Annotated in this window: 47 protein-coding genes and 1 tRNA gene (2 of these 48 cut by a window edge); 18 read left to right on the plus strand and 30 right to left on the minus strand. The window is 59.3% G+C overall.

What is annotated here, in order from left to right; genetic code table 11:
* Positions 1–318: the beginning of a PolC-type DNA polymerase III gene (locus tag SB725_RS03210; protein WP_027926683.1), read on the minus strand. Its footprint begins 390 nt before the window's first position; 318 of the gene's 708 nt are visible here — the first part of the coding sequence; its start codon is at positions 316–318; its stop codon lies off the left edge, out of view.
* Positions 315–2,255, minus strand: coding sequence for a putative nucleotidyltransferase substrate binding domain-containing protein (locus tag SB725_RS03215; RefSeq protein ID WP_027926684.1), 1,941 nt, complete (start codon positions 2,253–2,255; stop codon positions 315–317). The genes SB725_RS03210 and SB725_RS03215 overlap by 4 nt, the downstream gene beginning before the upstream one ends.
* A 253-nt stretch (positions 2,256–2,508) precedes the next feature.
* On the opposite strand from SB725_RS03215, the gene SB725_RS03220 reads away from it, so the two are divergent.
* Complete coding sequence (locus SB725_RS03220) at positions 2,509–2,979, plus strand: response regulator (RefSeq protein ID WP_059182053.1); 471 nt, start codon at positions 2,509–2,511, stop codon at positions 2,977–2,979.
* 43 nt (positions 2,980–3,022) lie between these two features.
* Here SB725_RS03220 and SB725_RS03225 read toward each other — a convergent pair whose 3' ends face one another.
* On the minus strand, positions 3,023–5,200 hold the full coding sequence (locus SB725_RS03225) for a malate synthase G (protein ID WP_027926686.1): 2,178 nt from the start codon (positions 5,198–5,200) through the stop codon (positions 3,023–3,025).
* Between the two features lie 537 nt (positions 5,201–5,737).
* Between SB725_RS03225 and SB725_RS03230 the strand changes: the two genes are divergently transcribed.
* Complete coding sequence (locus SB725_RS03230; RefSeq protein WP_027926687.1) at positions 5,738–6,256, plus strand: glycine cleavage system protein R; 519 nt, start codon at positions 5,738–5,740, stop codon at positions 6,254–6,256.
* Positions 6,257–6,471: 215 nt separating this feature from the next.
* On the opposite strand, the gene rarD is transcribed toward SB725_RS03230, so the two are convergent.
* The 5 genes from rarD to SB725_RS03255 form a co-directional block, all read right to left on the minus strand.
* Positions 6,472–7,359 (minus strand): EamA family transporter RarD, encoded by an 888-nt coding sequence (gene rarD, locus SB725_RS03235; protein WP_027926688.1) that lies wholly within the window; start codon positions 7,357–7,359, stop codon positions 6,472–6,474.
* A 206-nt stretch (positions 7,360–7,565) separates the two neighbouring features.
* A complete protein-coding gene (locus SB725_RS03240; protein ID WP_059182055.1) occupies positions 7,566–8,540 on the minus strand; it encodes a serine/threonine protein kinase in 975 nt (324 codons plus the stop codon).
* A 119-nt stretch (positions 8,541–8,659) separates the two neighbouring features.
* The gene (locus tag SB725_RS03245) at positions 8,660–10,561 is read right to left on the minus strand and encodes a PhoX family protein (protein WP_027926690.1); all 1,902 of its coding nucleotides are present in this window, start codon (positions 10,559–10,561) and stop codon (positions 8,660–8,662) included.
* Positions 10,562–10,618: 57 nt separating this feature from the next.
* Positions 10,619–11,383, minus strand: coding sequence for a TOBE domain-containing protein (locus tag SB725_RS03250; RefSeq protein WP_059182057.1), 765 nt, complete (start codon positions 11,381–11,383; stop codon positions 10,619–10,621).
* A gap of 184 nt (positions 11,384–11,567) precedes the next feature.
* Positions 11,568–12,308: a ComF family protein gene (locus SB725_RS03255; protein ID WP_027926692.1), complete on the minus strand. Its 741-nt coding sequence runs from the start codon at positions 12,306–12,308 to the stop codon at positions 11,568–11,570.
* 92 nt (positions 12,309–12,400) lie between these two features.
* Between SB725_RS03255 and bioB the strand changes: the two genes are divergently transcribed.
* The 11 genes from bioB to SB725_RS03310 all read left to right on the plus strand — a co-directional run bounded on the left by bioB (position 12,401) and on the right by SB725_RS03310 (position 27,404).
* Positions 12,401–13,456, plus strand: coding sequence for a biotin synthase BioB (bioB, locus tag SB725_RS03260; RefSeq protein ID WP_010467114.1), 1,056 nt, complete (start codon positions 12,401–12,403; stop codon positions 13,454–13,456).
* A gap of 174 nt (positions 13,457–13,630) precedes the next feature.
* Positions 13,631–14,809: an 8-amino-7-oxononanoate synthase gene (gene bioF, locus SB725_RS03265; RefSeq protein ID WP_027926694.1), complete on the plus strand. Its 1,179-nt coding sequence runs from the start codon at positions 13,631–13,633 to the stop codon at positions 14,807–14,809.
* Entirely contained in the window at positions 14,802–15,533 is a 732-nt protein-coding gene (locus SB725_RS03270; protein WP_027926695.1) for an alpha/beta fold hydrolase, read from the plus strand. The genes bioF and SB725_RS03270 overlap by 8 nt, the downstream gene beginning before the upstream one ends.
* Positions 15,526–16,338 (plus strand): malonyl-ACP O-methyltransferase BioC, encoded by an 813-nt coding sequence (gene bioC / locus SB725_RS03275; RefSeq protein ID WP_027926696.1) that lies wholly within the window; start codon positions 15,526–15,528, stop codon positions 16,336–16,338. Before SB725_RS03270 ends, bioC begins: the two co-directional genes overlap by 8 nt.
* The gene (gene bioD, locus SB725_RS03280; RefSeq protein ID WP_027926697.1) at positions 16,335–17,015 is read left to right on the plus strand and encodes a dethiobiotin synthase; all 681 of its coding nucleotides are present in this window, start codon (positions 16,335–16,337) and stop codon (positions 17,013–17,015) included. Before bioC ends, bioD begins: the two co-directional genes overlap by 4 nt.
* A gap of 107 nt (positions 17,016–17,122) precedes the next feature.
* A complete protein-coding gene (locus SB725_RS03285; RefSeq protein ID WP_410921255.1) occupies positions 17,123–17,419 on the plus strand; it encodes a pyrroloquinoline quinone biosynthesis protein PqqE in 297 nt (98 codons plus the stop codon).
* Positions 17,420–17,697: 278 nt separating this feature from the next.
* Positions 17,698–19,503 carry a phenylacyl-CoA dehydrogenase gene (locus tag SB725_RS03290; RefSeq protein ID WP_027926699.1) on the plus strand — a complete coding sequence of 602 codons (1,806 nt, stop codon included), beginning with the start codon at positions 17,698–17,700 and terminating at the stop codon, positions 19,501–19,503.
* A gap of 469 nt (positions 19,504–19,972) precedes the next feature.
* Positions 19,973–22,114 (plus strand): cytochrome-c peroxidase, encoded by a 2,142-nt coding sequence (locus tag SB725_RS03295; RefSeq protein WP_410921256.1) that lies wholly within the window; start codon positions 19,973–19,975, stop codon positions 22,112–22,114.
* A gap of 146 nt (positions 22,115–22,260) precedes the next feature.
* Positions 22,261–23,550, plus strand: a complete 1,290-nt coding sequence (locus tag SB725_RS03300) for a GGDEF domain-containing protein (RefSeq protein ID WP_027926701.1) — start codon at positions 22,261–22,263, stop codon at positions 23,548–23,550.
* A 90-nt stretch (positions 23,551–23,640) separates the two neighbouring features.
* Positions 23,641–25,437, plus strand: coding sequence for an acyl-CoA dehydrogenase C-terminal domain-containing protein (locus tag SB725_RS03305; RefSeq protein WP_410921257.1), 1,797 nt, complete (start codon positions 23,641–23,643; stop codon positions 25,435–25,437).
* A gap of 188 nt (positions 25,438–25,625) precedes the next feature.
* A complete protein-coding gene (locus SB725_RS03310; protein ID WP_059182061.1) occupies positions 25,626–27,404 on the plus strand; it encodes an acyl-CoA dehydrogenase C-terminal domain-containing protein in 1,779 nt (592 codons plus the stop codon).
* A gap of 228 nt (positions 27,405–27,632) precedes the next feature.
* Here SB725_RS03310 and SB725_RS03315 read toward each other — a convergent pair whose 3' ends face one another.
* Entirely contained in the window at positions 27,633–28,562 is a 930-nt protein-coding gene (locus tag SB725_RS03315) for a LysR family transcriptional regulator (RefSeq protein ID WP_410921258.1), read from the minus strand.
* 169 nt (positions 28,563–28,731) lie between these two features.
* Here SB725_RS03315 and SB725_RS03320 point away from each other — a divergent pair, with 169 nt between their 5' ends.
* Both SB725_RS03320 and SB725_RS03325 read left to right on the plus strand, forming a co-directional pair.
* A complete protein-coding gene (locus SB725_RS03320) occupies positions 28,732–29,967 on the plus strand; it encodes an aspartate aminotransferase family protein (RefSeq protein ID WP_410921260.1) in 1,236 nt (411 codons plus the stop codon).
* A gap of 205 nt (positions 29,968–30,172) precedes the next feature.
* Positions 30,173–30,331 (plus strand): YqaE/Pmp3 family membrane protein, encoded by a 159-nt coding sequence (locus SB725_RS03325; RefSeq protein WP_007904205.1) that lies wholly within the window; start codon positions 30,173–30,175, stop codon positions 30,329–30,331.
* Positions 30,332–30,435: 104 nt separating this feature from the next.
* Here the strand turns inward: SB725_RS03325 and SB725_RS03330 are convergent, their stop codons facing one another.
* The 18 genes from SB725_RS03330 to rpsU form a co-directional block, all read right to left on the minus strand.
* Positions 30,436–32,268: a S9 family peptidase gene (locus SB725_RS03330; protein WP_410921261.1), complete on the minus strand. Its 1,833-nt coding sequence runs from the start codon at positions 32,266–32,268 to the stop codon at positions 30,436–30,438.
* Positions 32,234–33,409: a pyrroloquinoline quinone biosynthesis protein PqqE gene (pqqE, locus tag SB725_RS03335; protein ID WP_410921262.1), complete on the minus strand. Its 1,176-nt coding sequence runs from the start codon at positions 33,407–33,409 to the stop codon at positions 32,234–32,236. Before pqqE ends, SB725_RS03330 begins: the two co-directional genes overlap by 35 nt.
* Positions 33,381–33,656, minus strand: coding sequence for a pyrroloquinoline quinone biosynthesis peptide chaperone PqqD (gene pqqD, locus SB725_RS03340; protein WP_410921264.1), 276 nt, complete (start codon positions 33,654–33,656; stop codon positions 33,381–33,383). The genes pqqE and pqqD overlap by 29 nt, the downstream gene beginning before the upstream one ends.
* Positions 33,653–34,405, minus strand: coding sequence for a pyrroloquinoline-quinone synthase PqqC (gene pqqC, locus SB725_RS03345; RefSeq protein ID WP_027926709.1), 753 nt, complete (start codon positions 34,403–34,405; stop codon positions 33,653–33,655). The genes pqqD and pqqC overlap by 4 nt, the downstream gene beginning before the upstream one ends.
* 136 nt (positions 34,406–34,541) lie before the next feature.
* Positions 34,542–35,453, minus strand: coding sequence for a pyrroloquinoline quinone biosynthesis protein PqqB (gene pqqB / locus SB725_RS03350; RefSeq protein WP_027926710.1), 912 nt, complete (start codon positions 35,451–35,453; stop codon positions 34,542–34,544).
* Positions 35,454–35,529: 76 nt separating this feature from the next.
* Positions 35,530–35,604 (minus strand): pyrroloquinoline quinone precursor peptide PqqA, encoded by a 75-nt coding sequence (pqqA, locus tag SB725_RS03355; RefSeq protein WP_009045898.1) that lies wholly within the window; start codon positions 35,602–35,604, stop codon positions 35,530–35,532.
* 155 nt (positions 35,605–35,759) lie between these two features.
* Positions 35,760–38,183: a pyrroloquinoline quinone biosynthesis protein PqqF gene (gene pqqF / locus SB725_RS03360; RefSeq protein ID WP_410921265.1), complete on the minus strand. Its 2,424-nt coding sequence runs from the start codon at positions 38,181–38,183 to the stop codon at positions 35,760–35,762.
* Positions 38,184–38,231: 48 nt separating this feature from the next.
* Positions 38,232–39,026, minus strand: coding sequence for a carbon-nitrogen hydrolase family protein (locus tag SB725_RS03365; RefSeq protein WP_027926712.1), 795 nt, complete (start codon positions 39,024–39,026; stop codon positions 38,232–38,234).
* Positions 39,027–39,038: 12 nt separating this feature from the next.
* Positions 39,039–40,721, minus strand: coding sequence for a flavin monoamine oxidase family protein (locus SB725_RS03370; RefSeq protein ID WP_027926713.1), 1,683 nt, complete (start codon positions 40,719–40,721; stop codon positions 39,039–39,041).
* A 221-nt stretch (positions 40,722–40,942) separates the two neighbouring features.
* Positions 40,943–41,404 (minus strand): Lrp/AsnC family transcriptional regulator, encoded by a 462-nt coding sequence (locus tag SB725_RS03375; RefSeq protein WP_027926714.1) that lies wholly within the window; start codon positions 41,402–41,404, stop codon positions 40,943–40,945.
* A gap of 176 nt (positions 41,405–41,580) precedes the next feature.
* Entirely contained in the window at positions 41,581–42,249 is a 669-nt protein-coding gene (locus SB725_RS03380; RefSeq protein WP_410921266.1) for a hypothetical protein, read from the minus strand.
* 292 nt (positions 42,250–42,541) lie between these two features.
* Positions 42,542–42,916 (minus strand): hypothetical protein, encoded by a 375-nt coding sequence (locus tag SB725_RS03385; protein WP_059182069.1) that lies wholly within the window; start codon positions 42,914–42,916, stop codon positions 42,542–42,544.
* A complete protein-coding gene (locus SB725_RS03390; protein WP_410921291.1) occupies positions 42,913–44,049 on the minus strand; it encodes a hypothetical protein in 1,137 nt (378 codons plus the stop codon). Before SB725_RS03390 ends, SB725_RS03385 begins: the two co-directional genes overlap by 4 nt.
* Before the next feature lie 236 nt (positions 44,050–44,285).
* A tRNA-Ile gene (locus SB725_RS03395) sits at positions 44,286–44,362 on the minus strand.
* A 15-nt stretch (positions 44,363–44,377) separates the two neighbouring features.
* Positions 44,378–48,124 (minus strand): bifunctional diguanylate cyclase/phosphodiesterase, encoded by a 3,747-nt coding sequence (locus SB725_RS03400; RefSeq protein ID WP_027926716.1) that lies wholly within the window; start codon positions 48,122–48,124, stop codon positions 44,378–44,380.
* A gap of 122 nt (positions 48,125–48,246) precedes the next feature.
* Positions 48,247–50,094: an RNA polymerase sigma factor RpoD gene (gene rpoD, locus SB725_RS03405; RefSeq protein WP_027926717.1), complete on the minus strand. Its 1,848-nt coding sequence runs from the start codon at positions 50,092–50,094 to the stop codon at positions 48,247–48,249.
* A 67-nt stretch (positions 50,095–50,161) separates the two neighbouring features.
* Complete coding sequence (gene dnaG, locus SB725_RS03410) at positions 50,162–52,138, minus strand: DNA primase (RefSeq protein WP_410921268.1); 1,977 nt, start codon at positions 52,136–52,138, stop codon at positions 50,162–50,164.
* A 482-nt stretch (positions 52,139–52,620) separates the two neighbouring features.
* Complete coding sequence (gene rpsU / locus SB725_RS03415; RefSeq protein ID WP_002551877.1) at positions 52,621–52,836, minus strand: 30S ribosomal protein S21; 216 nt, start codon at positions 52,834–52,836, stop codon at positions 52,621–52,623.
* A 199-nt stretch (positions 52,837–53,035) separates the two neighbouring features.
* Here rpsU and tsaD point away from each other — a divergent pair, with 199 nt between their 5' ends.
* Positions 53,036–54,061 (plus strand): tRNA (adenosine(37)-N6)-threonylcarbamoyltransferase complex transferase subunit TsaD, encoded by a 1,026-nt coding sequence (tsaD, locus tag SB725_RS03420; RefSeq protein ID WP_027926719.1) that lies wholly within the window; start codon positions 53,036–53,038, stop codon positions 54,059–54,061.
* 23 nt (positions 54,062–54,084) lie between these two features.
* On the opposite strand, the gene plsY is transcribed toward tsaD, so the two are convergent.
* Positions 54,085–54,654 (minus strand): glycerol-3-phosphate 1-O-acyltransferase PlsY, encoded by a 570-nt coding sequence (plsY, locus tag SB725_RS03425; protein WP_027926720.1) that lies wholly within the window; start codon positions 54,652–54,654, stop codon positions 54,085–54,087.
* Positions 54,655–54,728: 74 nt separating this feature from the next.
* Here plsY and folB point away from each other — a divergent pair, with 74 nt between their 5' ends.
* The gene (folB, locus tag SB725_RS03430) at positions 54,729–55,085 is read left to right on the plus strand and encodes a dihydroneopterin aldolase (RefSeq protein ID WP_027926721.1); all 357 of its coding nucleotides are present in this window, start codon (positions 54,729–54,731) and stop codon (positions 55,083–55,085) included.
* Positions 55,076–55,594 (plus strand): 2-amino-4-hydroxy-6-hydroxymethyldihydropteridine diphosphokinase, encoded by a 519-nt coding sequence (folK, locus tag SB725_RS03435; protein ID WP_027926722.1) that lies wholly within the window; start codon positions 55,076–55,078, stop codon positions 55,592–55,594. Before folB ends, folK begins: the two co-directional genes overlap by 10 nt.
* A gap of 83 nt (positions 55,595–55,677) precedes the next feature.
* Here folK and SB725_RS03440 read toward each other — a convergent pair whose 3' ends face one another.
* Both SB725_RS03440 and SB725_RS03445 read right to left on the minus strand, forming a co-directional pair.
* Positions 55,678–56,907 (minus strand): multifunctional CCA addition/repair protein, encoded by a 1,230-nt coding sequence (locus SB725_RS03440; protein ID WP_410921269.1) that lies wholly within the window; start codon positions 56,905–56,907, stop codon positions 55,678–55,680.
* 63 nt (positions 56,908–56,970) lie between these two features.
* Positions 56,971–57,671, minus strand: partial view of a SpoVR family protein gene (locus SB725_RS03445; RefSeq protein WP_027926724.1) — the 3' end only. It continues 862 nt past the right edge of the window; only the last 701 of its 1,563 coding nucleotides appear in the window; the start codon falls outside the window, past its right edge; its stop codon occupies positions 56,971–56,973.

The raw sequence follows: 57,671 nt of genomic DNA on the forward strand, positions 1-57,671 counted from the left end.
GCTGCCGGCCGCAATGGCGCTGGGGCCGAGGCCATGAATCAGCATGCTGGGCGCGAGCTTCAGGTCGGCGCACTGCAGCGTGCGTTCGAACTGCTGGCTGAAGTCGATGGCGCCGTCCTCGATCACCACGGCACCAATGGACAACACCCGATCTTTGTTCAGGTTGAGCCCGGTGGTTTCCAGGTCGAGCACCACCCAGCGCTGTTCACGCAGGCTGCATTCACCCAGCTCGGTCACCGATGGCAAGCGCTTGAGTCGTTGCTGCAACTCCTCCGTCAGCAGCGGCGTGGCCGGGCGCAGCCATGAAAACAGGCTCATAGCTGATACCGCAGGGCCAGGCTGCTTTGCAGGCGTTGCGCCTGGCGCAGGGATTCCCGCAGGATCCGCCGGTCCAGATGATTGAGGCTGTCCGGATCGACCCGGTTGGAGTAGGGCAAGTTCTCCCGCGTTTGCAGCTGATGTTGCTGCATACGGGTTTGCTGAATGAAGTGGTACGCCTCTTCATAGGCGGCACCGTCCAGCGGCTGAATGATTTCCTTGGCCACCAGTTGGCGAAAACGCTCCAGGGTATTGTTGGTCTCGATCCCGTGGGCCAATGCCAGCAACCGTGCGCCATCGACGAATGGTGTCAGGCCCTGCACCTTGAGGTCCAGCGTGGCTTTTTCACCGTTCTTGCGCGCCAGTACGAACTCACGGAAACGCCCCACGGGCGGACGATTGCGCAAGGCGTTCTCGGCCAGCATCCGCTGGAACAGCCGGTTATCGGCGACCTGCTCGAGGATCCCTCGACGCAGTTGCTCGCACCCTTGTTCGTCGCCCCAAACCACGCGCAGGTCGAAATAGATGCTCGAGCCCAGCAGGTTCTCCGGCGTCGCCTCGCGGATAAACGCCGCAAACCGTCGCGCCCATTCGGCCCGCGACAAGCACAACTCCGGGTTGCCAGCCATGATGTTGCCCTTACACAGCGTGAAGCCGCAGAGCGCCAGGCTCTGGTTGATCTGCTGGGCAATAGGCAACAGCTTGCCGCGAATCTCGGCAGCGTGCGCGGCGTCTCGGGCCTCGAACAGAATGCCGTTGTCCTGATCGGTATGCAGCGTTTGCTCACGGCGGCCTTCGCTGCCGAAGCACAACCAACTGAACGGCACACCGGGGTCACCTTTATCGGCGAGGGTCAGCTCGATCACCCGGCACACGGTGTGGTCGTTGAGCAGCGTAATAATGTGGGTGATCTGCGTCGACGAGGCGCCGTGAGCCAGCATGCGCTCGACCAGTTGGCCGATCTCGCCACGCATCAGCACCAGGTTTTCGATGCGCTGGGCGCTGCGAATCGTCCGTGCCAGGTGTACCAGATCCACCCGTTGCAGGGAAAACAGGTCACGTTCCGAGACCACGCCGCACAGGCGCTGATCTTTCACCAGGCAGACGTGAGCGATGTGCCGCTCGGTCATGGCGATGGCCGCGTCGAAAGCGCTGTGGTCCGGCGACAGGAAAAACGGCGCCTGGGTCATGTGCCGCTCGATCGTTTCATTGAAGTCATTGGTACCGGCCGCCACCACATGGCGCAGGTCGCGCAGGGTGAAGATTCCCAGCGGGGCTTTGTGTTCATCGACCACGACGATGCTGCCGACCTGTTGCTCGTGCATCAGCGTCACCGCTTCACGCAGCGGCGTCGCCGGGCTGCAGGTCACCGGGTGGCGCATGGCCAATTCGCCCAGGCGTGTGTTCAGCGAGTACTGCGTGCCGAGGGTTTCCACGGCTTTTTGCTGGACTTGCTGGTTGACCTGATCCAGCAGACTGCTGACGCCGCGCAGGGCAAAGTCGCGAAAGGTGCTGGAAAGCGCGAACAGTTTGATGAACGCCAGCTTGTTTAGCTGAAGGCAAAAGGTGTCTTCGGCGGCGAGGTGTTCGGTGCGGGTCGCACGTTCACCCAACAGCGCGGCGAGGGGGAAGCACTCGCCGGTGGTGATTTCGAACGTGGTTTCGGTGCCGCCTTTGGCCGTGTGCGGGCGCTCACCGACGACGCGGCCCTGTTTGACGATGTAGAAGTATTCAACCGGGCCATCGGCGGGCTTGATAATGCTGTCGCCGGGGGCATAAAAACGCAGCTGGCATTGTTCAACCAGGTACGCCAGGTGAGCGTGTTCCATCTGATTGAAGGGCGGGAACCGCTGAAGGAATTGCAAAGTGCCCTGGATGTTTTGCAATACGGCGGTTTTCCCTGCCTGTGTGAAGGCGTCCGTTTTACTCATAACCATTACCGCAGTCTTTTTTGAATTGTTGTTGTCGGATGACGCTGTCATCGTCCGCCCCTGCGTGCGGGGTGCCCATTGGACGTAAGTCTAGGTAGGCCATGCAGGTGTCGGAAGTTAGGAAATGTCTGACGCAAATGTGGGAAAAACCTCCTACATTGGCTATAGAAATACTTTCCGACGAAGTGCACATTGATGGTCTGCTTAGCGGTGTCTGACGATTGAGCTAGGGGATTGCATTGAAAACGTAGAGAACGCCATGTCCGACCACGATATTTTGAGTGATGCCGAGCGCGAGGCGCTGAGTGCCGTCATGCTCGAACCCGATTTGCCGGCGCAGCGGGTGCTGATCGTTGACGACGATAAAGACGCGCGTGAGCTGTTGTCGGAGATTCTTGCGTTGGACGGTATTCGTTGCATGACCGCCGCCAGTGGCGAAACCGCACTCAAAATGCTGGACGAGAAACCCTCGATCGGCCTGGTGATTACCGATCTGCGCATGGGACACATCGATGGCCTGGACCTGATCCGCCAGGTTCGCCAGTCGGAAAGGGCGGCCATGCCGATCATCATCGTTTCCGGCGACGCCGATGTACAAGACGCGATTGCTGCAATGCACTTGAGCGTGGTCGACTTCCTGCTCAAACCTGTCAATACCGGCAAGCTGTTGGCGCTGGTCAAGCATGAGTTGGGAATGGATGCACCGGAATCTGAAATAAAAAGGCCCTGATCTTTCGATCAGGGCCTTTTTTTTGTCCGGCGCCAGTGCTCAGTTACAGGCCATTGGCAGCCTTGAACTCGCGGCGACGACGGTGCAGGACCGGCTCGGTGTAGCCGTTTGGCTGCTTCGTGCCTTCAACCACCAGTTCGACCGCCGCCTGGAAGGCGATGTTGCTGTCGAAGTTCGGTGCCAGCGGACGATACAGCGCGTCGTTGGCGTTCTGGCGGTCAACCACCGGCGCCATGCGCTTGAGGCTTTCCATGACCTGGTCATGTGTGACGATGCCGTGACGCAGCCAGTTGGCGATGTGCTGGCTGGAAATCCGCAGCGTCGCACGGTCTTCCATCAGGCCGATGTCGTTGATGTCCGGTACTTTCGAGCAACCCACGCCCTGGTCGATCCAGCGCACCACATAACCGAGAATGCCCTGGGCGTTGTTGTCCAGTTCGTTCTTGATCTGTTCTGCGGTCCATTGCGGGTTCACCGCCAATGGGATGGTCAGGATGTCGTCCACCGAAGCACGGGCACGTTTGGCCAGTTCGGCCTGACGGGCGAACACGTCGACCTTGTGGTAGTGCAACGCGTGCAGCGCTGCGGCGGTCGGCGATGGAACCCAGGCAGTGTTTGCGCCGGCCAGCGGGTGGGCGATTTTCTGTTCGAGCATCGCCGCCATCAGGTCGGGCATCGCCCACATGCCTTTACCGATCTGCGCGCGACCTTGCAGGCCGGTGCTCAAACCGATATCGACGTTCCAGTTCTCGTAGGCACCGATCCACTTCTCGGCCTTCATGTCGGCCTTGCGCACCATCGGGCCGGCTTCCATGGAGGTGTGGATTTCATCGCCTGTACGGTCGAGGAAACCGGTGTTGATGAACACCACGCGCTCGCTGGCAGCCTTGATGCAGGCCTTGAGGTTGACCGTGGTGCGGCGCTCCTCGTCCATGATCCCGACTTTCAGCGTGTTGCGCGGCAGACCGAGTACGTCTTCGATGCGACCGAACAACTCGTTGGTGAACGCGGCTTCTTCCGGGCCGTGCATTTTCGGCTTCACGATGTAGACCGACCCGGTGCGGCTGTTCTTGCGCGAGCTGTTGCCATTGAGGCTGTGGATCGCGGCAAGGCTGGTCACCAGACCGTCAAGGATACCTTCCGGCACTTCGTTGCCGTCCTTGTCGAGAATCGCGTCGATGGTCATCAGGTGACCGACGTTGCGCACGAACAACAGCGAACGACCGTGCAGGCTCAGTTCTTTACCATCGACACCGGTGTAGGTGCGATCAGCGTTCATGGTGCGGGTAAAGGTCTGACCGCCCTTGGAGACTTCTTCCGACAGGTCGCCCTTCATCAGGCCGAGCCAGTTGCGGTAGATCACCACTTTGTCATCGGCATCGACAGCGGCGACGGAGTCTTCGCAGTCCATGATGGTGGTCAGTGCGGCTTCCATCAGGATGTCTTTGACGCCGGCAGCATCGGTCTGGCCGACCGGGGTGCTGGCATCGATCTGGATTTCGAAGTGCAGGCCGTTGTTCTTCAGCAGAATCGCGGTCGGTGCGGCCGCATCGCCGTGGAAACCGATCAGCTGAGCGTCGTTGCGCAGGCCGGTGTTGCTGCCGCCTTTAAGGGCGACCACCAGTTTGCCGTCAACGATTTTGTAGCCGGTGGAATCGACGTGGGAGCCGGCTGCCAATGGCGCGGCTTCGTCGAGGAAGGCGCGAGCGAAGGCAATCACCTTGTCGCCGCGAACCTTGTTGTAGCCTTTGCCTTTTTCCGCGCCGTCAGCTTCGCTGATGGCGTCGGTGCCGTAGAGCGCGTCATACAGCGAACCCCAGCGGGCGTTCGAGGCGTTGAGCGCGAAACGGGCGTTCATGACCGGAACCACAAGTTGCGGACCGGCCATGCGGGCGATTTCGTCATCGACGTTTTGCGTCGTTGCCTGGAAATCGGCTGCTTCTGGCAGCAGATAACCGATGTCTTGCAAGAAGGCTTTATAAGCCACAGCGTCGTGTGGTTGACCGGCACGGGATTGGTGCCAGCCATCGATACGAGCCTGGAAATCATCGCGTTTGGCGAGTAGGGCTTTGTTCTTCGGGGCCAGGTCGTGAATGACCTTGTCGGCACCGGCCCAGAACTTATCGGCGGTGAGGCCGGTACCGGGAATGGCTTCGTTGTTCACGAAGTCGAACAGGACTTTGGCGACCTGCAGGCCACCGACTTGAACGTGTTCAGTCATTGCTTGCCTCACTCTGCTCAGCTATTTCGCTTTTCAGCTCTTCAATTTTGACAATGAAGCCTCAGGCCATTTAAACCACAAACCCGTCCGCCAGTACATGCCCTTGCGGGCGGCTGGGTTCGGTCCGATCAACGGCTTGTAGGCCTTGCTGACAGGGCTTTTCAGGGTTGCGAGTGTGCCGGTGGCAGACATCGATCCAACGTTATGTAGTGCGCGCTGCGGCATACTACATGATGAATTGCGCTTGTGAAAATTAGACTAATTACGTCGTTCTGCGACCCCATGACGCATTGCAGTCATGTCGGGGAACGGGATGTTCTCAAAAAACCATTGGATTGTTCCAGTTAAATATAAAAAGTTGTACACGATTTGTTGTTGGCAGGATCTTCAGCGGCGCTCCCATCGCGAGCAGGCTCACTCCTACAGGATCGCGCAAGACGTTGTAGGCGTGAGCCTGCTCGCGATGGCGTCAGACGAATCAACGCAGTATCAGCCCTTGCCTATACTTCTGTTTCTATAACAAAAGAGGGCTGCGCCATGGACCACCTCGTACTCACAGTGTTTGCTCCGGACAAGGCTGGGCAGGTCGAGCGCATCGCCCAGTGCATTGCCGAACACGGCGGCAACTGGCTGGAAAGCCGTATGTCGCGCATGGCCGGGCAGTTCGCCGGGATTCTTCGGGTGGGGGTGCCGGCCGAGGCCTACGATGAATTGGTCGATGCCCTGCAGGCGTTGTCCGCCCAAGGCATACGCGTATTGATTGCCGAAAGCGGCATCGAACAATCCTGCACCTGGAAGCCGATTGCGATGGAGTTGGTGGGCAACGATCGTCCGGGGATCGTGCGTGACATCACCCGTCTGCTCAGCGAGCAGGGTGTGAACCTGGAAAGATTGGTCACAGAAGTGCGCCCGGCGCCGATGAGCAGCGAGCCGCTGTTCCACGCTGAAGCAATCCTCGCCGTGCCACTGACCTTGTCGCTGGACGTATTGCAGTCGCGCCTGGAAACCCTGGCGGACGATTTGATGGTCGAACTGGTGCTGCGCAGTGAACCGTGAAAGGGTTATCCAAGTTAAACGTGCACCTGCCTGTGGATAACCTGTAGAGACAGCCCGCCAGCCCACGCCGGCCGGGCTTCTTCAGGGTCTGATCAAAAAACCATCAGTTTCAACAAGTTGCGCACAAACAGCGGGGATCACGCTGTGGATAACCTTGGGAAGGATCGATGCAGGCCACGGAAGACGTGGCCTGTAGAGGTTTGTGTGTTTTTTGATCAGCTGCGACGACGCAAACTTATCCACGCATCAACGCTGTACACCGCCAGGCCTGCCCAAATAAAGATGAACGCAACCAGCGTGCTGGACGACAGCTTTTCGCCAAACAGCAGTACGGCTTGCAACAGCACCAACGTCGGCGCCGTGTACTGGAGGAATCCCAAAGTTGTGTAGGGTATATGCCGTGCGGCGGCGTTGAAACAGATCAGCGGCACCAGCGTGACCGGGCCGGCGGCCACCAGCCACCAGGCTTCGGAGGTGGTCCAGAACTCGGGTTGCGCGCTGGCCGCCGTCGGGTTGAACAGCAGCCAAGCGACCGCAATCGGCACCAGCATCCAGGTTTCCACTACCAGACCGGGCAGCGCTTTGACCGGTGCCTGTTTACGGATCAATCCATAGAATCCAAACGTCAGCGCCAGCACCAGCGACACCCACGGCAGGCTGCCGACTTGCCACACCTGTTGCGCCACGCCGACCGCCGCCAGACCCACCGCCAGCCATTGCATGCGCCGCAGGCGTTCGCCGAGGATCAACATCCCCAGCAACACGTTCACCAGCGGGTTGATGTAGTAACCGAGGCTGGCCTCAAGCATCCGCCCGTTGTTCACCGACCACACGTAAGTCAGCCAGTTGGCCGCGATCAGCGTGCCGCTCAAGGCCAGGATCCCCAGGCGTTTCGGGTTGTCGCGCAACTCGCGCCACCAGCCGGGATGTTTCCAGACCATCAGCAACAAGGCGCCGAACAACGCGGACCACAACACGCGATGGATGATGATCTCCACGGCGGGTACATTGGCGATGGCTTTGAAATAGAGCGGGAACAATCCCCAGATGATGTAGGCGCTCAGGCCCAGAATGTACCCGCGACGCGGGTTGGCAGCTTGCATGCAGAATCCTTGCTTAGGCAGCTAACAAAGAAGGGATTGTAAGGAGATTTGTCTACGAATGTCCTGCCTGAATAGGTTGGGCAATTGTGAACACAGTCCCTGTAGGAGTGAGCCTGCTCGCGATAGCGGTGTGTCAGCCACTGATGTGCTGAATATTTCGCCGCCATCGCGATAAGGCTCACTCCCACAGGTGGGAACTGTGCGAGTCAGAAAAGTTTGAGGGGTTCTTCGTTCAGGGCTGCAAGTTGCTCACGCAACGCCAACACCTGGTCACCCCAATACCGCTCGCTGCCGAACCACGGAAAACTGTGCGGGAACGCCGGGTCGTCCCAGCGGCGGGCGAGCCAGGCGCTGTAGTGCATCAGGCGCAAGGCGCGCAGCGGTTCGATCAACGCCAGTTCCCGCGGATCGAAATCGTGAAACTCGTTGTAGCCGTCCATCAATTCCGACAATTGGCCGAGGCACTCCTGGCGGTCACCGGCGAGCATCATCCAGATGTCCTGCACCGCCGGGCCCATGCGGCAGTCATCGAGGTCGACGATGTGGAACATTTCGTCACGGCACATCATGTTGCCGGGGTGGCAATCGCCGTGCACGCGGATGTTCTGGTGCGGCGTGGCCTTGTAGACCTCTTCCACTCGCTTGAGCAGATCGCGGGCCACGGACTCGTAGGCGGGCAACAAACTCTTGGGGACAAAATTGCCTTCGAGCAAGGTGGTCAGCGAATCGTGACCGAAGTTCTTCACGCCCAGCGCTTCACGGTGCTCGAACGGTTTGGTGGAGCCCACGGCGTGAAGACGACCGAGCAACTGACCCAGGCGATAGAGTTGATCGAGATTGCCCGGCTCTGGCGCACGGCCACCGCGGCGCGGGAACAGGGTGAAACGAAAGCCCTTGTGTTCGTGCAGGCTGGCGCCGTTGTGAATCATCGGCGCCACCACTGGCACGTCGCACTCGGCGAGTTCGAAGGTGAACTGGTGCTCTTCGAGAATCGCTTCGTTGGTCCAGCGCTGCGGGCGGTAGAACTTGGCGATCAGCGGTTCGGAGTCTTCGATGCCGACTTGATAGACGCGGTTCTCGTAGCTGTTGAGCGCCAGAATGCGCGCGTCGCTGAGAAAGCCGATGCTTTCGACGGCATCGAGCACGAGGTCTGGGGTGAGGGTTGCAAACGGGTGGGCCATGCTGACTCCTGCGCGCAGCAGGCTGCCGCGTCCGGCCAAGCATGGTAGCGCAGACCGGGCTTCTTTAGGGGGATCGTTCCCACGCGAGCGTGGGAACGATCCTTAGGGGGGGACGTTGATCAGGCGCCGACGACCCCGCCATCTTCACGGGAAATCGCCATCACCGAAGACCGCGGTTTGCCATTCGGCAGATGCTCCGGGAATGTCGACCCCCCGTTCTCCCCCGGGTGCTGAATCCCGACAAACAACGTCTTCTGGTCTGGCGAGAAACTGATCCCCGTCACTTCGCAACCAATCGGCCCGACCATGAACCGGCGAATCTCCCCGGTCACCGGGTCGGCACATAGCATCTGGTTGTTGCCCATCCCGGCGAAATCACCGGCATTGCTCGAGTCGCCGTCAGTGAGAATCCACAACCGCCCGGCCTTGTCGAAACCCAAGCCATCCGGGCTGTTGAACATGTTCTGCGGCGTGATGTTCGACGAGCCACCCTTCGGCGTGCCGGCGTGGACGCCCGGGTTGCCGGCGACCACAAACAGGTCCCAGGCAAAGCTTTTCGAGCCATGATCATCGCGGTCGGTGCGCCAGCGCAGGATCTGCCCGTAGACGTTTTTCTCGCGCGGGTTTGGCCCGCCCACCGGTTGGCCTTCCTCACCGCGCTTGGCGTTGTTGGTCAGGGTGCAATAAACCTGGCCGTCCTTGGGGCTGACCACGATCCATTCCGGGCGGTCCATGCGCGTGGCTTTCACCACGCTGGCAGCGAGACGTGCATGGATCAGCACTTCGGCCTGATCAGCAAAACCGCTGCTGGCGTCGATGCCGTTTTTGCCGTGGGTCAGCTCCACCCACTCACCTTTGCCTTTCGGGTGATCGGCATTGCCGTCGCCGGCATCGAAGCGCGCCACGTACAAGGTGCCGTGGTCGAGCAGGTCGCGGTTGGCCTTGGGGTTTTTGTGGTTGATCTTGTCGCGGCTGACGAACTTGTAGATGAACTCGCCGCGCTCGTCGTCGCCCATGTACACCACGGCGTGGCCGTCATGGGTTTCTGCCAGGGCGGCGTTTTCATGCTTGAAGCGGCCCAGGGCCGTGCGCTTGACCGGGGTTGATTGCGGGTCGAACGGGTCGATTTCCACCACCCAGCCGTGACGGTTGAGTTCGTTCGGGTTTTTCGCCAGGTCGAAACGTTCGTCGTGCTGGTGCCAGTTGATCTCTTTACTGGCCGCCACCGCGCCGTAGCGTTTTTGCGCCGCGTCGAATTTTTGCTCGGCATTGCTGCTGCCGAAGCAGTCGGTGAAGTTCTCTTCGCAGGTCAGGTACGTGCCCCATGGCGTCTTGCCGTTGGCGCAATTCTGGAAGGTGCCGAGGACATTTTTGCCATGCGGGTCAGCGCTGGTTTTCACCCGTTCATGGCCAGCAGCCGGGCCACTCAGGCTGATCGGAGCGTTGCCGTGAATACGACGGTTGTAGCGCGAGCCCTGGACGAACTGCCACTGGCCGTTCTTGCGCTGCACTTCGATCACCGACACGCCTTCGCAGGCCAGTGCCTTGCGCACTTCTTCGGCCGACTGCGGCATGCCGCCATGTGCGTAGAGGTAGCGATAGTTGGTGTATTCGTTGTTGATTGCCATCAGCGCCCGGTCTTTTTCACCGGGAAATTCGAACAGGCTCATGCCGTCGTTGTTGTCACCGAACTGGACTTCCTGATGCTCGGCCGTGCCGTTGCCACTCGGGTCGAAGGCCGGACCGTTTTTTTGCAGAGGCTGGCCCCAGCTGATCAACACCGAGGACTTGTAGCCGGCCGGCAAGGTAATGGCGTCGCTGGTGGCGGCGGGGATGCTGTCGAAACCCAACAGTTTGCTGGTGCCGGCGCTGACACTCGCGGCCATGACGCTGCGGCTCAGCAGGTTGCCCCCGAGGAACATAGCGGCACCGCAAAGGGCGCCGGCGCTGATGAAACCGCGACGGCTGAGGCCGACCATTTTTTCGAGGTCGGTGGACTGGTTTTCTTCTAATAGGCTCACATCAGGCTCCCTGCGGTTTTTGCAGTCACCTTAGTGAGCGGACATGACGCTTTTGTTTCAGAGCGGAGTACCCAACAGGACGTTGGAGGGTAAAAACTGCACCAGCACCGGTTTGTCAGTGGTCAGCCCTTGGGTTCGCAAGTGCAGTGGCTCGGCCAAGGCGCACAGCGTCTGGCCATTGGGCAGGCTGATGCGCACTTCGCTGGGCCCGTCTTCGGCGTCGAGAATTTCTTCGATAATGCCCTTGAGGCAATTGTTGCCGGGTGTTGCGTGTTGCTCGATAGCCAGCACGTCCAGCCAACCGGCCTTGATCAGGGCGACCACCTCGGTGCCGGTTTCCAGCTCCAGGCGCAGGGTGCTGTCGTGGGTGATCTGCGTATCAATATTCAAGCCTTCGGCCAGTTCGAGCCGGATCCGGTCGTTGCGTCCCTGAGCTTCGATCTCGACAACCCGGCCGTGCAGTTGATTGCGCGCGCTGGTTCTGAGCATCAGGCGGCCGAGCAGGTCCAGATCGCTGGCATCTTCGGCGGCCTCCAGCACCTGGGCCTGGAGGACTTGCAGCTTTTGATAAAGGCGCAACACGCGCAAGCCTTCGCTGGAAAGTTTGGCACCACCGCCACCCTTGCCGCCGACGCTGCGCTCCACCAACGGCTTCTGCGCCAGGTTGTTCAGCTCGTCGATGGCGTCCCATGCTGCCTTGTAGCTCAGGCCCGCGCTTTTAGCGGCGCGGGTGATCGAGCCTTGTTCGGCGACGTGTTGCAGCAACGCGATGCGCTGCGGACGACGGACAATGTGCTGGGACAACAACGTAGGCAAGGACATGGCGAGGCGCTTTGGCTGTGACAATTGAGAAGACGTTGGCCGCTTGCAACTCGGTAGTCAAGTCAGGTCGCAATCCCTGTAGGAGTGAGCCTGCTCGCGATGGCGGTTGGACGTTCACCATTGATGACGCCTGACTCACCGCTATCGCGAGCAGGCGCACTCCTACAGGTTTTGTGTTCGCGGGTTAAGCCGTGTCGCCCGGTTTGGGTGTGCGGGCCAGGCAGTAGACGTCAACCCGCGCCGCCCCTGCGTCCATCAGCAGCCGGGCGAGGGCTTGTGCGGTGGCGCCGGTGGTCAGCACGTCGTCCACCAACGCCAAATGGCGCCCCTTGATCTGCGCGCCGGGTGTCAGGGCGAACGCGTTGCACAGGTTCTTCTTGCGGGCCTCGGCATTCAAATCCTGCTGTGCGCTGGTGTCTTGAATCCTCAACAGCAGCGTTTCGTCGCAAGGAATGTCCAGATGGCCGCCGAGCCAGCGGGCGAGCATCGCGGCTTGATTGAAACCCCGTTGGCGCAGTCGTTTAGCGGCCAGCGGCACCGGAACCAGTGCGTCGGGCCGATTCAGGTCTTCGTCGAAGCGATGTTGCAGGTATTGCGCGAGAAGATCGGCGAGCAGGCGGCCAAATGGCCATTTTGCCGAATGCTTGAAGCGCGTGATCAGCGTGTCCAGCGGAAAGCTGTACGACCACGGCGCGGCGACTCGCTCGAAAGCGGGTGGCTGTTTCAGGCACTGACCGCAGGTCAAGCCTGTGCCGGGCAAGGGCAGGGCGCAGGTCTGGCAGTGGTCGCCCAGCCAGGGCAACTCCGTTTCGCAGGCCATGCAGATCGGAGTCTGCTCCTCGGCCGGTTCAGCACAGAGCAAACAGTGCTGTATGTTTTTTAACCAGATGTAAACCGGTCCATCGTATCGTGGTTGACAGCGCATGAGTCTTCCTTAAATATGCCGAACATCCGTGTCGCGTCTGTGGGTATTCCATCCCCCAGCCGCTTGCCAAGCATAAAACAAAGGAAACGCCCATGAGCGCCAGCACCTCTGCAACCCTGCGTCATGACTGGTCTTTGGCCGAAGTCAAAGCACTCTTCGTTCAGCCATTCAACGACCTGTTGTTCCAGGCACAGACGGTGCACCGCGCGCATTTCGACGCCAATCGCGTCCAGGTTTCCACGCTGCTCTCGATCAAGACCGGCGCCTGCCCGGAAGATTGCAAATATTGCCCACAGTCCGGTCACTACAACACCGGCCTGGAAAAAGAAAAACTGATGGAAGTGCAGAAAGTCCTCGAAGAGGCTGCTCGCGCCAAGGCCATCGGCTCGACCCGTTTCTGCATGGGCGCGGCGTGGAAACACCCGTCGGCCAAAGACATGCCGTACGTGCTGGAAATGGTCAAAGGCGTGAAGGCCATGGGCCTGGAAACCTGCATGACCCTTGGTCGCCTGGATCAGGACCAGACCGTTGCGCTGGCCGACGCCGGCCTCGACTACTACAACCACAACCTCGATACGTCGCCTGAGTTCTACGGCAGCATCATCACCACCCGCACCTACAGCGAGCGCCTGCAAACCCTGGCTTACGTGCGTGAATCGGGGATGAAGATCTGCTCCGGCGGCATCCTCGGCATGGGCGAGTCCCTCGATGACCGCGCCAACCTGCTGATCCAGTTGGCCAACCTGCCGGAGCATCCGGAATCGGTGCCGATCAACATGCTGGTGAAAGTTGCTGGCACGCCGCTGGAAAATGCCGAAGACATCGATCCGTTCGACTTCATCCGCATGCTCGCCGTTGCCCGCATCCTGATGCCGCAATCCCACGTACGCCTGTCCGCCGGCCGCGAAGCGATGAACGAACAGATGCAGGCCCTGGCGTTCTTCGCTGGCGCGAATTCGATTTTCTACGGCGAAAAACTGCTGACCACCGCCAACCCGCAGGCTGACAAGGACATGCAACTGTTCTCGCGCCTGGGGATTCTGCCGGAAGCGCGCGAAGAGCACGCGGACGAGGTGCATCAGGCGGCGATTGAGCAGGCGCTGGTTGAGCAGAAGAGCAGCGAGCAGTTCTATAACGCGGCTGTTTGAAGCCTCCACCGATTCCTCTGAAGGATTGCAAAACACTGTGGGAGCGAGCTTGCTCGCAATGGCGCCAGGTCAGTCGACATCAATGTTGAATGCGGCACCGCAATTGCGAGCAAGCTTGCTTCCACAGGGACCGCATTCACTTTTATTCATGTGAACTGACCGCCCGAGGCCTGCATGTCTTTCGATCTCGCCGCACGCCTTGCTGCCCGCCGTGCCGAAAATCTCTACCGCCAGCGCCCGCTGCTCGACAGCCCTCAAGGCCCTGAAGTGGTGGTCGATGGCCAGCCATTGCTCGCGTTCTGCAACAACGATTACCTGGGCCTGGCCAATCACCCGCAAGTGATCGAAGCCTGGCGCGCCGGTGCGGCTCGCTGGGGCGTGGGTGGTGGGGCGTCGCACTTGGTCATCGGTCACAGCACCCCGCACCATGAACTGGAAGAAGCCCTGGCTGATCTGACCGGACGCCCGCGTGCGTTGCTGTTCACCACCGGTTACATGGCCAATCTCGGCGCGGTCACCGCGCTGGTCGGGCAGGGCGATACGGTGCTCGAAGACCGGCTCAATCATGCTTCGTTACTGGATGCCGGTCTGCTGTCCGGCGCGCGCTTCAACCGCTACCTGCACAACGACGCGGACAGCCTGGCCAAACGCCTGGAGAAAGCCACCGGCAATACGCTGGTGGTCACCGACGGCGTGTTCAGCATGGACGGCGACATTGCCGACCTGCCGGCACTGGCGCGCGAAGCCAAGGCCAAAGGCGCCTGGCTGATGGTCGATGACGCTCACGGGTTTGGTCCGTTGGGTGCCAATGGCGGAGGGATCGTCGAGCATTTCGGTCTCAGTCAGGAAGACGTACCGGTGTTGGTCGGTACGCTGGGCAAGGCGTTCGGTACCGCTGGGGCTTTTGTCGCGGGCAGCGAAGAGTTGATCGAAAGCCTGATCCAGTTCGCCCGACCCTACATTTACACCACCAGCCAGCCACCGGCGCTGGCTTGCGCGACACTGAAAAGCCTCGAACTGCTGCGCACCGAACATTGGCGACGTGAGCATCTGAAGACGTTGATCCGCCAGTTCCGCCAAGGCGCCGAGCAAATCGGCCTGGAGCTGATGGACAGTTTCACGCCGATCCAGCCGATCATGATCGGCGATGCCGGGCGTGCGGTTCGACTGTCGCAGATGTTGCGTGAGCGCGGCTTGATGGTGACCGCGATCCGTCCGCCGACCGTGCCCACCGGCAGCGCCCGCTTGCGGGTGACGCTGACCGCCGCGCATAGCGAAGACCAGGTGCAACTATTGTTAGATGGACTGGCCGATTGTTTTGCCCAGCTGAAACCGGAGCCAAGCCATGCGTGATCGATTGATTCTGTTGCCCGGTTGGGGCCTCGGGATTTCGCCATTGGAACCGTTGGCGGCGGCCTTGCAGGGGTTGGATGAACACCTGCGCGTCGAGATCGAGCCGCTGCCGGAACTGGAGTCGAGCGATCTGGAAGAGTGGCTCGATGAACTCGATGCGACAGTGCCCCAGGATGCCTGGCTCGGCGGCTGGTCCTTGGGCGGCATGCTGGCGGCCGAATTGGCGGCACGTCGTGGTGATCGTTGCTGCGGCTTGCTGACCCTGGCGAGTAATCCTTCGTTTGTCGCCCATGAGCAATGGCCGAGCGCGATGCCCGGCGAGACGTTCGATGCCTTCCTGGCTGGCTGCAAGGCTGATCCGCGCATGACGTTGAAACGGTTTTCGTTGCTGTGCGCACAAGGCGCCGAAGACTCGCGTGGCCTGTCGCGGTTATTGCTCGCTGGCGCGCCAAACGCTTCTGCATCGATATTGATGAGGGGGCTGGAAGTCCTCGCACAACTGGATACCCGTCAAGCTTTGCAGGCGTTTCGCGGCCCTCAACTGCACTTGTTCGCCGGCCTCGACGGCCTGGTCCCGGCCGAAGCGGCGGGGGACTTGCTGGCGCTGCTGCCGGATGTCGAAATCGGTCTGATTGAACAGGCCGGCCACGCGTTTCTTCTGGAAGACCCTCACGGTGTGGCGGGGGCGATTCAGGCCTTTTTGCATGAGTCCGGTGATGACTGATTTATCCCTTCACAACCTGTCCGGCGGATTGCCCGACAAGCGCCAGGTGGCGGCCTCTTTTTCCCGTGCCGCGGCGAGTTATGACAGCGTGGCCGAGTTGCAACGTGATGTCGGCAGCCAGTTGTTGAGTCGCTTGCCCGCGGATTTTGTCCCGGGTCGCTGGCTCGACCTGGGCTGCGGCACCGGCTATTTCAGTCGGGCGCTGGGTGAGCGTTTTCCGGCCAGTCACGGCGTCGCACTCGACATCGCCGAAGGCATGCTCAATCACGCCCGGCCGTTGGGGGGGGCCTCCCACTTCATCGCAGGTGATGCGGAACGCTTGCCGCTGCAGGATTCGACCTGTGACCTGATCTTCTCCAGTCTTGCCGTGCAGTGGTGCGCGGACTTCGGCTCGGTGCTGAGCGAAGCGCAGCGTGTGCTGAAACCGGGCGGGATTTTCGCGTTTGCTAGTCTTTGTGTAGGGACGTTGTTTGAGCTGCGTGACAGTTGGCGTCAGGTCGATGGCATGGTCCACGTCAATCGGTTCCGCGAGTTGGGTGTTTATCAGCAACTGTGTGCGGCCAGCGGCTTGAAAACCGTCAGCCTGCAAACCCGTCCTCATGTGTTGCATTACCCGGATGTGCGCAGCCTGACCCATGAACTCAAGGCATTGGGTGCGCACAACCTGAACCCTGGGCGGCCGGGTGGTTTGACTGGCCGGGCGCGGATCCTCGGTTTGATCGAGGCGTATGAGCAGTTTCGTCAGGCCGAAGGTTTGCCGGCGACTTATCAGGTGGTCTATGCCGTGTTGGAGAAGCCTTTATGAGCGCAGCCTATTTCATCACCGGCACTGACACCGATGTCGGCAAGACCACCGTGGCCGCCGGCTTGTTGCATGCCGCACGGTCGGCAGGCTTGAGCACGGCGGCTGGCAAGCCGGTTGCCTCGGGCTGCGACGTGACGTCCAAGGGGTTACGCAACGCCGATGCGCTGGCGCTGTTGGCCGAGTGCTCGTTGCCGTTGACGTATGCACAGGTCAACCCGGTGGCGTTCGAGCCAGCCATCGCGCCGCACCTGGCCGCGCGCGAAGCTGGCGTGGCGCTGACGGTGCAATCGCTGTTGACGCCCATGCGCGCGATTCTCGACATGCAGGCGGATTTCACCCTGATTGAAGGGGCGGGCGGCTGGCGTGTGCCGTTGGCGGATCAGGACAATTTGTCTGACCTGGCGATGGCGCTGGGTTTGCCGGTCATTCTGGTGGTCGGTGTGCGCCTGGGTTGCATCAATCATGCGCTGTTGACGGCCGAGGCGATTGCCCAGGATGGATTGCAGCTGGCGGGTTGGGTGGCCAATATCATTGATCCCAAAACCTCGCGGCTGGAGGAGAACCTCGCGACACTCGCCGAGCGAATCCCCGCGCCGTGCCTTGGGCGGGTGCCGAAACTCAAGGCGGTCACCGCTGAATCCGTGGCGGAGCATTTGCAGCTGGATTTGCTGGACTAGGTTTTAGCTATCACAAGGCACAGTGCCATTAGTGTTTTTGTCGGGCGTTTTGCCATCATGTCTGATTCAATGCCCGCTATTGATCCTCTTGCCGGACGAGTTCTCCCATGCAGATTTCAGGTAACACTGCTTTTTATGCGGGTCTGAGCACCATTCAGACAGGGCAGAACCGCGTCGATCAAGCGGCCGGACAGATCGCCAGCAATACCATCGAACGGTCGGTGACCAGCCAGTCTTCCGACGTTCAGGTGGATCGCCTGCGTTCGGTTGATCGCAGTCAGCGATCCGACCTGACCAGTAATGTCGTCGAGATGACCCACGGCAAATTTCAGGTGGAAGCGGGCGCTAAAGTCGCCAAGGCTTCAGACGAAATGCTCGGAACGTTGATCGATACATTCGCGTGATCCCTCGCTGAATCCGCTTTCTGAACGCCGCGATTTTTCGCGGCGTTTTTCTGCGTAAGTCCTTCTCCCTCAACTAATCTTTTCTACACGGCACCTTTGCTTGAGCATCGGTGGTGCGCTGCTGCGTGTCCGGCAGATCGATGAGTCGATGACAAACGGCCAAAGATCGACGCTTGACAAGATTTGGGCGTAAACGTATGTTTCAAACAACTGTTTGACCGCCACAACAAATCAACGCGGTCGTTCATTCCCGGTTACATCAGCAGAGGTTTATCGCTATGCCTGACTACAAGGCCCCCTTGCGTGATATTCGCTTCGTTCGTGACGAACTGCTCGGCTACGAAGCGCACTATCAGAGCCTTCCGGCTTGTGCGGACGCAACTCCGGACATGGTTGACGCCATTCTCGAGGAAGGCGCCAAGTTTTGTGAGCAGGTACTGGCTCCGCTGAACCGCGTGGGTGACACCGAAGGCTGCACCTGGAGCGAGTCCGGCGTTAAAACCCCGACGGGTTTCAAAGAAGCCTACAAGCAATTCGTCGAAGGCGGCTGGCCTAGTCTGGCGCACGATGTAGAGCACGGTGGCCAAGGCCTGCCGGAGTCTCTGGGTCTGGCTGTCAGCGAAATGGTTGGCGAGGCCAACTGGTCGTGGGGCATGTACCCTGGCCTGTCCCATGGCGCAATGAACACCATTTCCGAACACGGCACGCCTGAGCAACAAGACGCGTACCTGACCAAACTGGTATCCGGCGAGTGGACCGGCACCATGTGCCTGACCGAACCGCACTGCGGCACCGACCTGGGCATGCTGCGCACCAAGGCCGAACCTCAGGCCGACGGCTCCTACAAAGTCTCCGGCACCAAGATCTTCATCTCGGCCGGTGAACACGACATGGCCGATAACATCGTCCACATCGTACTGGCCCGCCTGCCGGACGCACCGGCTGGCACCAAAGGCATTTCGCTGTTCATCGTGCCGAAGTTCATGCCGAACGCAGACGGTTCGATCGGCGCACGCAATGCGGTGAGCTGTGGTTCCCTGGAACACAAGATGGGCATCCACGGTAACGCGACTTGCGTGATGAACTTCGACGCGGCCACCGGTTTCCTGATCGGCCCGGCGAACAAAGGCCTGAACTGCATGTTCACCTTTATGAACACCGCACGTCTGGGCACCGCGCTGCAAGGTCTGGCTCACGCCGAGATTGGCTTCCAGGGCGGCCTGAAATACGCGCGTGATCGCCTGCAAATGCGTTCGCTGACTGGCCCGAAAGCGCCGGAAAAGGCCGCCGACCCGATCATCGTTCACCCAGACGTACGTCGCATGCTGTTGACCATGAAGGCATTCGCCGAAGGCAACCGTGCAATGGTTTACTTCACCGCCAAGCAAGTCGACATCGTCAAGTACGGCGTGGATGAAGAAGAGAAGAAGAAAGCCGACGCACTGCTGGCCTTCATGACGCCAATCGCCAAAGCCTTCATGACTGAAGTCGGTTTCGAATCGGCCAACCACGGCGTACAAATCTACGGCGGCCACGGCTTCATCGCCGAGTGGGGCATGGAGCAGAACGTTCGTGACAGCCGCATTTCGATGCTGTACGAAGGCACCACCGGTATCCAGGCCCTCGACCTGCTGGGCCGTAAAGTGCTGATGACCCAAGGCGAGGCCCTGAAAGGCTTCACCAAGATCGTCCACAAGTTCTGCCAGACCAACGAAGGCAACGAAGCCGTTCAGGAATTCGTCGCACCGCTGGCTGCACTGAACAAAGAATGGGGCGAGCTGACCATGAAGGTCGGTATGGCTGCCATGAAGGATCGCGAAGAAGTGGGCGCGGCCTCCGTGGACTACCTGATGTACTCCGGTTACGCCTGCCTGGCCTACTTCTGGGCTGACATGGCGCGTCTGGCTGCCGAGAAACTGGCTACCGGCACTTCCGAAGAGGCGTTCTACACCGCCAAGCTGCAGACTGCGCGCTTCTACTTCCAGCGCATCCTGCCGCGTACCCGCACTCACGTTGCAACCATGCTGTCGGGCGCCAACAACCTGATGGACATGAAAGAAGAGAACTTCGACCTGGGCTACTAAGCCTTAACGCAGTTGCTTCAAAAAAAACCGCTGCTCCTTCGGGAGTGGCGGTTTTTTTTGCGTTGTGTAAACAGTAGGCGCTCGCGAGTAGTGCAACTAAACCTTTGTGTCTAGTTAACTAACTGGGCGCAATTGTTTTCGGTGTCAAATAAGTAAAATAACTTTGTTTGCAATTACGGGGCCAAGGTTCAAGGTCTCGCAGGTACGTGGGCTTTGGCGGTGAGGCCCACTGTGGCTGGGGGATTGGCCCCCGGTAATGGGGGATTTTCACCAAAGTTGAGGCTTGTATAAAAGCTCAGAATTAATTCGTGTTTTTGCTGTTGAAATCTTTTGTAACAGCTACAGTTCGATTAAGCGCCTGCTGCGGTGCCTCCCATAGCGTTTCAACTTCGGCGACGACAAAGTCTAACTTTGCCAGTTGAGTGACGCCTCATGCCCGGCAACTCCATCACTGAATCGGGGTGTCATCATGGTGAACTTGAGCCTTTTTGTTCGAACTGTCCGTCTGCCCTGTGTGATCGTCTGCGGGCTGCTCGTTTTCAGTCTGTCCGCCAAAAATGCTTTCGCGGCGACGGCGGCGGAAGTTGATCTGCCCGTGCCGGAAGTCCCTTCCCTGCAGACGCTGCACGGCATGACACCCCCTGACCCTTCCGGCATCGAAGGCGGGCGCAAAGTCGACCTCATGACTGATTACGTGCTCAATCGCTCGGCGGCGATTCTCCTGGGCAAGGCGCTGTTCTGGGACATGGAGATCGGCAGTGACGGTTCGACGGCGTGTGCCTCCTGCCACTTTCATGCGGGTGTCGATCACCGGATCACCAATCAGATCAACCCGGGCCAGGCCAGCACCCATGCCAACGTTTCGTCGATCTTCAACAAACCGTTTGTAGCCTCCGATATTCCTGGCGACGTCCCTTCTTATGCGACCCTGTCCGCCGGCAAGGGCGGCCCGAACTACACGCTGAAGAAAACCGACTTTCCGACCCACGTGCTGGCCGATCCGTTGGATCGCAACTCGCCGATTGTCTATTCGACCGACGATGTGGTCGGCTCGCAAGGGGTGTTCGACGCCAACTTCGTCAAGCCGAATCAACCGCGCTTCGACAAATGCACACAGCAACCGGACGGCGTGTTCCAGGTCGGCGGTATCAATGTGCGGCGCAGCACCGGACGCAATGCCCCGACGGTGATCAACGCCGCGTTCAACGTGCGCAACTTCTGGGACGGTCGGGCTAACAACGTGTTCAACGGCTTTTCGCCGTTCGGTAATCGCGACCCTGATGCCGGGATTTTCGTCACCAGCGATCGCAGCGGGGTGGCCACCAAAGTTCGGCTGGCCCTCAACGATGCCTCTGCCGCCTCGCAGGCTGTCGGCCCACCGGGTAGCCCTGTGGAGATGTCCTGCGGCGGGCGCACCTTCGCCGACATTGGCCGACGCATGCTCGACACGCTGATGCTCAAGCAGCAGCGGATTTCATCCGCCGACTCTGTGCTCGGCCCGGTTTCCGGTGCCCGCCGCCCGACCTACAGAGAATTGATCAAGGCCGCTTTCCAGCCTCGGCTGTGGAACGCCACACAACAGGTTTCGCTCGGCGGCGCGCCGTACACTCAGATGGAGGCCAACTTCCCGCTGTTCTTCGGACTGGCGATTCAGATGTACGAGTCCACCCTGATCTCCGACCAGGCTCCCGTGGATGCTTATTTGCAAGGCAATCAGCAGGCGATGAATGCGCAGCAGGTCGAGGGCATGAACCTGTTCCTTGGCAAAGGCAAGTGCGTCAATTGTCACGGCGGTGCAGAGCTGACCAACGCTGCCAGCCGCTTGCTGTTCCATCCCCGTGAGCGGATCGAACGGATGCTGATGGCTGACAACCTCACCGCGCTGTACGACAACGGCTTCTACAACACCGGTGTGCGCCCGACGTCGGAAGACCTGGGGCTCGGCGGATCTGATGCATGGGGCAACCCGCTGTCGTTTACTCGCGAATACAACACCCAGTTGCAGGGCATCCATGTGCCGGATCCACTGGACGTGGATGTGTGCACCTTCGAAGCGCTACTGAGCACGGGATTACCCTGCGATTCGACGCTCAAACCTAATGTCGGCTTCCACGATGCGGTGGATGGCGCCTTCAAAACCCCGACGCTGCGCAACATCGCGCTGACCGGGCCGTACTTCCACAACGGCAGCCGCTCGACGCTCAAGCAGGTCGTCGAGTTCTACAACCGCGGTGGCGACCGGCGCGGCTCGGAAGCGAACAACACCAGCGGCTTTGATCATCCGAGTGTGAATCAGCACAACACCTCCAACCTTGATCCGGACATGACCGCCCTGAACCTGACGCCTGATGAAGTGGATGCACTGGTCAAGTTCATGGAAGTCGGGCTGACCGATCCGCGCGTGGCGTGGGAACAGGCGCCTTTCGATCATCCGTCGCTGGTCATTCCACAAGGCCATATTGGTGATGAAAACGCCGTGACGTTGAAGCCCGTCAGTCCAAAAATCACTACCCGACAAGCGGCAGATGCGCTGATTACACTCAAACCGGTCGGTGCGGAAGGGCGCCCGGCTACGGAAGGGCCACTGTTGCCGTTCTACAACGACCTCTGATGGACTGAGGTGACTGGCCGCGCTGTTCGCGGCCAGTCATGCACCCGCTAAAAAAACCTGACATTTCGCTCAGTAAGTCGACGTTTCTGCCGTTACAGTAGGTGGGCACAATGCCATCTATTGTCGTGACGGTCGGAGCTTTACCCTTGCCGCGTTCTTCCGCTGTGCGTTTCAGCCATTTCCTACCGTCGTTACTGCTTTTACTTGCGGGGCTTGCGGCTGCCTACATCAAGGAACTGAACGTATTCTTCACCTCGCTGTTCAACGTCCTGCCGACGTTGGTGCTGTTGCTCGGTGGTGCGTATTGCGCGGTTTACCGACGTCAGCGCGAGCTGTTTCTGATGGTCACGGTGTACATCGCCTACTTTTTGCTCGATACCCAGACCGACTATTACCGCGACAACGGCAAAGTCCGTGAAGACGCCGCCGTGGTTTTCCATCTGTGTTGCCTGTTGCTGCCGCTGTTGTTCGGGGTGTTCGGGGCCTGGCAGGAACGCACGCATTTGTTTCAGGACATGGTGGCGCGCTTCGCGGTATTGCTGGCCGTCGGCAGTGTCGCGTTGGGGCTGGAGCAAAGTTACCCACAGGCCTTGCTGATGTGGCTGTCGGAAATCCGCTGGCCAGCGCTGCATGGCGCCTGGATGAGCCTGATCCAGCTGTCTTATCCGGTGTTCCTCGCGTCGTTCCTGTTGCTGAGCTGGCAATACTGGCGCAACCCGCGACCGTTGCATGCCGCTCAACTGGTGGGTTTGCTCGGGTTGTTCTGGGCGCTGCCGAAAACCTTCATTCTTCCGTTTACCCTCAACATCATGTGCAGTCAGGTGATGCTGATGATTGCCGCGGCGGTCGCCCATGAGGCCTACCAAATGGCCTTCCGCGACGAACTCACCGGTCTGCCGGGCCGGCGCGCCTTGAACGAGCGGATGCAGCGCCTGGGGCGTAATTACGTGCTGGCCATGAGCGACGTCGATCACTTCAAGAAATTCAACGACACTCACGGTCACGATGTCGGCGACCAAGTGCTGCGACTGGTCGCCAGCAAACTGTCGAAAATCGGCGGCGGCGGTAGGGCCTATCGTTACGGCGGTGAGGAATTTGCACTGGTGTTCGCAGGCAAGACGCTCGAAGAGTGCATGCCGCACCTGGAAGTCATCCGCGAATCCATCGCGACCTACAATATTCAGCTGCGCAATCAGGACAACCGGCCTCAGGACGACCAGCAAGGTCGTCAGCGTCGCTCGGGTCCTGGGGCTTCAAGTGTGTCGGTCACGGTCAGCATCGGTGTCGCCGAACGCGTCGAGCAGCGCACCCCTGAAAAGGTGCTCAAGTCGGCGGACGAAGCGCTCTACAGCGCCAAGGGCGCCGGACGAAACTGCGTGGTGGCGTTCGGTCAGACCCGTCGTGGCGCCGTGCGAATGGACGCCGCCGCGGGTTGAGTGATGATGGCGCATTCAGCGTCTGGACTGTGATTGTGAGGCGTGGTGGCCGGCAGTAGGTTTGAAGCCTCTGCTGACGGAGAAACGACCATGCCTGAGTACAAAGCTCCCCTGCGCGACATGCGCTTTCTGATCGACCACGTCTTCGACTTCCACAGCAACTACGCTGCGCTGGGCGCCTCCGAGGCCAGCCCGGACATGATCAACGCCATCCTCGAAGAGGGCGCGAAGTTCTGTGAGAACGTTCTGGCCCCATTGAATCGCAGCGGTGACGAAGAGGGCTGCCATTTCGACAATGGCGTGGTGACAACGCCTACAGGCTTCAAGCAGGCGTTCGCACAATACGTCGAGGGCGGCTGGCATGGTCTGGCGGCGGACCCGGCATACGGCGGCCAGGGCTTGCCGAGTTCGTTGGGTCTGGTGATCAGCGAAATGGTCGGTTCCAGCAACACCTCGTGGGGCATGTACCCGGGCCTGACCCACGGCGCGATGTCGGCGATCCACGCCCACGGCACCGAAGACCAGAAAAACACCTACCTGAGCAAACTCACCGCGGGCCAATGGACCGGTACCATGTGCCTGACCGAAGCCCATTGCGGCACCGACCTGGGCATTATCAAGACCCGCGCCGTGCCTTCAGCCGATGGCAGCTACGCGATCTCCGGCAGCAAGATTTTCATCTCCGCCGGCGAGCACGACATGAGCGACAACATCATTCACCTGGTGCTGGCGAAACTGCCGGACGCGCCGGCGGGCACCCGCGGCATCTCGCTGTTTATCGTGCCTAAATTCCTGCCCGATGCCGAGGGTGAGGCGGGCGAGCGCAATGGCGTTTCCTGCGGTTCGATCGAACACAAGATGGGCATCAAGGCTTCGGCGACGTGCGTCCTGAACTTCGATGGCGCCAAGGGTTTCTTGATCGGGGAGCCGAATAAAGGCCTGAACTGCATGTTCACCATGATGAACCACGCGCGCCTCGGCACCGGGATGCAGGGTTTGTGTCTGGGCGAAGCGAGCTTTCAGGGCGCGATCAAATACGCCAACGACCGCCTGCAAATGCGCTCCCTGACCGGCCCGAAAGCACCGGAGAAAGCCGCCGACCCAATCATCGTCCACCCGGACGTGCGTCGGATGTTGCTCACCATGAAAGCCTTCAACGAGGGCAACCGAGCACTGACTTACTTCACCGCGCAGTTGCTGGACGTGGCGCACCTGAGCGCGGATGAACGCGCTCGCCAGGACGCCGAAGACCTGCTGGCCTTCCTGACGCCGATCTGCAAGGCCTTCATGACTGATACCGGGCTGGAAGTGACCAACCATGGCATGCAGGTGTTTGGCGGGCACGGGTTCATTCGTGAATGGGGCATGGAACAGTTGGTCCGCGACTGCCGGATTGCGCCGATCTACGAAGGCACCAACGGTATCCAGGCGCTGGATTTGCTCGGGCGCAAGGTGCTCGGCAGTCAGGGCAAACTGCTGCGTGGCTTCACCAAAATCGTCCATAAGTTCTGTGCGGCGAACGCCGGGCACCCGCAGCTCGGAAGCTATGTGGCGCAACTCAACACGCTGAATCAGCAGTGGGGCGAGCTGACCACCCAGGTCGGCATGGCCGCGATGAAGAATGCGGACGAAGTCGGCGCGGCATCCGTGGACTACTTGATGTACAGCGGTTACATCATCCTCGGCTACCTGTGGCTGCGCATGGCGCTGGTGGCTCAGACGCAACTCGATTCGGGGAGCGGTGATGCCGATTATTGCCAGGGCAAACTCGCGACCAACGAGTTTTACTTCAAGCGATTGCTGCCACGCACAGCCGCTCATCGGGCCGCCATCGAAGCGGGCAGTGATTGCCTGATGAAATTGCCGGCGGAGTTGTTTGCACTTTAGCCTTTTAGATGAGCAACAAAGAAAGCTCGCGTAACCGCGGGCTTTTTTTATGACCCGATAGTCAATGACCAATCATTACAAAACGGTCATGGGCTGACCCTATGTGTCGTAAAAGTTGTTGGGTTACACTCGGACCCAACGAATGCACCACCCTACGAATCACCTGTTTAGATCTTGCGAGGTTTGCCATGGCTGACTACAAAGCGCCGCTGCGCGATATGCGCTTCGTTCTCAATGAAGTTTTCGAGGTCACCAAACTGTGGGCCGAACTGCCCGCGCTGGCCGAGACCGTTGATGCGGAAACCGTCGAAGCCATTCTTGAAGAAGCCGGCAAAGTCACCAGCAAAAGCATCGCGCCCCTGAGCCGTGCAGCTGACGAAGAAGGTTGCCATTGGGCGGACGGTGCCGTCACCACGCCGGCAGGTTTCCCACAGGCTTATCAGACTTACGCTGAAGGCGGTTGGGTTGGCGTCGGCGGTGATCCGACCTACGGCGGCATGGGCATGCCCAAGGCTGTTTCGGCTCAGGTCGAAGAAATGGTCAACTCCGCCAGCCTATCGTTCGGTCTGTACCCGATGCTGACGGCCGGCGCCTGCCTGTCGATCAACGCCCACGCCAGTGACGAGCTGAAAGCCGCGTACCTGCCGAACATGTACGCCGGCATCTGGGCCGGTTCCATGTGCCTGACCGAGCCACACGCCGGTACTGACCTGGGGATCATCCGCACCAAGGCTGAACCTCAGGCCGACGGTTCCTACAAAGTCAGCGGCACCAAGATCTTCATCACCGGTGGCGAGCACGACCTGACCGAAAACATCATTCACCTGGTGCTGGCCAAACTGCCGGACGCACCGGCTGGTCCGAAAGGCATTTCGCTGTTCCTGGTGCCGAAGTACAGGGTCAATGCCGACGGCAGCCTGGGCGCACGCAACCCGGCGAACTGCGGTTCGATCGAACACAAGATGGGCATCCAGGCGTCCGCGACTTGCGTGATGAACTTCGACGAAGCTGTGGGTTATCTGGTCGGCGAGCCGAACAAAGGCCTGGCGGCGATGTTCACCATGATGAACTACGAGCGTCTGGGTGTCGGTATCCAGGGCCTGGCCACCGGTGAGCGCTCGTACCAGAACGCCGTTGAATACGCTCGCGATCGTCTGCAAAGCCGTTCGCCAACCGGTGCGCAGAACAAAGACAAAGTCGCCGACCCGATCATCGTCCACCCGGACGTGCGTCGTATGCTGCTGACCATGAAAGCCTCGAACGAAGGCGGCCGTGCCTTCTCGACTTACGTCGCCATGCAACTGGACACCGCCAAGTTCAGTGAAGACGCGACCACCCGCAAGCGCGCTGAAGATCTGGTGGCGTTGCTGACCCCAGTGGCCAAGGCGTTCCTGACCGACCTCGGTCTGGAAACCACCGTCCACGGCCAGCAGGTGTTTGGCGGCCACGGTTACATCCGTGAGTGGGGCCAGGAACAATTGGTGCGCGACGTGCGCATCACCCAGATTTACGAAGGCACCAACGGCATCCAGGCGCTGGACCTGGTCGGGCGCAAGATTGTCGGTACCGGCGGGGCTTTCTATAACTTGTTCGCTGACGAGATCCGTCACTTCACCGCGACCGCCAGCGCCGATCTGGCCGAGTTCACCAAGCCGCTGAACGACGCCGTGACCACCCTCGACGAGCTGACTGCGTGGTTGCTCGACCGCGCGAAAAACAATCCGAATGAAATCGGCGCGGCGTCGGTCGAGTACCTGCAAACCTTCGGTTACGTGGCGTACGCCTACATGTGGGCGTTGATGGCCAAAGCCGCGCAGGGTAAAGAAGAGCAGGACGATTTTTACGCCAGCAAGCTGGGCACGGCGCGCTTCTATTTCGCCCGTCTGTTGCCACGCATTCACTCGTTGAGCGCGTCGGTGAAGGCGGGTAGCGAGTCACTGTTTTTGCTGGATGCTGCGCAGTTCTGACAGATGTGACGTCATGTAAGCATTCTCTTACATGACGTGCTGCTGTTTTCCCATAGGCGTAGATTGGATCCACAGCTAATCTACTTCACATGGACGTCGCGCAGGAAGCGCAAAGCAACAACACGGACACGTAGGATTCTGCCAGGACGGCGGAGTGAAATGGATGTCAGGGAAACAGTCTGCAAAGCCCCGCTTCGGCGGGGTTTTCTTTTGCCCGCAGAAAAGTATTCAGCTCAACCCGTCGAGGGTTTTCGAGCTGTTCAAGCGTTCCTCGGGCCCGTTCATCACGTCCTCCAGCAGCGTGCGTAACAAGGCCATCGAGGTCTGTTGCCGCTGTACATCCCGGCAGACCAATCCGACTTTCAGCGGCACCCGCGGCTCAGTCAGCGGTTTCCACAGCAGTTCGTTATTGCCGAGCGCCTTTTGCGAGCGCCCGGGCAGCACAGTCGCCAGCCGGGTATGTGGCAAGCTGTCGAGAATCCCCGCCATGTTGTTCAACTCAGCCTGCACCTGCGGGCGCCTGCCGAGGCTGGCCAGTTGCGTCTGCCAGATCTGTCGCACCTGGAACTCTTCTCCCAGCAACAGCATCGGTAATTCGGCGGCCTGACTCATGGAGACTTTCTTGAATTCGCGCAGCGGGTGATCGGCGGGGATGACCAGGGTCAGCTCATCTTCGTACAGCATCACGCCATGCAACCCTGGCTGACGCGGCGGCAGGTAACTGATGCCGATGTCCAGCGAACCATTAAGCAGTCGTCGCTCGATTTCCAGCCCGGTCAGTTCGTAGATCTGCACCACCAGGTGCGGTTGAGCCTTGCGCACGCGTTCGAGCATCTGCGGCACCAGGCTGGTGTGCACGGTTTGCAGTACACCGATGGCCAATGTGCGTAGCGCCTGTCCCTTGAAATTGCCCAATGCCTCGCGTGCCCGCTGCAGGCCGTCGAGCAATGGCACTGCGTGGTTATACAAGGTGTGAGCGGCCAGGGTGGGCAACAGGCGTTTGCTGCTGCGCTCAAACAGGCTCACATCGAGGTTCTGTTCCAGATGGCGAATCTGCTGGGACAACGCCGGCTGAGAGATTGAAAGCCGCTCGGCGGCCCGGCCGACGTGGCCTTCTTCGTAGACCGCGACGAAATAACGCAGTTGCTTGAAATCCATAAGATGCGCTTATCGAAAATACTCGGAAATCGAAATGGCTCAAGGCCGTGCAAGCGCCTAGTCTAACCGCATTCACAAGGCTTACAGGGCCATAGAACGCGATGAATATCGTTTGCGCCGAAGGTGTTTGCATAGGTAAGGCAAAAAACCTCAATCGAGGTTTTTTTGGATGAATCTGTTCAATTTGCGGCGTAATCCGCCGAGTCTTGATGACCTGGCGGTGGACACTTTCCAGCCATCCCACCGCGACAATCTTTCCAGCGAGTACCTGATGCCCAGCGTCGAGCGGCCGAAACAGATTTTCGTGCGTGGTCAAGGCTCCTGGTTGTGGGACAGCGATGACCGCGCTTACCTGGATTTCACTCAAGGTGGGGGGGCCAACAGCCTGGGGCACAGTCCCTCGGCAGTGGTCCAGGCGATTTCGCAACAGGCTCAATCACTGATCAATCCCGGTTTTGCTGTGCACAATCGCGGCATGCTCAACCTTGCCGGGCGCCTCTGCAGCGCCACTGGCAGCGATCAGGCGTACCTGCTCAACAGTGGCCGCGAAGCGTGTGATGCGGCGATCAAACTGGCGTGTAAGTGGGGCCAACGCTATCGCGGTGGGGCTTCGCGCATCATTATGGTCGGCAACGGCTGCCCAGGCCGTGGTTTCGGAACGCTGGCGGATTTTCACCCCGTTCCCTTCAATGATCTGGCGGCAATGCATGCAGCGGTCGACGCCGGGACCGTAGCCATCATGCTTGAGCCGATCCAGAACGCGGCGGGAGTGATCCCGGCCACCGAGCATTACCTCAAGGGTGTGGAGCGCCTGTGTCGTGAGCTGGGGATTCTGCTGATTCTCGACGAAGTGCAAAGCGGTATCGGGCGTTGCGGCGCCTTACTCGCAGAACAGTCCTACGGCGTTCGGGCAGATATTGTCGTCCTCGGCGAAGGGCTGGGCGGTGGCGTGCCGCTCGCTGCGTTGCTGGCGCGAGGCAAGGCCTGCTGTTTCGAGATCGGCGAATTGAGCGGCACCCATCACGGCAATGCCCTGATGACAGCGGCCGGGCTGGCGGTACTCGACAGCGTGCAGGACAAGGGATTTCTTGAGCATGTCAGGGAAGCCGGGCAGCACCTGAGTGAAGGCCTCGGGCGTCTGGCTCATCGTTATGGCCACGGCGAATTGCGTGGGCAAGGGCTGCTTTGGGGGCTGACGCTGTCGGACGATTCGGCCGACGCCGTGGTCAATGCTGCGCTGTACGAAGGCCTGTTGCTCAGCGCCCCGCAACCCGACTGCCTGCGCTTCACCCCCGCACTGACGGTCAGCAACGCCAACATCGACGAAATGCTTCTGCGCCTGACTCGCGCCTTCTCCCGTGTACGCACCGCGCAATTGCAGTGCCGTAAAGGGATTGCGGTCTGATCAGACCTGTCCCACGCACATTCCAGAACCGTCTCGCGGTAATAACGCATCGCCCCACGTTTGATTCTTTTCGCGTGGGGCGTTTTTTTGTCCGCAAAGCACGGCGAAGTTTTGGCTGAAGGGGGAAGGGACTGAACCCTGACGAACGGCACAGGTCGATTAACTGTAGGGCTCACACGAGCCACTTCCCATCAGGAGCTGCCCCATGGACTTTATTCGAATCATCATCGCCATTCTATTGCCGCCATTGGGTGTGTTTCTGCAAGTCGGATTCGCCGGCGCGTTCTGGCTGAATATTCTGCTGACGTTGTGCGGTTATATCCCGGGGATCGTGCATGCGGTTTATATCATCGCCAAGCGCTGAGGTTTGCTGGGTCAGATAGGCCGCTATCGCGAGCTGGCTCACTCCAACATTGGATCTAAGGTGTACAGAAATCCCTGTGGGAGCGAGCTTGCTCGCGCTGCTAATCAGGCAGTGTCCCCAAGCTCCATCACCCGCCGATAAAACAACCACTCCTGCTCCAGCGCATGCGCCTGATTGCCCGCCTTGCGAAAGCCATGGCGTTCGTCTGCGTAGTAATGCGCTTCAACCAGAATGCCGTTGTCCCGCAGCGCCGTAACCATGTCTCGGGTCTGTTGCGGCACGACCACGGCGTCCAGTTCCCCTTGAAAGAAAATCACCGGCACGCCGATGTTGCTCGCATGCAGCAGCGGCGTGCGCGCGGCATAGCGCTCAGCATCCAGCACCGGATCGCCAATCAGCCAGTCCAGATAATCGCCTTCGAATTTGTGTGTGGCACGCCCCAATGCCACGGGATCGCTGACGCCGTACAAACTGGCGCCGGCGCGGAACACCTTCTGAAACGCCAGCGCACAAAGAGTGGTGTAGCCGCCAGCACTGCCGCCGCGAATGAACGCCTTTCCACCGTCGATCAATCCACGTTCGGCGAGATGGGCGACCACCGCACAGGCGTCTTCAACATCGACGTCGCCCCAACTCAAATGCAGTGCCTGGCGATAAGCCCGACCATAGCCGCTGCTGCCTCGGTAGTTGAGATCGGCCACGGCAAAACCGCGTTGCGCCCAGTATTGAATGCGCGGATCGAGCATCGGGTAGCACGCCGATGTTGGGCCGCCGTGAATGAACACCACCAGCGGCGGCGTTGCATCCCCGTTCATTGCTGGATAGTAGAAACCGTGGGCTTCACCTGAACCGCTCGGGTAGCACAGGGTTTGCGGGACGCTGATCAGCTCGGCGGGTAACGGGGCAATCCCGCCGGCCAGTACCTTGACCTGTCGGCTGTGGCGGTCGATGGCGATCACCGCCGATGAACTGATTGGCGATGCAGCGATGCAATAAATGAACTGCTCATCCAGTGCCAGATGGCGGAAGCGACTGTAGTCACTGGTGAACTCTTCGGTGGTTTCACCGCAAAGACCCAGGCGGCCGAAACCCTGTTCGGTCCAACTGGCCAGGTAGTTGTCTTCACCCAAAGGCAGCCAGGTGCAACCACCGAGTTGCCAGGGCGCCGGCCCATGATCCGCTGCGGCACAGGGCAATGGGCTCAAACCGTCTGCAGACTCCACCCATGGCTGCCAGAAACCGCCACGGTCCGTCAGACAAAGCAGTCGACCACTGTTATCGAATCGAGGCTGTTGCAGTGATTCCTGAACACCCTCGCCAGCCACGCAGCGTGGCGATGCAAACCCGCCATCGCTCTGACGTTCGGCAACCATCAGCCGCGTCGCGGTCCAGGGCTGATCCGGCCGGCTCCACTCGATCCACGCGAGGCGTTGCGAGTCTGGGCTCAGGGTTGGCGCTGCATAGAAGTCGGCACCTTCTGCCAACAGGTGACGCGTGCCGTCCTTCACATCAATCGCCACCAATCGATGCCGGTCGTGGTTCTCTTCAACCGCTAAAACCTGTCCGTTGGCGAATTGCAGGTCACCGAAACGGCATCCGCCTGAGGTCAGCCCTTCGGGCGTTTCACCCTTCAGCGATTGCCGATACAACTGCTGGTCCGCCTCGTTGACGAACACTATCCCGTCATCGGTCAGGCAAAACGCGCCACCGCCATATTCGTACACCCGACTGCGTACGCTGAAACCCGCGGGGGTCAGGCAATGTGCCTGGCCATCGCGCCAATGCCAGATCCGGCAGGCGGCGTCTTCAGGCCGGTATTCGTTCCAGAGCAAGCCATTGCGGCCGACCTGCAACTCGGCAAAATCGACACCGGCAGCGACAGCTTTAGCCGCGCTGAAGGGCTCAGCTTTTTGCGATGAGGCGTGAGTTTCGTTCATTGCGAAAGGCCAGTTGTTCAATGGTCTGGGTCGCGTGCTCGGCTTCTTCGCGGGCCTTGAGGATCACGCCGTGATGTTCGGATTTGCTGCACACCGGGTCGGCATTGCTCGCATCACCCGTGAGCATGAACGCCTGGCAGCGGCAGCCGCCGAAGTCCTTTTCTTTCTCGTCACAGGAACGGCAAGGTTCGGGCATCCAGTCGTAACCGCGAAAGCGATTGAAGCCAAACGAGTCGTACCAGATGTGCTGCATGCTGTGGTCGCGCACGTTGGGAAACTGCACCGGCATCTGCCGGGCACCATGGCAGGGCAGGGCGGTGCCGTCCGGCGTGACCGTCAGAAAGATGCTGCCCCAACCGTTCATGCAGGCTTTCGGCCGCTCTTCGTAATAGTCCGGCGTGACGAAAATCAACTTGCACGGATGCCCTTCGGCTTCGAGCTTGGCGCGATATTCATTGGTGATGCGTTCGGCTCGGACCAGTTGTTCCTTGGTCGGTAAAAGGCCGACCCGGTTGAGCTGCGCCCAACCGTAAAACTGGCAGGTGGCGAGCTCGACGAAGTCCGCCTCAAGGGCGATGCACAGCTCGATGATGCGGTCGATCTTGTCGATGTTGTGCCGATGGGTGACGAAATTCAGCACCATCGGATAGCCATGGGCTTTCACCGCGCGGGCCATTTCCAGCTTCTGCGCAAAGGCTTTTTTCGAGCCGGCCAGCAGGTTGTTCACCTGCTCATCGCTGGCCTGAAAGCTGATCTGGATATGGTCCAGGCCGGCCTTCTTGAAGTCGCTGATTTTCTGTTCGGTCAGGCCGATGCCAGAGGTGATCAGGTTGGTGTAGAAACCCAGCTTGCGCGCCTCGGCAATCAACTCGGCGAGGTCCTGGCGCACCAGCGGTTCACCACCGGAAAAGCCCAACTGCGCCGCGCCCATCTCCCGCGCTTCGCGGAACACCTTGATCCACTGTTCTGTGCTCAGTTCTTTGCCTTGCTCGGCGAAGTCCAGTGGATTGGAGCAGTACGGGCATTGCAGCGGGCAGCGGTAGGTCAGCTCGGCCAGCAACCACAGTGGCAGGCCGATTTCCGGTTTGGGCGGTAACGTGCCTGACGCGGAATCAGACAAGTTCGATCCAGTGCTGAGCACGGGCGACCTCCATGAATTGCTCGATGTCTTCACCGAGCTCGGGCACGCCGGGGAACTGCTTGTCCAGTTCGGCAATGATCGCAGCGACATCGCGTTCGCCGTCGATCAAGCCGCCGATCAGCGCGGCGCTTTCATTGAGTTTGATCATGCCTTCCGGGTACAGCAGCACATGGCCTTTCTGCGCCGGTTCGTACTGGAAACGGTAGCCGGTTCGCCAGGTCGGGGTCTTGCTGCGGTCGAAACTCATAAGGTGATTCCTTTGTGCCAGACCCGTTGTTCGGTCACGCTGTGATACGGCGGGCGTTTCAGTTCGTAGGCCATGCTCATGGCATCGAGCATGCTCCAAAGAATGTCCAGTTTGAACTGGAGAATTTCCAGCATGCGCTCCTGGCCTTCCCGCGTCGTGTAGTGCTGCAAGGTGATCGCCAGACCGTGTTCCACATCGCGACGCGCCTGGCCCAGGCGAGTGCGGAAATACTCGTAGCCGGCCGGGTCGATCCACGGGTAATGCTGTGGCCAACTGTCCAGGCGCGATTGGTGGATCTGCGGTGCGAACAGTTCGGTCAGTGAGCTGCTGGCGGCTTCCTGCCAACTGGCCCGGCGGGCGAAGTTGACGTAGGCATCCACGGCGAAACGCACGCCGGGCAGGACCAGTTCCTGGGAGCGCAACTGATCCGGGTCGAGGCCGACGGCCTGGCCCAGACGCAGCCAGGCTTCGATGCCGCCGTCTTCGCCGGGGGCGCCGTCGTGGTCGAGCAGGCGTTGAATCCACTCGCGACGGATCTCGCGGTCCGGGCAGTTGGCGAGGATCGCGGCGTCTTTCAGGGGAATGTTCACCTGATAGTAGAACCGGTTGGCGACCCAGCCCTGGATCTGCTCACGGGTCGCCCGACCGTCATACATCGCCACGTGGTAGGGGTGATGGATGTGGTAATAGGCGCCTTTGGCGCGCAGGGCGGCCTCGAATTCGGCGGGGGACATTGGGGTGTTGGTCATTGCGGTTCTCCGGGTATGACCGTAGGTGTGTAGCGCTTGTGCCGGCCTCATCGCGAGCAAGCTCGCTCCCACTGGGTTATGCGGTCACCTGTGGGAGCGAGCTTGCTCGCGATAGACCGCAAAGCGGTCTCGACTCTTAAAGCACAATACTCATGCCGTCATACGCCACTTCAACACCCCGCCGAACCAGCTCGGCACGCTCCGGCGAATCCTCATCCAGAATCGGATTGGTGTTGTTGATGTGGATAAGCACCTTGCGTTGCTTGGGCAATTGCTCCAGCACTTCCAGCATGCCGCCGGGGCCGTTCTGTGCCAGATGGCCCATTTCCCGACCGGTGCGAGTGCCGACGCCACGGCGCTGCATTTCGTCGTCGTCCCACATCGTGCCGTCCACCAGCAGGCAATCGCTGCCGGCCATGATCTCGAGCAACGGCGCGTCGACCTTGCCCAGCCCCGGTGCGTAGAACAGCTTGCCGCCAGTGCTCAGGTCTTCAACGATCAGGCCGATGTTGTCGCCGGGGTGCGGATCGAAACGGTGTGGTGAATAGGGCGGGGCGGCGCTGCGCAGCGGCAGCGGGGTGAAACGCAGGTTCGGGCAGGCCGCAATGCTGAAACTGCGGTCAAGCTCGATCCGGTTCCAGTCCAGCCCACCGTTCCAGTGGGTCAGCATGGTGAACAGCGGAAAACCGGTGCTCAAATCTTCATGGACCATGTCGGTGCACCAGACCTGATGCGGACACCCTTCGCGCAGGCTGAGCAGGCCGGTGGTGTGGTCGATCTGGCTGTCCATCAGGATGATCGCGCTAATGCCGGTGTCGCGCAGGGCCCGGCCCGGTTGCATCGGGGCGAAACTCTGGAGTTGGGCGCGAATGTCCGGCGAAGCGTTGCACAGCACCCAGTTCACGCCATCATCGGAAATGGCGATGGACGATTGGGTCCGCGCCTTGGCGTTCAGGCTGCCATCGCGAAAACCGGCGCAGTTCACGCAGTTGCAGTTCCACTGGGGGAAACCGCCGCCGGCGGCGGAACCTAGAATCTGGACAAACATGGCCGCTCCATCATTCGAAAACTGAAAATAAAAACGCCTCGGCGAGCCGAGGCGTTGGCACTGCGATACAAAAAGATTAGCGGCTTGCGAAGTACATGGTGACTTCAAAGCCGATACGCAGGTCGGTGTAAGCGGGTTTGGACCAGGACATGGGAGCGCTCCTTCAGGTGATGGGACAGTTGAGGTCTATACATATAGTCCACCTCCAGCCGGAGATGTTCAGATAGTTAGGTTGCTATGTTACTCAAAATTACAGCGTGGTTGCCCGTGAAACTTTGAGAAAGCTAATTGCAGCGCCTGTAATGATCATTTTGTCGCTTGCCAAACCGCGCTCGGGCTTGGGCCGCTGGCCAGGCAGCGCCATCCGCCGAGCGCTTGATTCAATCGCTTTGCCGCGCCCAGTAATGCGTCGCGATCGATCAGCAAAATGGTTTCAGGCAAACGCTCCAGATAATCCGACGAGTGGCCAGCCAGTTTGCCCTGCCAGAGCAGTTCGGCGGCCTGAGGGGCGGGCAGAGTGTTCAGGTCCAATTGGTTTGCCAGGGATTGACGTTGGGCGGTGAACGTCGCCTCGTCCATGCCTTCGATCATGCCTGGCAAGTCGCTTAGAAAGTGTTCGATGTGTTCCAGCAACCCAGCCGGTGCAACGCTCGGTGATTGCACGCCGAACAGAAGCCCGGTCTGCCCATGGATCTGGCGCAAGGCGCTGAACACGGCATAGCCCAGTTGCAAGTCCACCCGCAGGCGCTGATAGAACGGTGTCTGGCACAGGTGCGCGAGCAGGCGCCAGGCGGCTTCGTCGGCGATGTCCTGCGTGGCGGTCGGACAGAACAGCAACAGCGCGTGTTCGCTGGAGTCGGCGTCGAGAGTTGTCCACAGACGCTGCGCGTTGATCGAGGACGGCGCCGATGGTTGATCCGCAACACCGGGCACGCGGCTCAGGGCCAAACCCATCGCCGCTTGGGTCTGTGCCGACAGGCCAACGGCCAGACCTTCCCAACGTGCGTTCGACCAAAGCTGCTGCAAATCCCCTGAGTCAGCCGCGGGTTCAAGGCAAAGACCAGGCAGCGCCTTCAGCAGTTGCTTGATCGGCATCAATGGGGTGTTTGGCGGTTCATTCTGTGAGAAATCTGCTGTTGGCGTGGTCAGCACTTTCAATGCGTGTTCGAGGACCGTTGGCATCGGTGCCTGTAGCCCGGTCATCTTCAGCAGCCATTCTTTGCCTGATGCGCTGAAGGAAAAGTCGACACCGGCCTGATGCGCATCTTCGCGCAAAGGTTTCAACTGGTTCTCCAATGTCGACTGAAGACTGGCAAGAGGTGTGAAGTCGAGTCGCCAGCGCAGATAAATCGCGCCTTCATCGGTGTTATCTGGCAGCGCCGAACTGAACTGCATTGGGGAGTTTTCACGACGACTGCGTGAGCGGTCCTGGGCAAACGTGCGCAGACCACGGTGCTTGCTGGTCTGGCCGCGAATCAGCCCGGCATTGGCCGCGGGCGTTTCGCTGCGTAAAAACGGATTAGGCGTCGGCAGTTGCCATTCGCCGCTGAAGTTATCCACAGCACCGATTTTCTTCAGGATGTCTTTCAGAGCAAGAACGCCCTGCGCGGATAACCCGGTCTCCAGTTGCTCACTGTCCCGTTGGGCCAACTGCAAGGCACCGCTGACTTGCTGCTGGCGTTGCAGCATGGCTGCGTATTCTTCGCGCAAGCCGGGCCAGTCTTGATGGGAGGCAAAAAAGCCCAGCCAGTCGAGAAGTGTTTGGCGAATCACGCTTTCCGATTGAGCGTTTATGAATTCAATGTGCAGCAAGGCTTGCCCGGCGAATTGATACAGCGGCGCAGCGTTCAGGCTGTCGGCCAGACCCTGTTCTCGCAGTGTCGCCACCAGCCCACCGGGTTTCTTGGCGTTCAGCCAATGACACAGAAATGCCAGTGCCTCAGGCGATGACTCAGGTAACGCTTCGAACGCGAACAGAAGATCCAGCCGGCGCTCGCCAGCCTGGTGATAAGTTGTTTGCGAAGCGTTCATCAGCGCGTCAGGTGCTTGTTGCGGGACTCGTTGCCCGACTGGAATCCCGGTACCGAAACGCTGAGCCATCTCACGCAGCTCATCGAGAGTCTGCGGTCCGGCCAGGCTCAGTGTCATCTGTCCGGTGAGGTAGAACCGCTGATGGAAATCCTGCAACGCTTGCTGAAACTCAGGCTGTGGCACCGGCAGGCTATCGCGGTTGCCGGCATGAAAGCCGCGCAAAGGATGCGTCGAAGAAAGCCCATCGAACAACGCCAATTGCTGTTGCTTCACCGCATCCTGCGACCAGGCGAGGAACTCTGCGTGCAGCACTTCCCGTTCCCGCAACTGATCGTCCGCATTCATACGCGGATGAGCGAGCATGTCTGACAGACGCTCCAGCCCACCGGCAAACGCCTGAGTCGGCAACTCGACAAAGAAGTCGGTTGTGCGCTCATTGGTTCGTGCGTTGACCTGACCGCCATGTCCCTGAACGTAGGCCATCAATCCCTGGCCTGCAGGAAAGCGCTCGGTGCCGAGAAACAGCAAATGCTCCAGAAAATGCGCCAGACCGGGCCACGCCAGTGGCACATCGTGACTGCCCGCCGCGACGCGCAGCACCGCCGCACAGCGCTTCAAATTCGGGGCATGACGCAGCGTCACCCGCAAGCCGTTAGCCAGGGTTTCAGTGTGGGGGCGGGGGTGATTCAGCGCAGGCATGAGCACTTCCAGTACAGAGAAGCGCTAATGCTAGCGGATTACAGGGGATCAGCGCTTGTTAAGGTCGCCATAAAGCTCGGGACGACGATCAATCAAGTAGCGATTGGCCGCGCGTGAATCGGCCATCAATTGACGATCCAGTTCGCCGACAATCAGCGCTTCATCCAGGCCGGCCTGAGCGATGCGACTGCCATCCGGTGCGGCGATGCTGCTCTGGCCGCAGTAGTGGATCTCGCCTTCATGGCCGCAGTAGTTGGCGTAGGCCACGTAGCACTGATTCTCGAAAGCGCGGGCGCGGACGGTGACGTCGGCGACGAAGTCGAAGGGAATCATGTTCGCCGTCGGCACCACGATCAGCTCGGCACCGGCCAGGGCCAGGCGCCGGGCGTTTTCCGGGAACTCCATGTCGTAGCAAATCAGGAAGCCAAGCTTCCAGCCGTTGAGCTCCACCAGCGGAAAATCATCCTGCCCGGCGCTGAACATCGAGTGGTCGAGGTCGCCGAACAAGTGCGTCTTGCGGTAGTTGCACAACCGCTCACCGTGGGCGTCGATCAACTGCACGGCGTTGTAGATCTGCCCGTCCTCGGTGCGCTCCGGGTAGCCATACAAGATGGCAATCCCGGCGGTCTTGGCAATGCGCGCAATTTGCTGCGCCGACTCACCGTTGTGCACCTCGGCGAGGATGCTGACCGCATCGACGCCGATGTTGTAGCCGGTCAGGAACATCTCCGGCACCACCAACAGGTCGGCACCTTTGGCCTCCAGCGCCAGTTGATGCAGGCGTTGCAGATTGCCGGCGACGTCCAGGGGCAGCGGTGGACATTGGTAAAGGGCTACGCGCATTTCGGATTCCTCTTACTCGGGCAGGGCGATCGGACCGATCTCGTTGAACACATCTCCTGGACCCGGGTTCTCGGCGTGAGTTTCACCGCCGAAGTGTTTCATGATGCCCCACACCGCGTTGAGCGAGGTTTGCACTGCGCCTTCAACCCAGGCCGGCGTCCATGAAACGTCGTCGCCGGCGATGAAAATCCCGCGTTGCTCGGCCGGCATGTCGTCCTGCATGAAGTGTGCGTACATCCGTTGGTTGTAGCGGTAGTGGCCGGGCAGGGCGCCTTTGAAGGCCCCAAGGAAATGCGGGTCGGCTTCCCACGACACGGTGATCGGATCGCCGATGATACGCGCGGCGATGTCGACTTTCGGGTAGATCTTCTTCAACGCGTCCAACGCCAGTTTCACGCGTTTTTCCACCGGATGCGGGAGCATCTTCAGCGCGTCGCTCATCCACGAGTACGACAGGCAAATCACGCCGGGCTTGTCGTCACCGTTGTCGAACAGGTAGGTGCCACGGGTCAGGCGGTCGGTGAGGGTCATACTCATCAGGTCGCGTCCGGTTTCCGGATCCTTGTCCTTCCAGAACGGGCGGTCGACCATCACGAAAGTCTTCGACGACTGCATGTAGCGGGTGCGGTCGAGGGCCATCCACATCTTTTGCGAGAACAGGGTTTCGTCGCATTCGATCTGAGTGGTCAGCAGCCAGCTCTGGCACGTGGTCAGTACAGCGGCGTATTCGCGGGTGTCGCCGTTGTTGTCGGTGACCGCGAAACGACCGTCAGCGGCGTGGGCGATTTTTTTAACCCCGGAGCGCGGCGCGCCTCGGTGCAAAGACTTGAGACTGGTGCCTTCTGGCCAGTGCACGCAGCGTTCTGGCACATGGCGCCAGATGCCTTGCGGGACTTGTTCGACGCCGCCGACGACCAGGTGCTGGTGATCATCGCAGTTGGTCATCACCACCCGGAAAATTTCCAGCATCGAGTTCGGGAAGTCAGAGTCCCAGCCGCCGGTGCCGAAGCCGACTTGACCGAACACTTCGCGGTGATGGAACGAGAGTTTGGCGAAGGCTTTTGAGGTCGCGACGAAGTCGTAGAAGGTGCGGTCGTCCCACAGCGGAACCAGGGTGTTCCACAATTCTTTGAGGCGCGGCACGTCACGGTCACGGATCGCTTGCTGGATATCGGCGAACTGTGAACCGGCTTCCAGTGCATCCGCCCACGCGTCAGCCACTTCCTGGAACAGTGCAGGAAGATCCGCCAGTTTCTGTGCGTAATGGGTTTTGCCTTCGATGTCGATCACCGTGCTGCCCGACGCGGGCGTCAGCGGGTTCGGAAAAGGCTTGGTCTGCAGGCCGAGTTTGTCGACGTAGTGATAGAACGCGGTAGACGATACCGGGAAGCGCATCCCGCCCAATTCGGCGATGATTCCATCGGTCCCGTTGAACGCCTGGGAGCGCAGACGACCGCCCATCTTCGAGGCTTCGTAGACGACGGGTTTCAAGCCCAGCTTCATCAACTCGTAGGCCGCCACCAAACCGGCGATGCCCGCGCCGACAATCGCTACTTCGGCACCGTGGTTGTGCGCAGGAATGCTGCCCAGGCCCGCCGGGTGTTCGATCCAGTCGTCGAAGGCGAAAGGAAAATCCGGACCGAAAATGGTGACTGGTTTCTTACCGTCTGCAGGATGGCGATTGTTCTTGTTCATGGCTGACCTTGCTGGCGACCCGACGCAGGATGCGCGTCTGAGTATAGGAAAAGATGGCAGCCATTCTAGTGAGCGTAGAACACGTTAATAAGACGCAATGTGTCGTCGTTTTGATAATTGTTTGATCAGAATGACGATTAAATGCTACACACCGTCAATGTGGGGGCTGGGCGTGCTCGCGATTAGGCCCGCCCAGACATCAAAGAGCTATCGGCAAAACCTCATACCGGCTGTCCCCGATCAATCTTGCTACTCAAAATAATCGACGTCGTCGTCTTCTCCACCCCATCCACACTGCCGATCTGATCCAGCAACTGATCCAGCTGCTCTGGCGAGTCAGTCCGCAGCCACGCCACATAATCAAATTCGCCACTCACGGCACACAACTGCTGAACCTGCGCCATCGCACTGAGCCGACGCAGCACTTCCTTGCCCGAGCGCGGTTGCACGGTAATCCCGACGTACGCCTGCAATCCGCCATCCACCACGCGCTGACCGAGGCGCACCCCATAACCGGTGATGACCCGGGTCTTTTCCAGTCGCGCCAATCGTGAGGTGACGGTCGTGCGAGCGATACCCAATTGCCGGGCCAGCATGGCCACGCTCTCGCGGGCGTTGATCTGCAGGGCGGCGATCAACTGGCGGTCGATCTCGTCAAGAACCGGTGGGCGTGTGTCAGGCAAGGGGCGTCTCCAGTGGCGTGGAACAATGGTTGAACATGTTACAGGCTCGTTTGGCGCGACGCTTGTGGGCGATATTCGAACTTGGGCTATGTGATTGCATAGACATTGCCCAAGTGACGGCTGAATCACGGGCATGAAAAAGCCGCGCATTTGCGCGGCTTTTCTGATTGGCCAATTCAGCAGCCAGGAGTCGGCAGTTCAGTACCGATGGTAATCGCAGTGACTTGCACAGCGGAAAAGCTTTGCTGTGCCTGCGCGTCGAAATCTCTCTCACAGTTGAAGCGGGTGTCTGTTACAAAATCTTCGCCCTTGACCTTGGTCATGCTGGCCTGCCACTGGTTAGAGGCCTTTAGCGCCTGATCGCTGACCAGCACAACTTCCAGCAACACCTGACGAAAGTCCACTGCTCGCGGGCCGTCCCATTTTGCAAAAACCGACGGATCGGCAGCGTTGCCGCACATGGTCAGGCAGTCCGCGTAGAAATTCAGGTCCCCAGCCGCTTGCTGGAAGTTACCGAAGGTCAGGGGCTTGTTGGCAGCCGGAGCGAACGATTCACCAATGAAGGACTTCAAATCGGCTTGGCAGGTCGACGAAAGCTCCATGCGCAGTTCACTGATCGTGCCGCCACCGGCAGTCGCCGTGATTTGGCAGCCTTGAATCTCATAAGAGTGATGATCGCCCAAGCTCTCACGTGCGACGCCGGCAACCGATTCAAAGTGACGCAGATTGGTGCCCAACATTTTTCCATTAAAAACATCGGCGACACTGGCTTTTGCTTGGGCAATCGCAGGGCTGGCTACAACAATCAATGCTGTAAACAGGCTGGAAGAAATGGCTTTGTTCATCTGCAAATTCCTTTTGTCTCGATTGAGTCGAACGTCATCCTTCGACGATGAGACGCGACCATACACAACGTTGATGGTGATTGGCCAGCAGTGAGTGCCATGTCGCCTATCGGAGGGTGAGTCGCGACACACCGTGACGATGAACTGACGGCCCCGAATGATCGAGGCACCATCCTGTGGAGTGCTGTTACTCGGATTCCGTCGCGGTCCGCGCAGGTCGCGGCGAAAGCACCGTCGCTTTCGAACGCTTGGTGCCTAATGCCCTGCGGGCAGATCGAGGTGCGCCAGACGGCTAGACGAGGCCGAGCTTCACCACTGCTGCAAGAGCAACCATTACCAATAGAAGTCCTATTACTCCCCAATACAACATGACCAACTTCCCCTTGAGCCGTGGAGGGAAGTTGTCGATGTCTTCCTCTCGGGCGCCGGAGTACTTACGAAGAGAAGGGAACGTCAGGAAGGAGGCGATATTCATGACAGCCCGTATCTTTCCTAATGGACCACCGTACTTGGGTGGAGCAACCGAACGGCTATTTTTGAAATGGTCCAGCATCTCGTCCATCTTGGTGTGGTACAGGTAGAGTGCGAACCCGAGGCAAAAAAATATCCCTGCAAAATCGATCAATCCAACAGCCAAAAATATTTTATCGGCGATGTTCAAGCTCATTTAATAACGGTCTCATAGATTTTTTCAGCCATTGCTTCCCCGCCGATACCGCCCAAAGCACCTCCGGCAAAAGATCCAGCCCCGACAACCACAACACCACAAGCCAACGTAACTAAACCTCCCGTTGGAACCCCTAGTCCAATACATAGTGCTCCGACAGTTGAACTTGTTAAAGCTGCACCTGCGAGAGCTCCACCACCAACACCACCGGCAAAACTGCCTGTCTCTGTGAATTTGATTTTCTTGCAGGCCTCGGTGTTACCTGCTTTACACACATCTTGAACCTTAAAATATGAGCTTCCACCACCGATAGCTGTACCAATCCAGCCACCGTATTTAACAAATTTGGTTGCTTTGGCGACACCTTCTACGTGAGTAGCATAACCGGGAATCTGGCTTGGAGCGCCCGCCAAACTCCAGTGATGAACCAAGCTTTTGCTGGAAATCCCCAGAGCTGTTTTCAAGCTCGGATGGTCAGGGAAGCCAATGCCTTTTTTAGTCAAGAAGGTGAGTTGGCTATCAAGCCGTGTAAACAGTCGTGCTCGTTCAGTAAAGAACTCAGGGCTGCGCAAGTGACCGTCACGCTGGAAACTTTTCTGATGCAGGGCCTCGATATCTTTCAGCGTGGTATTCACGTCTCCCAGGTTCTTCGCGAAGATTGATTCGCCAACACCGATTGACGTTGATCCTAGAGAGAGCATGGACTCTATCGAATCCCGGTGACGAATCATGAAGCTGGCTTCCGCATCGCTCATGGGCTTGAGTGCCGCGTCCACCTTCTGGGCAGCTTCTGTCAGCAGTGCTTCTTCACGCGTGCATTGCTGATTATTCGGATCGCTCAAGATAATCAGTTGACCGGGCTTGGCGTAGCCGGTCAAGTGCGGGTTGAGTCGCTTGAACTTCTGAAGCGTGGCTCCATCAGCCTTATCAAAAAGAATCGCTTCTAGCGTGGATCGCGGTATCAGTTCCTGCACGATGTAAAAACCGGGTTCCGCTGATTTTTTTGCTGCAACAGCCTCCGGATGCTCTGTCCAATGTTTGGCATGCAGGTCGACAGGCTCTCCGCCGCGATACCGCTTATCTCTTGGCGCGTTGGATAGGGCGGGTTTCGGTACGTTTCCGTATTCGCTCATGAATCGTCCGTGTTCGTCCTTGGGGAATTCCAGCCTATAGCTGGGCACCATCGACGTTGCCGGGAAGATCAAGTGCTGGCTGTAGGACAAATCCCAAATGTAATGCTGAAACGCCTGATCCACTGTCATGAGCCCCATACAGGCGGCAGGTGCGTTTTATAGACTTCATACAGGTACGAAAACCAGCGCCCAACAAAAAAGGCCTACGTCGATTAGACGTAAGCCTTTGATTTGTTTGGTGGGCCCACACGGACTTGAACCGTGGACCAAAGGATTATGAGTCCTCTGCTCTAACCAACTGAGCTATAGGCCCTCAGTAGGCCGCGGATTATAGCGACGGTTTCTCGGCTGTGCTATCCGAAAAATCCGATACGGCCATACGAAGAAACGTCGCGGCGAATTCGTCGGCGGGAAGAGGCGGACTCACGATGTAACCCTGGATCTGTTCGCAGCCTTCGGCGGCGAGGAATTCCTGTTGGGCCAGGGTCTCCACACCCTCGGCGATGACGGTAAATTGCATGCTGCGGCCCAGGGCGATGATCGCGCGAACGATGGCTGCATCATGCGGATCGTCAGGCAGGCCGCGGACGAACGATTGATCGATCTTGAGAATATCCAGCGGCAGGCGCTTGAGGTAGCTCAAGGATGAATAGCCCGTACCGAAGTCGTCGATGGCCAGTTGCACGCCCAGCTGTTTGAGTTGGTGCAACACCTCGAGCGCTTCTTCGGCCTGGCTCATGATGAAGTTTTCGGTAATCTCCAGTTGCAGAAAACCGGGCTGCAGATGGCTGTCCTTGAGCAGTTGCTCGATCCGTCCCAGCAGGTTGGGTTGACGCAATTGGGCGCCTGCGAGGTTGACCGAGAGCGGGCCGAGGCATTCATACACTTGATTCCACTCGTTCATTTGCCGGCAGGCGGTTTCGAGCACCCAGTCGCCGATTTGCAGAATCATGCCGTTTTCTTCGGCCAGGGGAATGAAGTGTTCTGGCGGCACCATGCCGAAGGTCGGGTGATGCCAGCGAATCAGCGCTTCGGCGCCGACCAGTCGATGGTCGTCGAGGCTGATTTTCGGTTGGTAGTGCAAGAACAGTTCGTTGCGCTCGATGGCGCGGCGTAATTCATGTTCCAGGGCCACGCGTTCGCTGGCCTGTGCGGTGAGGTCGCGCGTGTAGCTTTCGACCCGGTTTCGTCCCTTGGCCTTGGAGCGGTACATCGCGGCGTCGGCGTTCTTGACCAGGGTGGCGACGTCGCAGCCGTCCTTGGGGTACAGGCTGGTGCCAATACTGGCGCTGATGAAAAACTCGTGTTCACCGGCCTGGAACGGTGCCCCGAAGCAATTGAGCAACTTCGTCGCGATGTTGTCGGCATCACTGTTCTGTTGCAGGCCCGGCAGCAAGATGATGAATTCGTCACCGCCCAGGCGCGCGACGGTATCGATATCGCGTAACTGCTCCTTGAGGCGCACCGCGATGCCTTTGAGCAGCAGGTCGCCGACCGGGTGGCCGAGGCTGTCGTTGATGTGTTTGAAGCGGTCCAGGTCGAGGAACAGCACGGCGCCCTGGCCACCATTCTCCTGTTGGGTGTTTAGGGCGGTCTGCAGTCGGCTCTCGAACAGTGTGCGGTTTGGCAGGCCGGTCAACGGGTCGTGATGCGCCTGGTAATCGAGTTTGGCCTGAGCGTGTTTGAGGCTGGAAATGTCGGCGAACACCGCTACAAAGTGGGTGATGAACTTGTCCCGGTTGCGCACGGCGCTGATGGTCAGCCAGCTCGGGTAAAGCTCGCCATTCTTGCGGCGGTTGGAGATTTCGCCTTGCCAGTGGCCTTCTGCAGTCAGTTGGTGCCACATCGCCGCATAAAACGCGCTGTCGTGAAGGCCCGAGGCAAGCAGGCGAGGGGTGTGGCCCAGTGCTTCGCTCTCGCTGTAGCCGGTAATCTCGGTAAACGCGCGATTGACGGCGCTGATGTGCTGTTGAGTGTCGGTGATCAGCACACCCTCGGCCGTGCTTTCGAACACGGTGGCGGCCTGTTGCAGCTTTTCCTGCATCAGGTGCCGCTCGGTGATGTCCCGGGCAATGGTCAACATGCAGTCTTCATCGCCAATAGGCAAAGGACGGCTCGACACTTCGCAGAGACGAATTTGCCCGTCGCTGCGGCGGATGTGGCAACTGAAATCGCGGACGAAGCCATCCCGGTGCAACAGGTCGAGCATCTGTTTGCGTTCGTTGAGGTTGACCCATATCCCGAGGTCCAGGGCTGATCGATCAACGGACATTGCACTGTTGAAGCCGGTGATGCGGCTAAAACCTTCATTGACCTCCAGCAGCAACCCGTCGCTCTGGCGCGACAACAACAATCCGTCCGGGGAGGCGTGGAAGGCCTTGGCAAATTTCTCTTCGGAGGTTTGCAGTTGTTGCTGGGTTTCCTTGAGCTGACTGATATCGCGCACCACCACCACCAGGGCTGGGGTGGTGTCGAGATCGAAAGGCTCGGCGGAAATCAGGCCGGTGAACACGTGGCCGTTACTGCGGCGAAAAGGCATCTCCAGGTTGCGGATGCTGCCGGCCTGCAATCGCTGCAACAGCCCCGGCCCTACGCCGGGAATGCCCCAGATGTTGAGGTCGGTGGCGGTCTGGCCGATGACGTCTTCGGCCCTGAGGCCGATTTGCTCTTCGAACGCTTTGTTCACTTCCAGCAGGCAGCCGTCGGACAGTCGGGCGATCACCAGAATGTCCGGGCATTGCTGGAAGACCGAAGCAAATTTTTGCTCGGACAGACTCAACGCTTCTTCTGTGCGCTTGGCATCACTGATATCGATCATCAGCCCGCGCATGATCGGTTCATGGCCGTGCTCGATCAGGCTGACGATATCGCGCACCCACAGGCAGCGACCATCAGCAGTAATGACCCGGTAATCGACGCTGTGATCGCGCCCGGCCAGTACTTCGTGATCGCAGAAAGCCTGCGCCCGGGTCAGGTCCGCGGGGTGGATGATGTTGCGCCAGAAGCCCGGAATCAGCCAGTGAGACAGGGGATAACCGAGGAGCTCTTCGGCATGGGGTGAGACGTAGCTGTAGGTGAAATCACTGATCCGTGCTTCCCAGGCGATGGCCGACAAACTCTCTACCAGCCCGCGATAGTGGTACTCGCTGCTGCGCAGTTCCTGTTCGAGGTCGACCCGGCGCGCAATTTCAGAGCTCAGTCGACGGTTGATCCGGATGACCACGGCCAGCATGACCGTCAGAAACAGCAGCCCCGGCAAGCCGTAGACCAGTAAATCCGACCAGAAGGTTCGATGATCCAGGACGTTGCCCACCCAATGTTCCTGGATGGCGCTGATTTCACTCGGGCTCATGTCCGCCAGCACTTTGTCCAGAATGCCGACCAACACCTTGTTGCCGGGAGGCACGGCCATTGCCAGTTGATAGCGGTAGGGGGTTTCGCCGCTGACATAAAGTCCTTCGAGTTTGAGCTGGCGAAGGCTCCAGACGCTGGACGCAAGATCGCCCACCACCGCGTCCACTTCATCGGTGGCCAATGCTTGCAACGCCGAGCTCACATTGTGCATCGGCACCAGATTCAGGTCGGGGTGGTGGGTGCGCAACAGCTCATGGGGCGCATAGTTTTCCACCACGGCGATCTTCAGCCCGTAAAGGTCTTCGAGTTTGTGCGGTTGCGCGCCGCCGACATGGGCCAGGATGACAATGGGGAAGTCGAGATAGGGGCGAGTAAACGACAGGTACGACTGGCGCTCCGGGGTCGACATGATGCCCGGTAAAATATCCAGTTTGCCTTGCTTGGCCTGTTCCAGCACAACTGTCCAGCTGACCGGTTCGATGGGCGTGAGATTGATGGCCAAGCGTTGGCGGATCACATTGATGTAGTCCGCCGCCAGGCCCTGATAGCGGCCCTGTTCATCGCGGAACTCAAATGGCGGCCACGACGCGTCCACGCCCAGGCGCAAATCCGGGTGTGCGGTCAGCCAGCTACGTTCGTCATCAGTCAGAGTCAGCGCGCCAGCCGTTGCGGTCCAGGTCATCAGCGACAGCAAAAAAAGCACGGTCGGCAGTCTGGGCATAACGGTCTCGTTATGGCTCGGGGGAATGCTTCGAGTGTAGACGGGCTAGGCGGCAGGGGGGAGGTGCGAGGGATTTAATCTGCATAAAGCAAAACCCCCGGCCTGGGCCGGGGGTTCTGTTATTACTCGTCGAGGAAGGAGCGCAAATGCTCGCTTCTCGTCGGGTGGCGCAGCTTGCGCAGTGCCTTGGCTTCGATCTGACGAATCCGTTCACGGGTCACGTCGAACTGTTTACCAACCTCCTCAAGGGTGTGGTCGGTATTCATGTCGATACCGAAGCGCATGCGCAGAACCTTGGCTTCACGGGCAGTGAGGCCGGACAGGACTTCGCGAGTCGCTTCTTTAAGGCTCTCAACGGTGGCGACATCGATTGGCGACTGCATGGTCGAGTCTTCGATGAAGTCACCCAGATGGGAGTCTTCGTCATCACCGATCGGGGTTTCCATGGAGATCGGCTCTTTAGCGATCTTCAATACCTTGCGGATCTTGTCCTCAGGCATTTCCATGCGTTCGCCCAGCTCTTCCGGGGTCGGTTCGCGACCCATTTCCTGCAACATCTGCCGGGAAATACGGTTGAGCTTGTTGATCGTCTCGATCATATGCACCGGAATACGGATGGTGCGGGCCTGGTCGGCGATCGAGCGAGTGATCGCCTGACGGATCCACCAGGTGGCATAAGTCGAGAATTTGTAGCCGCGGCGGTATTCGAACTTGTCTACCGCTTTCATCAAACCGATGTTGCCTTCCTGGATCAGATCGAGGAATTGCAGACCACGGTTGGTGTACTTCTTGGCGATGGAGATCACCAGACGCAAGTTCGCTTCAACCATCTCTTTCTTCGCGCGGCGGGCCTTGGCCTCACCGATCGACATGCGACGGTTGATGTCCTTGATCTCGGCGATCGTCAAACCGGTTTCGGTTTCCAGCGCGGTCAGCTTCTGCTGGCAACGAATGATGTCCGGCTGCAGGCGACCAATGGCTTCAGCGTATTTGCTTTTGCCTTTGGCCAGTGCATCGGTCCAGCTTTCGTCAACTTCATTGCCCGGGAACTGGCGCAGGAAGTCGGCACGCGGCATGCGGGCATCACGAACGCAAAGTTGCATGATCGCGCGCTCTTGCTGACGCAGGCGATCCAGGGCACTGCGAACACGCTCGACCAGGCCTTCGAATTGCTTCGGAACCAGTTTGATCGGCATGAACAGCTCAGCCAGGATCAACAGCTCGGCGATTGCCAGCTTATTGCCACGACCGTGCTTTTTCAGCGCCTTGCGGGTGATTTCCATCTGATCGGAGACAGCACCAAAACGCTGGGCTGCGATGACCGGATCCGGACCGCTTTCGGCTTCTTCTTCGTCATCCGTTGCTTCGGCGTCATCGTCGTCGGTGTCGTCGTCCGCTTTCACGGCTTTCGGATCGATCGGCGGTGGCACTTCTGCAGCAGGCGGCGCAATGCCGTCGTCCGGGTCGATATAACCGCTCAGGACGTCGGACAGGCGGCCACCTTCGGTGGTGACGCGAGTGTACTCGGAGAGAATATGATCAACCGTGCCAGGGAAGTGCGCAATTGCGCCCATCACTTCACGGATGCCCTCTTCAATACGTTTGGCGATTTCGATTTCGCCTTCACGTGTGAGGAGCTCTACCGTACCCATTTCACGCATGTACATGCGCACTGGGTCGGTGGTGCGACCAATGTCGGTCTCGACCGCTGCCAACGCTGCTGCTGCCTCTTCGGCCGCGGCTTCGTCAGTATCGGCGTCGGCCAGCATAAGGGAATCCTTATCTGGCGCAACCTCGAATACGTTGATCCCCATGTCATTGATCATGCGGATGATGTCTTCCACCTGTTCCGGATCTGAAATATCCTCCGGCAGGTGGTCGTTGACCTCCGCGTAAGTCAGGTAACCCTGCTCACGACCAAGTGTGATCAACTCTTTGATACGAGACTGCTGTTGCGCTTTTCCGGACATAACACCCTATCCACTGAAGGTCTTGGCGGGCAAAAAACAAGCCGAGGATTATACCTGAGCTATGACCTCACGCGCCAGTTGAGGTCGGGTTTGATACAGCCATATTGCGTTTTAATAGGTCGCGCATCTGATTTGCGATCTGATTTGCTTCCTCCGGGGTCAATCCCGGCTGTCTGGCTTTCCTGATAAGTACTTCCAGGCTATCCGTGTGTTGAGCGGCCGATAACCTAGTAATGGTGTCTAAAAACTGTTGTTCAAGGTTATCGCCTGCAATCAGCCATTCCTTTTCTGCCAATGCTTTGAGTAATCGTCCCTGTTCGGTCCCGTGCCAGCGTGCCATTAGCTGAATTGAGTTTAGCTTAGGATTTTTTTGCACCGCCTCGATCAGGGCTACGAGCAGTTGTGCGTAGGTATTGCTCTCATTGGCAAAATGGTTGGCGGTTTCTACCCGGCCAGCCAGGTCCGGATGATGAATGAGGGTGCGCAGCGCGATCAGCGTGGGCGCTTCGACAGCAATCGGTGTGCGCGGGGTGCTCGGTTGGTCACGATCTGCGCGCTTGCCGTTCTTGTCCCACGGTTTCTTGTCCCATTTCTTGCCGCTGGCGCCGGGTTTCTTCGGCGTCCACTCCTGCTGCGGCACATACATATCTTGTGACTGCGGCTGATGGTAGTCGCTGTAGTCCGGCATGGCGTCGTAATCCATGCCCGGATCGTATGCCGGTGGCGCATCCTGAGGGGCACTTTGCACCAGTTGGCTCACCGCTTCGCCGCTGAGGCCGGTAATTTCGGTCAGGCGCTGACGCATCAGGATGCGCAGATTCGCGCCCGGGACTTTGTCGATCAGCGGCGCGGCAAGGGTGGCCATGTGGGCTTTGCCCTCCAGCGAGCGTGGGTCCGACTCTTCGGTCAACTGCTGGAAGAAATAATCTGCCAAAGGCTGCGCGTGCTGGTTGATTCGCGCACGGAACGCATCCGTGCCTTCGGAGCGGATCAGCGTATCCGGGTCTTCGCCTTCCGGCAGGAACAGGAAACGTGCGCGCCGCCCGTCTTGCAGGCAGGGCAGTGTCGCTTCCAGTGCGCGCCAGGCAGCATTGCGGCCGGCCTGGTCGCCGTCAAAACAGAACAGCACGTTAGGCACGACGCGAAACAGTCGCTTCAAATGCTCTTCGCTGGTGGCGGTGCCCAGGGTCGCCACGGCATTGCGCAAGCCTTGCTGGGCGAGGGCGATGACGTCCATATAACCTTCGACGACGATGATTTCGTCGAGGTTGCGGTTGTTCTTGCGCGCTTCATAAAGGCCGTAGAGTTCCTGGCCTTTATGGAATACCGGGGTTTCCGGTGAGTTCAGGTATTTCGGCTTGTCGTCGCCCAGTACCCGGCCACCGAAAGCGATGATGCGCCCGCGGCTGTCACGAATCGGGAACATCACGCGATCGCGGAAGCGGTCATAGCGTTTGCCGGTTTCGGCGTTCTCGATCAGCAGGCCGGCGTCGACCATGGCTTTTTGTTGCAGGGTATCGCTGCTCAAGTGTTTGAACAGGTTGTCCCAGCCTGGCGGAGCAAAGCCGAGGCCGAAGTCGCGAGCGATCTCTCCCGTCAGTCCACGGCCCTTCAGGTAATCCACTGCAGCTTTGCGTGATGGATGGCTTTTCAGTGCCTGACGGTAAAAATCGGCAGCGGCAGTGAGCAGCGGATACAGCGGCGAATCGGTTGGTTGTCGCGGTTTGTGCGGCCGGCCACTTTCTTCGCGGGGGATTTCCATGCCGGCGGCTTTGGCCAGTTCCTCAACGGCCTGGACGAAATCCAGGTTGTCGTGGTCCATCATGAAGCCGAGGGCGTTTCCGCCAGCGCCGCAACCGAAGCAGTAATAGAACTGTTTGTCAGGGCTGACGCTGAAAGACGGGGTTTTCTCTTTGTGGAACGGGCAGCAAGCGGTGTAGTTCTTGCCGGCCTTTTTCATTTGCAGGCGCGAGCTGACCACATCGACGATGTCGGTGCGGTTCAGAAGGTCGTCAATGAAGCTCTGGGGAATTAGCCCGGCCATGGCGTTCTCGTCATCTGCGCTGAAAGGGACCTATAACGAAGGGCGGCCGAACGTGGGTCGTTGCTTGAGGCGCGCAAAAGATGCGGCTCGACCGGTGTCGTCTGCGTAATCGCTATCGGGGAGTGTATCTGCCGAAAATCCACTGACGTTAATACCAATCAGTAATCGACTGTTTGAAAGTGTTGCGCTGAGTCCGCTGCGGCCTGTCGATGGCCTCGGATAGCTCAATAAGCGGGCACGCAAGCAGGTGCCTTGGGCTGATCGTCGTGAGAGGAATCAGTGGGTGTGCTCGTCAGTAGCCTTGGAAGGCTCGTCAGAAAAGACGTGCACCGCTGGCAAAAGAGCCAGGTCTGACGCTGTGAAGCAGATTTGTCTCGGTCGCATCTGCGGCTTCGACGGTGAAGCATCAAGCGTTTTACGCAAATGCCATTAGCCCGGCTTGGAGCCGGGCTTGGCAGAAGCTTGCTACGATCGTCTGTGTATTAGTACAGACGAACGGCGCGGCGCTGTTCGCGCTGAACTTTCTTCGCGTGACGCTTAACAGCGGCTGCTGCTTTGCGCTTACGCTCAGAAGTTGGCTTCTCGTAAAATTCGCGGCTACGAACTTCAGCCAGTACACCGGCTTTTTCGCAGGAGCGCTTGAAACGACGCAGAGCTACGTCGAAGGGTTCGTTCTCTTTTACTTTGACGGCTGGCATCCAGAGCTACCTTCATTCATTACCGGGGTCAACATCCTCGCGGCAAAAGAGCACTTGAAGACGTCGGTTTTTAAGGGTTGCGGATGTTAACCCCTCATCGCTTGGAATGCAAAGCCTCTGATCGAAAACCGCTGGTCGGGGCATCACATGGCGACTATTATGCGCGCCTTCGAATTCAGCCTAAATAAGGCGCAAACCCATGCTAGTACTGGGATTAGAAACCTCCTGCGACGAAACCGGTGTCGCATTATATGACAGTGAACGCGGGCTGTTGGCCGACGCACTGTTCAGCCAGATCGACCTGCACCGCGCCTATGGCGGCGTGGTGCCGGAGCTGGCCTCGCGCGACCACGTCAAACGCATGCTGCCCTTGATTCGTCAGGTGTTGGCCGAAGCTGACTGCGTGCCGACCGAGATCGACGCCATCGCTTACACCGCGGGTCCTGGCCTGGTCGGTGCGTTGCTGGTGGGCGCTTCCTGTGCCCAGGCGCTGGCCTTTGCCTGGGGTATTCCGGCCTTGGGCGTGCACCACATGGAAGGCCACTTGCTGGCGCCGATGCTGGAGACGCAACCGCCAGAATTCCCGTTCGTCGCTTTGTTGGTGTCCGGTGGCCATACGCAGCTGGTTCAGGTCGACGGAATCGGCCAGTACACGCTGTTGGGCGAGACACTGGACGATGCCGCCGGTGAGGCTTTCGACAAGACCGCGAAGATGATGGGGCTCAATTACCCGGGCGGCCCGGAAATCGCGCGCCTTGCCGAGCAAGGCGTTGCGGGGCGGTTCACGTTTCCGCGTCCGATGTGCGATCGCCCGGGTCTGGCGTTCAGCTTCAGCGGCTTGAAAACCTTCGCGTTGAACACCTGGCAGCAAAGCGTCAGTGCCGGGGACGACAGCGAGCAAGCCCGTTGCGACATCTCTCTGGCGTTCCAGCAGGCCGTGGTGGAGACTTTGACCATCAAGTGCAAGCGAGCCCTTAAACAAGCGGGCATGAAGCGCCTGGTCATCGCAGGGGGCGTCAGCGCGAACAAGGCGCTGCGCACCTCGCTGGAAAAAATGCTCGGCGACATGAAGGGCGATGTGTTTTACGCCCGTCCGGAGTTCTGCACCGACAATGGCGCAATGATCGCGTTTGCCGGATGCCAGCGCTTGCAGGCCGGCCAGCATGAAAGCCTGGCCATTAGCGTTCAGGCTCGTTGGCCGATGGAGCAATTGTCGGCGCTGTGATGAGCCGCGCTCGCGTCCGGTATTTAAAAATGCCGTTCGCGCCCGGCAAACAGGTCGCGTAGATTGCCGCGATGACGCCAGACAATCAGCCCGGTGAGCACGCTCATGGGCAGCAAGGCCGCCGGTTCCTGCCAGGCAAGCAACGGCAGGGTCAGCGGTGTGGCAATCAGTGCAGCGAGTGAGCTGGTGCGGGTCAGGTAGAACGTCAGCAGCCAGGCGCAGACCGCCAGCAGTGCCGCAGGCGGGTAAAGCCCCAGCAGCATGCCGGCAGCGGTGGCGACACCTTTGCCGCCGCGAAAGCGGAAATACACTGGAAACAGATGGCCGATGACGGCGCAGATGCCAATCCAGGCCTGTTCTTGCAGCGAAAGGCCCGCAAGGCCGGCGATCAGCACGGGCAGCAAGCCTTTGCAGAGGTCGCCAAGCAAGGTCAGGACGGCAAGTTTTTTGCCGGCCAGGCGCAACATGTTGGTGGCGCCGGCATTGCCCGAGCCACTCATTCGCGGATCGGGATTCCCGGTCAGGCGGCTGAGCAAAATGGCGAAGGACAGAGAGCCGAGCAGGTAGGCGAGGATCGCCAGTAACCAAAACATGCTAACTATTCCGGGCGAGGACGCCCTGATTCTAACGGCGCATTGCGCCCTTGTCGTGCAGCGGAGAAAAGTGCTTGGACAGAGTGTTTATCGAGGGCCTGGAAGTCGACACCGTAATTGGTGCCTACGACTGGGAGCGAGGCATCCGACAGTGCCTGCGTCTTGATCTGAGCTTCGCCTGGGACAATCGCCCAGCCGCCGCCGGTGATGACCTGACCCTGGCGCTCGATTACGCGAGCGTTTCGTCGCGCATCCAGGCGTTTGCCGAGCAGGCGCAGTATCAACTGGTCGAGACCTTCGCCGAGCGTCTGGTCGAAGTGCTGATGAGTGAATTCAAGATCACCTGGGTGCGTCTCAAGCTGACCAAGCCTGGCGCTGTCCCGGCTGCCAAGGGCGGTGTGGGCGTGGAGATCGAGCGCGGATGTCGCTGACTCAGGTGTACCTCGGGCTCGGTAGCAATATCGAGCGTGAAACCCATTTGCAGGCGGGGCTGGACGCCTTGGCGGCGTTTTTGGTGGATGTCCGCTGCTCGGCTGTCTTCGAAAGCCAGCCAGTGGGCATCAAGAGCGGGCCGTTCTTCAATTTCGTGGTGTCGGCGTATACCGATCTGCCGCTGATGGAGCTGGACCGCCGATTGAAGTTCATCGAGGCGGACAATGGTCGTTATGCGCCGGACCGCAAGGGTTTGCCGCTGGACATCGACGTCCTGTTGTTTGGTGATCTGGTGGGCAATTTCGATGGATTGATCCTGCCGCGGGCAGAAATTCTGAAGAACGCTTTTGTGTTGTGGCCGTTATCGCTGATTGCGCCGGATCGTGTGCATCCGGGCGTAGGCAAAAGCTTTGCGACCTTGTGGAGTGAAGCGCACATTGATCAGGTGTTGGCGCCGGTGGCTTTTGAATGGCGCGGCGAGCCGTTGACCCCTTCGAATTTGTTGTGAGGCGGATAACGCCGTCGCGAGCAAGCTCGGCTCCTACAGGGGTCACCTAAATCCTGTGGGAGCAGGGCTTGCCCGCGATGCTTTCAGGTAGACGCCTCCTCCTTGTAGGCTTTCAACGCTTTAAGCCGTTCACGCTTGATCGCCTCACCCAGCTCCGGCCCCTTGAATCCTTTCTCCAGCAGCGGCTGAACCGCCACACTCCGAGCTGCCGTCGCCGCCCCGCGCAAATAATCCGCCTGTGGATAACTTCTCAGCTCCAGCCCTTTGCGCCCGCGCGCGTCCATCTCGCACGCGCTGATGAACTCTTCGAACCGCTGCGGCCGGCGGTAAACGTCAAAGCTTTGCAGCAACTCCAGCAAGGTCGAAGGTTTCAGCTCCAGGGCGCGATGGCCGTGGGTGTGATATTGGCCGACCAGTAATGCCAGTTCCTGACAGTCTTTCGGCGCCTTGAAGCGTTCGTTGACCGTTTTGATCAGCTTCAGGCCTGTGTGTTCATGAGCAATATGGCGTGGCCATTCTTCCTCGGGGGTCAGCCCTTTACCGAGGTCGTGCAGCAGGCAGGCCCAACGCACGGTCAGCGGTTGTTTGTGTAGTGCCGATTGCTCAAGCACGCTCAACGTGTGCACGCCGGTGTCGATTTCCGGGTGGTGAGCTTTGGGCTGTGGAACGCCAAACAGCGCGTCGACTTCAGGCATCAACACTTTCAATGCACCGCAGTCGCGTAGCACTTCAATGAACACCTGCGGCTGATCTTCCATCAATGCCCGGGAGATTTCTTTCCAGCTGCGTTCCGCAGTCAGGGCTTCCAGTTCACCGGATTCGCTGAGTTCGCGCATCAACCCAAGTGTCTCGGGAGCAACCGTGAAACCCAGCGCCGCATAACGCGCGGCAAAGCGAGCAACACGCAGGACACGGAGTGGATCTTCGGCGAACGCGGGGGAAACGTGACGGAGCAGGCGCGCTTCAAGATCACGCTGGCCATGGTAAGGGTCGGTCAGGTTTTGCTGATCGTCTTCGGCCATCGCATTGATCGTCAGGTCCCGGCGAATCAGGTCTTCTTCGAGGGTGACTTCGGGGCTGGCGTGGAAGGTAAAGCCGCCATAACCGCGTCCGCTTTTGCGTTCGGTGCGGGCGAGGGCGTATTCCTCGCCGCTTTTCGGATGAAGAAATACCGGAAAGTCCGCACCCACCGGCCGAAAGCCATTGGCGAGCATTTCTTCGGCCGTGGCGCCCACCACCACCCAATCGATATCGGTGACAGGTTTGCCGAGCAGGCGATCACGTACTGCGCCACCGACTTTATAAATCTGCATAAAAAACCTCCGTTAGCTCGACAGAATAACCGTTGCGTCGAACTTGCGGAGGTTCAAACAGGCTCAAAGATGAATGACGGCCAGGTCCAGTCGGCCGTAATCCCCTTCGCTGTGCTCGCTTCTAGGGGGTACATGGTGGGTTTTCATCACCTGATCCCCTTGCAGCGTTTCCAGGTGAATATCGAAGCCCCACAATCGGTGCAGGTGCTTGAGCACCTCCTCGGTGGATTCGCCCAGCGGCTTGCGGTCGTGTTGCTGGTGACGCAGGGTCAGGGAGCGATCTCCACGCCGGTCGATGCTGTAAATCTGCACGTTGGGCTCGCGATTGCCCAGGTTGTACTGCGCCGCCAGGGTTTCACGGATGATGCGGTAGCCTTCTTCATCGTGGATCGCGGGTACGAGCAGGTCATCCTTTTGGTCGTCATCGAGAATGCTGAACAACTTCAGGTCGCGGATCACTTTCGGTGACAGGTACTGCAGGATAAAACTCTCATCCTTGAAGCTGCTCATGGCGAACTTGATGGTCGACAGCCAGTCGGTGCCGGCAATTTCCGGGAACCAGTGGCGATCTTCGTCGGTGGGGTTCTCGCACATGCGCCGGATATCCCGGTACATGGCGAACCCCAGGGTGTAAGGGTTTATTCCGTTGTAGTAAGGGCTGTCAAAACCGGGTTGAAACACCACGCTGGTGTGGGATGTCAGGAACTCCATCATGAACCCGTCGGTGACCAGGCCTTCGTCGTACAGGTCGTTCATCAACGTGT

The organism is Pseudomonas sp. SIMBA_041 (genome assembly GCF_046535095.1).
In the GTDB taxonomy this organism is placed as follows: domain Bacteria; phylum Pseudomonadota; class Gammaproteobacteria; order Pseudomonadales; family Pseudomonadaceae; genus Aquipseudomonas; species Aquipseudomonas mucoides.

Excerpts from the sequence above, each read along its gene's own strand:
- dnaG (WP_410921268.1), bottom strand. The coding sequence starts at position 52,138 with ATGGCCGGGCTAATTCCCCAGAGCTTCATTGACGACCTTCTGAACCGC.
- pqqD (WP_410921264.1), bottom strand. The coding sequence starts at position 33,656 with ATGAGTTTCGACCGCAGCAAGACCCCGACCTGGCGAACCGGCTACCGT.
- bioB (WP_010467114.1), top strand. The coding sequence starts at position 12,401 with ATGAGCGCCAGCACCTCTGCAACCCTGCGTCATGACTGGTCTTTGGCC.
- SB725_RS03390 (WP_410921291.1), bottom strand. The coding sequence starts at position 44,049 with ATGAGCGAATACGGAAACGTACCGAAACCCGCCCTATCCAACGCGCCA.
- SB725_RS03255 (WP_027926692.1), bottom strand. The coding sequence starts at position 12,308 with ATGCGCTGTCAACCACGATACGATGGACCGGTTTACATCTGGTTAAAA.
- SB725_RS03385 (WP_059182069.1), bottom strand. The coding sequence starts at position 42,916 with ATGAGCTTGAACATCGCCGATAAAATATTTTTGGCTGTTGGATTGATC.
- tsaD (WP_027926719.1), top strand. The coding sequence starts at position 53,036 with ATGCTAGTACTGGGATTAGAAACCTCCTGCGACGAAACCGGTGTCGCA.
- SB725_RS03220 (WP_059182053.1), top strand. The coding sequence starts at position 2,509 with ATGTCCGACCACGATATTTTGAGTGATGCCGAGCGCGAGGCGCTGAGT.
- folK (WP_027926722.1), top strand. The coding sequence starts at position 55,076 with ATGTCGCTGACTCAGGTGTACCTCGGGCTCGGTAGCAATATCGAGCGT.
- SB725_RS03285 (WP_410921255.1), top strand. The coding sequence starts at position 17,123 with ATGCAGATTTCAGGTAACACTGCTTTTTATGCGGGTCTGAGCACCATT.
- pqqB (WP_027926710.1), bottom strand. The coding sequence starts at position 35,453 with ATGTTTGTCCAGATTCTAGGTTCCGCCGCCGGCGGCGGTTTCCCCCAG.
- SB725_RS03225 (WP_027926686.1), bottom strand. The coding sequence starts at position 5,200 with ATGACTGAACACGTTCAAGTCGGTGGCCTGCAGGTCGCCAAAGTCCTG.
- SB725_RS03370 (WP_027926713.1), bottom strand. The coding sequence starts at position 40,721 with ATGAACAAGAACAATCGCCATCCTGCAGACGGTAAGAAACCAGTCACC.
- SB725_RS03295 (WP_410921256.1), top strand. The coding sequence starts at position 19,973 with ATGGTGAACTTGAGCCTTTTTGTTCGAACTGTCCGTCTGCCCTGTGTG.
- bioF (WP_027926694.1), top strand. The coding sequence starts at position 13,631 with ATGTCTTTCGATCTCGCCGCACGCCTTGCTGCCCGCCGTGCCGAAAAT.
- SB725_RS03270 (WP_027926695.1), top strand. The coding sequence starts at position 14,802 with ATGCGTGATCGATTGATTCTGTTGCCCGGTTGGGGCCTCGGGATTTCG.
- SB725_RS03290 (WP_027926699.1), top strand. The coding sequence starts at position 17,698 with ATGCCTGACTACAAGGCCCCCTTGCGTGATATTCGCTTCGTTCGTGAC.
- rpoD (WP_027926717.1), bottom strand. The coding sequence starts at position 50,094 with ATGTCCGGAAAAGCGCAACAGCAGTCTCGTATCAAAGAGTTGATCACA.
- SB725_RS03215 (WP_027926684.1), bottom strand. The coding sequence starts at position 2,255 with ATGGTTATGAGTAAAACGGACGCCTTCACACAGGCAGGGAAAACCGCC.
- bioD (WP_027926697.1), top strand. The coding sequence starts at position 16,335 with ATGAGCGCAGCCTATTTCATCACCGGCACTGACACCGATGTCGGCAAG.
- bioC (WP_027926696.1), top strand. The coding sequence starts at position 15,526 with ATGACTGATTTATCCCTTCACAACCTGTCCGGCGGATTGCCCGACAAG.
- SB725_RS03440 (WP_410921269.1), bottom strand. The coding sequence starts at position 56,907 with ATGCAGATTTATAAAGTCGGTGGCGCAGTACGTGATCGCCTGCTCGGC.
- rarD (WP_027926688.1), bottom strand. The coding sequence starts at position 7,359 with ATGCAAGCTGCCAACCCGCGTCGCGGGTACATTCTGGGCCTGAGCGCC.
- SB725_RS03380 (WP_410921266.1), bottom strand. The coding sequence starts at position 42,249 with ATGAACAAAGCCATTTCTTCCAGCCTGTTTACAGCATTGATTGTTGTA.
- pqqC (WP_027926709.1), bottom strand. The coding sequence starts at position 34,405 with ATGACCAACACCCCAATGTCCCCCGCCGAATTCGAGGCCGCCCTGCGC.
- SB725_RS03250 (WP_059182057.1), bottom strand. The coding sequence starts at position 11,383 with ATGTCCTTGCCTACGTTGTTGTCCCAGCACATTGTCCGTCGTCCGCAG.
- SB725_RS03400 (WP_027926716.1), bottom strand. The coding sequence starts at position 48,124 with ATGCCCAGACTGCCGACCGTGCTTTTTTTGCTGTCGCTGATGACCTGG.
- SB725_RS03230 (WP_027926687.1), top strand. The coding sequence starts at position 5,738 with ATGGACCACCTCGTACTCACAGTGTTTGCTCCGGACAAGGCTGGGCAG.
- pqqF (WP_410921265.1), bottom strand. The coding sequence starts at position 38,183 with ATGCCTGCGCTGAATCACCCCCGCCCCCACACTGAAACCCTGGCTAAC.
- SB725_RS03315 (WP_410921258.1), bottom strand. The coding sequence starts at position 28,562 with ATGGATTTCAAGCAACTGCGTTATTTCGTCGCGGTCTACGAAGAAGGC.
- SB725_RS03305 (WP_410921257.1), top strand. The coding sequence starts at position 23,641 with ATGCCTGAGTACAAAGCTCCCCTGCGCGACATGCGCTTTCTGATCGAC.
- plsY (WP_027926720.1), bottom strand. The coding sequence starts at position 54,654 with ATGTTTTGGTTACTGGCGATCCTCGCCTACCTGCTCGGCTCTCTGTCC.
- SB725_RS03330 (WP_410921261.1), bottom strand. The coding sequence starts at position 32,268 with ATGAACGAAACTCACGCCTCATCGCAAAAAGCTGAGCCCTTCAGCGCG.
- SB725_RS03320 (WP_410921260.1), top strand. The coding sequence starts at position 28,732 with ATGAATCTGTTCAATTTGCGGCGTAATCCGCCGAGTCTTGATGACCTG.
- SB725_RS03310 (WP_059182061.1), top strand. The coding sequence starts at position 25,626 with ATGGCTGACTACAAAGCGCCGCTGCGCGATATGCGCTTCGTTCTCAAT.
- rpsU (WP_002551877.1), bottom strand. The coding sequence starts at position 52,836 with ATGCCAGCCGTCAAAGTAAAAGAGAACGAACCCTTCGACGTAGCTCTG.
- SB725_RS03365 (WP_027926712.1), bottom strand. The coding sequence starts at position 39,026 with ATGCGCGTAGCCCTTTACCAATGTCCACCGCTGCCCCTGGACGTCGCC.
- SB725_RS03240 (WP_059182055.1), bottom strand. The coding sequence starts at position 8,540 with ATGGCCCACCCGTTTGCAACCCTCACCCCAGACCTCGTGCTCGATGCC.
- SB725_RS03325 (WP_007904205.1), top strand. The coding sequence starts at position 30,173 with ATGGACTTTATTCGAATCATCATCGCCATTCTATTGCCGCCATTGGGT.